Consider the following 57,671-nt stretch of genomic DNA (forward strand, 5'->3'; position numbering starts at 1 on the left):
TATTAGGAATATTAGGATTTTTTTCCAGTAAGCTAGCTTTTAACTTACTTTTTTCTTCTTCTAATCATTTAGGACAAATTTCTTGTTCATTCAAAAATAAACTAGAAGAAGCGGCATAATGCAGTATTAATTTTCTAATTTCTGCAATATTTTTTAAATCTGTTTTCGGCCCTGTTTTTAAAGATAGAATAGCTCCTAATTTTTCATTATGGTGAACATAAGCTAAAGAAATAATATCTTTTTCTTCTTGAGGAGAAATAATCAAATCAGTAATTTTTATTTTTTCTTTAGTTATAGAAGAAAGAGCTGAAACTTTTTCTTCTATAGACAATTGATCTTTTGGGGATATTAATTTCAAAAATCCTTCTAAATCCAAAGAAGTTTGTCCAGAAGATAAATAATCAAGAAGAATTGCTGATAATTCTTCAGCTAATTTTTTGAAATCAGCAGAATTAGTTACAAAATCAGTTTCTGCTCTAATGCAAAAAAGAGCAGATATTGTATTATTTTTCGGAAGTTCTACTTTAAATATTTTTCCTTCCGGAAAATCTGTATCCCCCAATCCTGAAGCAACGCTTTGCTTAATACTCTTCTTAAAAAGTAATTTTTTTGCTTGTTCATAATCATATTTAGCTTCTTCTAAAGCTTTAGCGCACTCCCCGAAGGGAGCTAAAGTTTCTTTTCTTAATTTAACTAATAAATTCTTCTTATTAAGTACCATTTACTCTAATTAAAGTTTATTAGTTTAGTCTTAATAACTTTTCTCTTCACTTTTATCATTTGATTTTTTAGTTATAGGGGAAAAAATACAAGTATATTGTGTTTTATTAACTCCCTTTAATGGCTCTATTGTTTTTCCCTCATCTTTTAATAATTCCTTTATTCTATTTAATAAATTATCAGCTACTGGAGATTTTACTTCAGTAGTGTCAAAAGGGGTTTTAATAATTAATTGAACTCTATCGCCACCAAGCAATCACTCTTTCATTTTTTTCATTTTTCACTCTAAATCGTGTTGATCAATTTTTAATTTGAGAGCAATAGATTTCATCTTATTTCCTTTATTTTTCTCTCTTTTGGAAGATTTATATTCAAGTTTTTGTTGTTCTTGAACAAAAGCTTGATAATTAACTAATTTAATTACAATTGGCTTAATTGAACTATTCACAATCATTAAATCTAAATCTCTTTCCTTAGAAATAGAAAAAGCTTCCTCTTTTGACACTATTTTAGAAGTTCCATCTAACTCTATTAATCTAACATTTTCTTCAGTTATATTTTCTGGAGTTAATAACTTTGGAAGTTTTTTTAATTTCAGTTTAAAAAAGTTAGAAAATAAAGTTAACTAAAATTTTTTTGAAAGGAAAAAAATTCTTTAGTAAAAAACTAAAGAATTTAAACTTTTTTGAAACTATTTAGCTACGCTCTTGTGGTGGAATTGGTAGACACGGTAGTCTCAAAAGCTACTGATAGAGAATATCATCTCAGTTCGAGTCTGGGCAGGAGCACCAATTTATTTTTTATTCAAAACTTTCTTCATCTTCTTCTTCATTACTCTTTATTCTTCCTTGATATCCGCTCCCTTCTTGCCCTAACTCCTCATTTTCTTCATATTCTTTATTAGATGATGAAGAATCATCTTCTTCTTCACTATCCAAATCACTATCTTCATCCTCTTCATCCTTTAATTCCTCTGTAGTTTCTTCCAAAGAAGATGAATCTTCATCATCTAAATCTTTTTCTGAAAAAACAATATTTTTTGATCTTTTTCCCATAACTTTTAAATATTCTGCTAAACCCATAAATTCTCTAAGTTTTCACATATTATTTCCTATATAAACAAATCTTGGATCTCCCAAAACTTCTAAATAAAAAGAAGATATTCAATCCTCAATATTTTCTTTTTTAAAATCTTTTGCTTTTGTTCAAGTTTTGGCCCACAAAGAAGAAAAAGTAAAGCTTGATTCTCCAAAACTTTCTATAGCTACATCATTAGCTATACTAATTAATGTTCTCAAGCTTAATTTACTCATCCAAATAGATTCTATTAATTAATTTTTAGAGTTTAATCATTTAGAATAAAGTTCTTTATTTAAAAGAACAAAATTTATTTCCCTTTCTTCCTGAAAAGGGAAGCTCAATTCTAATTCTTTAAAGCTTTTAGAGTCCAAATCAAAATAATTCAACCTCTGTATTTTTGGAATTGTTTTTTCTCCTATTAAAGAAGAAATACTTTTTACTTGTATTAATTCTTTTTCATTAATAGAAGAATTAGAGGAAAAAATATTAAATTCTTTGAACTCTTCGGGAAGCATTCTCACTAATATATGCTGACTCTCTTCTGTATTTCCCCTGAATAATAATAAAAGAGAAAATAAAGAAGAAAGAGAAGGAGAATTTTTATTCTTTAATTCTCAAAATAATTCATCTAACTTGGAAAGAATAATATAGTCTCTTAGATTAAGAAATTCAGAAATTTTTATTTCTTCTAATTTTTTCTTAAATAGAGGAAATAATATTTCATATTTTTTATCATTTTCAAATTCCGAAGTAAAAACTTTTTTTCATTCTTGAAAAATTGAAAATAATATAACCTGATAGGAGCAAGCGGAAGGATTGGAATAAACCTCTCTCTGCATATATTCTCTAGCTAGTAATAAAGAATATCTCTGATAATTAGTTTTTTGAAGAAAAGCTAATTTTCTTTTTCCATTAAATTTCAAAAGTCTTGTTCATTTAATTATTAAATGAGGATCTATAGAGAGAGTAAAACTACCACAAAAATATTTATCTCTCAATAAATAATCTAATCTATCGACATCAATATCCGAAGAAATTAATTCTTCTATTCATTTTCTCTCGCTTTTTTTAGAGAGAATATTTACTATTTCTTGAGAAAAAAAGGAATCTTCTTTTCCATATACTCTAGATCTTTCTGCCAATAAAGAATACAATTTTGATTCTTTATTAATAATTATTCTTCTAGTCATTTCTTCATGAGAGAAAGCAGGAAATAATCATTCAAAAAAATGAGAAAAAGGTCCATGCCCTAAATCATGAAGAAGAGCGCAAGCTAAAGCTAAATCAATTTCCAATTGATCATCTTTAAGAGTCAAATCCCCTAAAGAAAGAAAATGAGAAATAAATTTAGAAGTTAAAGCAAAAACCCCCAAAGAATGTAAGAGTCTAGAGTGGGTGGCTCCTGGAAAATTTTCATGTAAAAAGCCTAATTGACTAATAGAAGAAAGTCTCTGAAATTCTTCAGTATTTAATAATCCATAAAGTCAAAATGAATATCCTTCAAACTTTATTTCTCCGTGAATAGGATCTTTTATAAACGGCCATCCTCCGATGGCCGGAAGATCTAAATGGGGTTTAGAAAACGATAGGATTTTAAATTGCCTTTTTTAATTCTTTTAAAGAAGACTCTAATCTTTTGCAAATTCTTTCTATTCCCAATAAAAAGAAAGTAGAATGAACTGGCAACCCTTCTTCCTCTCCAATTAAAATAAATCTCAATTTATGACAAATCTCTTGTTTAGACATTTCAAAAATAAAAAATAATTTTTTTAATAATAATCTTGCTTCCATTTCTGATCATTTCTCAAATTTATATTCTTTCAAGAAATTTAAAACTTTTTGAATGAACTCCAAATTAGATGCATCTAATTTAAGTTTTTTAATAAATTTTTCATTTAAATAATCATTTCCAAAGAACTCTTTTGCAATTTCTTCTAATGCAAGAGCATATTTAACTCTTGTTCTAAATCTTAAAGCAAATTCTTTTTTCATTTCTTCAGACAATTGAAAATCTCCTATTTTGCCTTTAAAAAAAGGTAATACAAAATTTAAATATTGATGAGCATCCATTTTGCTTAAATATGAAAAACTCATTCAATCTAACTTTTTGAGATCACATACAGAAGGAGAGCCGCTTAATCCTTCAACTGTAAAGTTCTTAACACTTTCTTTTAAATTAAAAAATTCTTGCTCGCCTAAATTTCACCCTAAAAGTAAAAGATAATTTAAAAGAGCTTCTGGGTAGTATCCTAAGCTCAAAAGATATTCCACTGAATATTTTTCAGCCTCAGCATCTCTTTTAGATATTTTTTTGCCAGATTCAGAAACTAATAAAGAAAGATGTCCAAAATTAGGCATATTTTCTTCCCACCCAAAAGCTTCATACAAAGCTATTTGATAAGGTGTGTTAGAAATATGCTCTTCTCCTCTAAAAATATCTGAAATATTCATTTCATAATCATCAACAACTACGGCGAAATTATAAGTTGGAAGTCCATTACTTCTCATTAATATTATTTCTCCCATAGAAGATGCTGGAATAGACATTTCTCCTCTTACATAATCTTTTCAAGCATAAATTTTTGAGCTATCCAATTTCAATCTATAGCTAAAGGGAATATTTTTCTTCATTTTCTCTTCAATTTCTTTTTCCATTAAATTTTTACATTTACCGGAATATAAATATGGATTATCTTTTTTTTCTTCTTTTAGCTCTTCTTCTGTACAAAAACATTTATAAACTTTTCCTTTTGTAACTAATTCTTGAATTCTTCGTTTATAAATTTCTGTTTTTTGAGATTGAAGATAAGGCCCATAAATGCCTGGAGATGCAAAAGATTCATCAGGTATTAATGAAAGAGCTTCTAGATTATCTAAAATTCTTTGAATTTGTGCTTCTTGATTTCTAGATTGATCAGTATCTTCTATTCTTAAAATAAAATCTCCGTGATTTTGTTTTGAATATAAAAAATTAATCAAAGCAGTTCTTAATCCCCCTATATGAAATTCTCCTGTGGGAGAAGGGGCAAATCTTGTTCTAACTTTTCTTACAGTTTGATCCTCCATATTATTTAACTATGTGTTTTAAATACTCATAAATTATTTAATTATTTAATACTTTTAAAATTTCTTTGGCTATGACAAAAATAACAGGAACTGTTATCGAATTTCCAAATTGTTTATATGCTTGATTATCACTTACAGGTATTAAATAATTATCAGGAAATCCTTGAAGTCTCGCACATTCTCTAGGGGTTAATTTTCTAGGATTTTTATCTTTTTGTTTTATTAATATTTCGCTTCCATCTTTATAATACCTAGCTGAAATAGTATTAGTATAAATACTATTTTCATCAAATAAAGAATAACCAAAACCCCTTCCCTTTAAAATATGTTCTTCTTTTCTTCGTTGATTGCCTTTTCATAATAAATCAGAAATAGTATATTTATGACTTACCTCTTTCTCTAATATTTCCCCAACTTTAGTTTTTTGAAAAGTTGGAGAAGGCATTTTAAAGTCTTTATATGAAAAGACTAAATCTTTTGCAAGCCAACAATATATATTCTTTCTCTATTTTGTGGTATTCCAAAATCACTTGATTTTAAAAGGCAATGAGTAATATGATAATTTAATTCTTGAAGACTTTTTGGAATAATTTGAAATGTTTCTCCTTTATTATGAGTTTTTAAATTTTTTACATTTTCTAATAAAAAAGATTTTGGTTTCTTATCTCTAAGAATTCGGACAATTTCAAAAAATAAAATTCCCCTCTCATCCTTAAAACCTTGTTTTTTGCCGGCTTGACTAAAAGCTTGGCAAGGAAAACCTGCAACTAATATATCATGATCAGGAATATTTTCAGTAGATATATTTCTGATATCTCCTTCCGGAATGTCTCCGAAATTATAAAAATAAGTTAATTTAGAAAATTTGTCTATTTCACTGCTAAAAACTGTTTTTACTTCTCCTGTTAAATGAAATCCTAATCTAGTTCCTCCGATTCCAGCAAATAAATCAATCATTTTATATTTAGCACTTTCATTATTAGGGAATGAAATTAATTCCATTACTTATTTAATTTCCTTTTCTAAATAAGCTTTATTACTATTTCCCACAAGAAAGATAAAAAATCTTTAGAGGATTTTAAAGAAATAGTTAAAAATTATCAAAAAGAACATTCTAAAGAAACCTTAAAAATAATTTCAGAATTATTTATTAATTTGAATTATCATGAAAAAAATTATGACTATTTTTTAGAAAATGCAAGCCAAATTATTGAAAAAATTAAAAATTTACAATAAACTAGATTTTTATTTAATGTTCTAAAAAATAATGAAAAATTATGAAGAATTAAAAATTACTGACTACAAATGAGAAGGATATACACTTTGAAAATATATTAAATTGCACTTTCCTTATTACACTAAATTATTAATTATTAAAGAGTTAAGGCTTAAACATATTCTTTTAAATGATCAAATTTCATATTTCCAGTATAAATTACAATTTGGCGATATTATCAAAATTTATTTATTACCTGATTTATCTAGCTTTAAAAAGAAAAAAAATAAACCACTAGAAAAAGAATATTTAAAACTTAATACTTCAATAAAATCGCAAATATTCTTTGAAAATGAAAACTTAATAATTGTTAATAAAAAAGCTAACCAAATAATTCAACCAGATTCTTCTAAAAAAAATTATTCTTTGGAAGAATTACTTCAAGCCTATATAAAAACAATTGATTCAGAAAGTACTTATAGGCCTAAATTTATTCATAGATTAGATAGACCTGTTGAAGGTTTATTAATTGCAGCTAAAAATGCTAAAGCTCATTCAATTCTTTCTAAAGCAATTAGAGAAAGAAAAATTCAAAAATTTTATAAAGCAATTGTTTTAGGGAGCTTTCCTCTTAAAGAAATGCAATTAGAAAATTGAATTCTCGATAAATCAACCAAAGTTAAAGTTTTAGAGCGAGAAAATTATGGAACTAAATTCGCTATTTCTTTAGTTAAAGGAATTAAAAAAACTCCTAACTATTCTATAGTAGAAATAAAGTTAGTTACTGGCAGAAAAAATCAAATTAGAGCGCAATTGGCACATTTAGGGCATCCAATTGCCGGAGACAGAAAATATTTCAATAAAAACTTAAAAAAACAATTTAAAGAAAAGGATTTTAATTGAAAAAAACAATTTTTAAGCTCTGAATCAATTGCTTTATTTTCTTATAAATTAATTTTTGAAGATGAATTGGTTAAAGTATTAAACTTGGGGAAAAATACATTTGAACTCACAAAAGAGCCCAAAAATTGATCTTTTTGAATTAAAAGCTTAAGTTTTTAAGCAACTTTTATCTTTTTTGAAGAATTCAAAAAATTTATATTTACAAAACTAGCTTTTTTTAAATTATTTTTTCTCCTATTGATAAAAAAATTTAAATAGAAATTTAAAAAAGTATTAATTAAAGGGACTTTCCCGAAAGCTTTAAATATCTCTTTATTTCTATTAAGCATCAAAAAATGGAATAACAAAAAGAAAGCAAATATACCTCCAAGCATTGGAAAACATAAAGAATAACAAATAAATTTCAATTCTTTAAGTCCTTCTTTCGTAGCTACTGCAATATTCAATAAAGAAAGAATTAAAGTAGCTATAAAAAGAATTACTAAAGCTACTCCGGAATAAATAAATATAGTTTCTCCTCAATGTTCTGATCTTCTTAAGCTATCAAAAAAACCCCCTCCTTGAGTTAAAAAATATTTATCTCAAACAGTTGGGCTTACAAAAAAGAAAATTTTTTCTATTATTGTTGTTGATTTCATATGTTGTGTTAGATGAATGCTTGAAAAACCTATTAATCAAATAAAAAAAGAAACAATTGAAAAATATCATGAAATTTCTAAAAATTTAATAGTTCATAAACTTAATCTTTTAATTTCGATTTCTTCCTTATTCCCCCAACGGGGGATATAAGGAGTTATGAAAAAATTTTTAAATCAAGTCTCTAATTGAGTCAATATTTGAAGAAATTATTTTAGCAGATTCAATCAATTTCTTCTCTTCTTTATCACTTAATGGAAAAACTATTATTTCTTTTATACCTTCTTTACCTACAATTGTAGGAAGTGCTAAAGTCACATTTGATAATCCATATTCACCATTCAATCCAACACTTAAAGGGAGAACTTCATTTGTATCATATATAAAAGCACTCAGAATTTTCGCTAAAGCTGCCCCAATTCCATAATGAGTAGCTCTTTTTCTAGAGATTATTTCATATGCTTTTCTTCTAACTTCTTTTTCTAATTTTTCTTCGTAATCAGAACAACAGAAAGGTGAACCTTCAAAATGATCTTCTTCGCATCTATTAATCGTTCTCCCTCCAACTCTAATTTGAGAAAAAGTTACTAAGGAACTATCTCCATGTTCTCCCAATACATAGGCTCCTTCTATAGAATTTGGAGATACTTTAAGAGAAGTTGAAATTTTAATTAATAATCTGGAACTATCAAGCACTGTTCCGGAACCAATAACTTTATTAGTTGGTAGGCCACTCATCTGTCTAAATGCATGTGTTAATACATCTACAGGATTAGAACAAATTAAAACAATTCCAGAAAAACCTGAATCTTTAATTTTCTCAGCAATAACCCTTATTATTTCTACATTATCCCTAACCATTTGCAATCTTGTTTCTTCTGGTTTTTGAGGTCTTCCGGCAGTAATCACAACATAGTCATAATCTTGCAAATCACAATAATCTATTGCCCTAACCTTTGATTGTGCTTTAAAAAATAATGTACTATCTTCTAAATCTAAAGCTTGACCTTTAGCTAATTCATTGTTGTAATCTATTATTCCATATTCACTTGCTAAATCTTGGTGAATAGCTGAATATAAGAAGGAGGAGCCCACAGCTCCACAGCCTATTACAGCTACTTTTACAGCCATTTTTTATTTAAATTAATTTTATAAAAATTAAGCAATAAATACCTTGAATCTCTTACTTTTTGATTCACTTTCTAAAAGTAAAAAAAGTATTTCTAAAGAAAAATTTATCTCTATTTATCTTTGCGGGCCTACTCTTTATAACTATTTACATATAGGTAATCTAAGACCTATAGTTATTTTTGATTTCTTAATTAGATATTTAAGGATAAAAAAATATCCTTACAAATATGTTCAAAATTTAACAGATATAGATGAAAAAATTCTTTTAAAAGCTCATAAAGAAAAAAAAACAGTTCAAGAGGTTACTGATCAATATACTGAATCTTTCCTTAATATATTGAAAAATTTAAATATAGTTTTTCCAGATAATTTGCCCAAAGTAAGTGCTCATATGAAAAATATTCACTTTCATATTGCTGCGCTTTTAAAAAAGAAAAAAGCAATATGAGATAAAAAAACCCAAACTATTAAATTTTTAAGCTCTACAAAATCAAAAAATTTAAGTTATTTTTCAGGAAATGATGTTTCTAAAGAAGAAAGTTGTTTTGCTTTATGAAAAGAAAATAATAATACTCCTATTTCTTATCCCTCTCCTTGATTTCCTGGAATACCCGGATGACATATAGAATGTTTTTCAATGATAGATGAAAATTTTGAAGTGCCGATTACCATTCATGGAGGAGGAGTTGATTTGAAATTCCCCCATCACGAAAATGAGAATTTATTGTGCAGATTTTGACATAAAAAGGATTTAGCAAAAATTTGAGTTCATGTGGGACAAGTTTTGAATGAAGAAGGAAAACTTTCTAAATCAAGCAATTATAGCTTAACTGTTGAAGATTGCGCTTCACAATTTTCTTGAAATTTCCTAAGATATCTTTTTATGAAAGTTGGATATCAAAAACCCTTTACAATAGATCAAGAACTTTTATCTTCTTATTGAGCTGAATGAAAGGGTTATTTGTCAGCTTTAAATTATGCTGAAATTATTTTGTTGAATAGTAGTCATGCTTTGATATCAGATGAGCAAGAAGAAGTGCAACCAGATGAAATATTGCTCCACCATTTGGAGAATGATCTCAATTTGCCTGAACTTCTTTCTTGATTAGAGGATTTAAAAAAATCTTTATTAAATGCTATTAAAGCTTCTAAATACCAAGAAATTTATTTTTATTGAAAAAAAATAAAAAATAATTTGGAACTGCTTGGCTTTACCATAGAAAATATGTCTAGAGAAGATATAAAGGAAGCTAATCAATGATTAGAACTAATTGAACAAAAAGATTATAAAAAAGCAGATAAATTAAGAGCTAAATTAATAGAAAAAGGAATTCTTCCTTAAAGAATGATTAATTTAAAAAAACAATTAATGCTTAATGGAAAAAAAAGTGTTTTAGAAATTCTTAAAGATAATTCTTTAAGAAAATTAATTCAACATATTTATTTAACTAATAATCAAACTAATTTAATTTCAATGTGTAAATCTCTTAATATCCCATACTCAATACAGAATCCAGCTTGATTAAAAGCTCTTAAAAAAGAATTTGATTCTAAATACTCTAATGTTTTTGCAGTTTTGAACTCCAAACCACAATTATCTTTTGAAGAATTTAAGAAAATCCTTTTAATAAAAGAAAAAACACCTAACTTATTACTTATGGTAGAAAGAATTCAAGATCCTTACAATTTTGGCGCTATTATTAGAACTTGTTTGGCTGCTGGAATAAATTACTTAATTTATTCCTCTTCAAATAACACAAAATTGAATAATATTGTTTTGAAAACTTCTCAAGGATATGCCCTAAAAATGCAATTAATTCAAGTAAAAGATCTTTCAAAAGCTCTTCAAGAGCTTAAAAAATTAAATTTTTTAAGTTACGCTGCCTCTCTTAGAGAGCCTTCTAAAAATTATTTTTCTATGAAATTTCACGATAGAACAATTATTGTTTTAGGGAATGAAGGCTTTGGAATTTCTCCTAAACTAGAAGAACATATAGATTATAGAATTAAAATTCCTATGCACAACAATATTGAATCTTTAAACGTTTCTGTTGCTAATGGAATTCTTATTTATGAAGTATTAAGACAACAGACTTTAAAAAAATAAAAAAATTTTTAAATAAATTGTAAATTTTTCAAATTAATTGGGCTTTCAGCCCAATTAATTGGCAATTATTAGCTAATTGTTAGATAATTATTTTTATAAATTTTCATAAAAATTGTGCTTAAATTCATTTCCTACTCTAAAATCAATAAACAAAAATTTAATGAATTTAAAAAAAATAAAAAATATATCTTGACTTAATTTCTTAAAAAATTTTTAAAAACATAATTTTTATTTAAACCTCTTTTACATCTAATTTTTCCTTCATTTCATTTATTAATCTCAAAGCTATTTTTGCACTTACTTTGGCCTCTACATTTTCTCTAACTGTTTGAAAAATTTTGGCTGATGACGCTGCATCAGCCTCACATCTTTGGCGAAATCTATAACTTCCCCAACAATCTCCTCGAAAGCCATTTCTTTTAATTTCGGTAGAAAATTTATCTCACTTTACAGCTTCATTTCTTGCTGTAGATAAATAATCAGTTTCTAATAAAACAGAAAATGGATCATGATTTTGATTATTAGGTTTTATTTTGAGATATTGACCAAAACCAACCTTTTCTGAATTATTTCAACCAATATCATTAAGAGCTTGAAGCACTTTTTGTTTATCGCTCGGAATTTTACTATCAATTTTTTTGTAACCTGAATCATTAACTACTTCTTCTAATATTTTCAAAAACTGAGCACCATCCCCTTTTAATGTAGAAAACACTTTATAATAAGTAAACAAAGCCTTTCTTTGATTTACAGTTGGAGGAACTACTTTTTGTTGTTCGATAACATTTCCTAAATCACTATGGTTTTCTCAATCTTTAACTTGCTCAATAGCTTCTTTAAAACTTGTTGTCAGATTATTTAATTCTTTTTGAGAATTTAACAATTTTGTTTCAGATTCAACTTTAATTACTGATAAATCACTTTCTTTTCCCATTTCTTTATTAATTTTTGTGACTTTATCTTGTATACTGGACAGTTTATATTTGTTATCTTCGTTTTTTTCCAAAAAAGTTTTTGAATAAGAACTCAACTTACTTATTCCTTCAGAATAAGTTGAAAGATTATTTACTGATGATTTTTCATTTAATGCTTTAATTGTGGAACTTTTTAAATTTAAAGTACTTTCTTTAGTCTTAAGATCCTTCAGAGGGGTTATTTTGCCCCCCCCACTGCAGAAATGTTGAAAGATAGGGAATCTAAATTATTTCCACTGGGCAACAAAAAATAAACTAAATTGCTGCCAGCTAATACGGGGAATAAAAAATAAATTCCATATTTATATCTCAAAATAATCCTTAGTTAAATTATTAAATTATTGCACTTAATTTTTTAAATTAGTTTTTTTAACAATAAATCTTTTTAATTTAATTAAAGAATTTCTAACTTTTCATCAAAAATTCTATTTAGCAAATCTTTTTTAGTGTTATCTAATATTTCTATTTTTGACTGTAAATTTTCAATTTTTAATTGAATATTTTCACAAATATTATTGAATTTTTCTAAAGTTTTGTCATCAGGAATTATTATTTTCAATTCCAGTAATTTAGGAAGTCTTAATCTTTTAGTTATTGTGACTACTGCTGTTTTTTCTAAAATTGTCAAATTTGACTTAATTGTTTCTGATAAAAGATAAAAAAATCTATTTTCTTTTGGAGAAATTATGAAACATTCAGGAGTTGCTTCAAATTTACCTCTGTATAAATTCATTACAAATTTACCTGTATCAGTTATTAGTATTGCATTCTTATCATAGGAATATTGATAACTTTTAAAAAGATTTTTTCCAGAAGATGAAAAAAATGGATATTTTCCATTTTTATTTGAAGATTTAATTGATTTTTTACCTTTTTTAAATATTCCAATTTTTTCGAGTTTTTGATATTGTCAATCACTAGAAAATCTTTTCTCTCTCTCTCTGGTTCATAAACTATGAAATTATTGCTTGGAAACCTTAGATTCACAAATCACTCTTTGAAAATAGAAGTTCTAATATTCTGAAGCACTTCTATTCATCTTTCACTATTTCCAATTAATTCATCATAGGAAGAAAGGATATTTCCAATTTTTTGTTGAATATCATGGGGGGGGCAAGGGAATTTGATAGATAGCAATTTAGAAAGGGTTAAATGAGGTTGAGCAGTAGATGATTTAGCTAGTTTCATTAATTTTTCTTTCATTTTCGGATAATCAAAACAATATTTAATGAACTTAGGATCAGAAATTCCTTCATAAGAATTAAATCCGTATAAGTTTGGAGAAAGGCAAGCTGAAAAATTTAAAATAGCTGAATCGCCTGCAGAATTCCCACATCCAACCACACAAATAGTATTTTCAGAGAATAATTTACTTTGTTTTAATCCTTTTGAGTTGTAATATTTATTGCATTTCAAAATTTTTAAATAATTGCTGTCACTCACTTCCTTGCAACAAACTAAAGGAATATTTCCTTGACAAAATAAAGAAGGATCGCAATTAGGTTTATGATTTGCAATTCCTCTTTCTATTTTTACTAATTTATCTAAAGTTGTTAATTCTCACTTATTTTTGTGACAAAACATAACTAAATTAATTTAAAATTTTTTCCACTTTCTTCCCCAGAAGGGGAAACAAGAAAAAATTTACTTAATAAATAAAAAAATAATTTTCTTGCTCTTCCCTATAATCCTCTATCTTGTAACTATAAAACTACTTAATTAATTTCCCCTTTTAAGGGAAATTTAAGAATTATATAAAAGCTTTACTATCTAATTTAAAAGACTTTCCCATTGTTGAAGAAAAAGATATTTTTTTAATGTAATTCTTTTTAATAGAAGCTGGTTTTTTACTTTTAATTAATTTCAAAAGATAATCAAAATTTTCTACTAATTGATCAATTTCAAAATCAACTCTACCTATACTTAAATGAACATTCCCTCCTGAATCATTTCGTAAAACTTTTTGACCAGCTCTAAATTTTTGTACAGTGGAAATAGTATCTTGAACTAAAGTTCCTTCTTTTACTGAAGGTAATAAACCTTTAGGTCCAAGAATTTTCCCCAATACTAAAAGTTTAGGCATGCAACTTTGTGCTGAAATAATTAAATCAAAATCTAATCAACCAGATCTAATCTTGTCGATTATATCTTCATTTCCTAAATAGTCAATGTTATATTTTTCTTTATCTGATTCACCTAATTTATCATCAAAAACCAACAATTTTAAGGGTCTTTTAATTACTGGATGAGGTAATAAATAATTTAATTTAATATTTTGATCATTTTTTTTGGAATGTATAGATAAGTGGAAAACTACATCTATACTTTCAACAAAAGAATCTTTCTTATTATTTTTTATCTCATTTAATATTTCTTTTAATTCCATTATTCTTGAGAAACTTTAATTCCCATTTGTTTAGCTGTTCCCAAAATCATTGCTACCATACTTTCAAGAGAAGTTGTATTGGAATCAACTAATTTATATTTTGCAATTTCTTCAATTTGCGAAAGAGTTAAAGTTTTCACTATTTCTTTATTAGGGGCAGATGCTCCTTTTTCGATTTGAGCAGCTTTTTTTAATAAAACAGCTGTAGGTGTTGTTTTTACTTTAAATTTGAAAGCTTTAGTAGGTAAAATTTCTATCTCAACTGGAACTCTTTCTCCCATTCTATCACTAGTTTTTTCATTAAATTCCTTTGAAAATTGCACCATATTAATGCCTAAACTAGCTAAAGCTGGACCAGGCTTTGCTTGTCCGCCAGTTAATTCTAACTTAGCTATTCTATTTCTTGTTTTAAAAAACATTAATCTTTTTTTAATTCTTCAACTCTAACTTTTGTTTTATTTCCTTTAAAAGAAAAATATTTAACTATTCCAGTTACTTGTGCATATAAAGTATGATCTTTTCCCATTCCAACATTTTCTCCAGGATGGATTTTTTTACCCCTTTGTCTATAAATAATTGAACCAGCTTGAGCCAATTGACCATCACTTAATTTAGCTCCTAAATATTTAGGAGCTGAATCTCTTCCATTTTTAGTTGAACCTACTCCTTTTTTGGAAGCCATTAATTATTTTTGTTCAATCATTATTAATTTATATTTTTCTGGAAATTTACGTTTTAAATATTTCAAAAGCCTTCTTCTTTGAGATAATAATTTAAATAAAGCAGTTTTACAATAATAATCTTTTTTATTTATTTTTAAATGTTGTTGCAATTTTTGTATTCTCTCTCAAAGTAATCTAAGCTGGAAAACACTATCTCCGCAATTAACAACAACTTGTTTTTCTTTATTTTCCATTATTTATTATTACTAATTATTAGTTTATTTAATAAATATACTTTCCTCTTTATGTTTTCCAAAAGAAATAATTGAAACTTTTATATTTAAATAATTTTCTATGAAAGACACAAAGTCTTTAAATTCAAGAGAAAAATCTTCATATTTCTTAATTTTTGAGTAATCTTCTTTTCATGCTTTAAATTCTTTATAGTTTAATTTAATTTCATTTTTTTCAGCTAAGTAATTTGCTTCGGGAAATAATAATTCCCTGCCATTTAAATCTTGATATCCTACACAAACTTTTATTTTTTCAAAACCATTAAATACATCCACTAAAGTTAGAATAATTTCATCAATTCCTATTACTTGAATGGAATATTTCAAAGCATTTAAATCTAATCAACCTATTCTTCTTGCTCTAGCTGTATTAGAACCATACTCATGCCCCCTCTCTCTTATTATTTCTACCAATTCTTGTTCATCATCACTCAATTCAGTTAATAGAAGTCCCTCTCCAACTCTGGTAGTATAAACTTTCACTACCCCTATTATTTTTTGAATAGTTTTGGGAGAAAAATAAGCACCGTGAGTAAAAGCGCTAGCTATATTAGAAGAAGTTACAAAAGGATAAGTGCCCAAATCAATATCTAATAATAAGCCTTGACTACCTTCCAACAAAAAAGAAACTTTTTCTTTTCTTTTTTCAGTAATAAAAGAGTAATAATCTATCAAATAAGGCTTTAATAATTGAATTAATTTATTGTATTTTTGAGATACTTCCTGAGGAAGAAAAGGGGAAAAGCCATTTTTTTCAAAAATAGGATTTTTTAATTGCAAATTTAAGCTAAGCTTTCTATTCAATTTTTCAATATCAAATAAATCAATTAATTTCATTCCAATTCTTGCATTTTTATCTGCGTAAGCTGGACCAATTCCTTTTAAAGTACTTCCTATTTTAGAATTTCCTCTAAGCTTTTCACATAATTTGTCTCATTCTATATGAAAATCAAAAATTACATTAGCTTGATTAGAAATAAATAATTTGCCCTTTAAGCTCTCGCCCTTAATTTTTTCAATACTTTCTATTTCTTCTAATAATAATGCTGGATTAACAACCACTCCAGGAGCAATTATTGCAGAACTATTAAATATTCCAGAAGGAATACTTCTTAAAACACATTTTTTTCCATTATGATAAACAGTATGACCAGCATTATCTCCTCCTTGATATCTAACTACATAGTCAAAAGAAGAAGATAATAAATCAACAATTTTTCCTTTGCCTTCATCCCCGAATTGAAGGCCAATAACAACTACTATATTTCCTTCTCTGTTCATTAATTTAAAACAAAATCATTCTTTTTAAACTTCCTTTTTCTCCTTTTTAAGGAGAAAAAGTTAAAAAGTTCTAACTGTCTATTCTAGAATTTTTGTTACTGTTCCAGCCCCGATAGTTTTACCCCCTTCCCTAATAGAAAATTTAAAACCTTGTTCGATAGCTACAGAGCTAATTAAGCTAACAATAATTGGAGAATGGTCTCCCGGAAGAATCATTTCTACTCCTTGAGGCAATGCAATTTCCCCAGTAACATCAGTTGTTCTAAAGTAAAATTGTGGTTTATAACCTTGTCCAAAAGCTGTATGTCTTCCCCCTTCTTCTTTTTTCAAAGCATAAACTTCTGCTTCAAATTTTGAATGAGGAGTAATTGACTTAGGTTTTGAAAGAACTTGTCCTCTAGTTACTTCATTTTTTTCAACACCTCTTAAAAGAATACCTGCATTATCACCTGGAATAACTTCTTCAAGAGGTTTTCTAAACATTTCAATTCCAGTAACAATTGCTTTTCTAGTTTCACCAAAACCAACAATTTCAACTTCTTCCCCAACTTTTAATCTTCCTCTTTCGCATCTTCCAGTAACAACAGTACCTCTTCCAGTAATTGTTAATACATCTTCGATAGAAAGCAAGAAAGGTTTATCAATTTCTCTTACTGGAAGAGGGATATAATTATCCAAATAATCTAATAATTCTTGAATAGATTTTTCAGCTGCTGGATCCCCTTCTAAAGCCTTCAAAGCTGAACCTCTAACAACAGGAGTGTTGTCTCCATCAAAATCATAAGAAGTAAGTAATTCTTTAATTTCCATTTCAACAAGATCTAACATTTCAGCATCCATTACTGTATCACACTTGTTCAAAAATACCACTATTCTTTGAACACCTACTTGTTTAGCTAATAGAATGTGTTCTCTAGTTTGGGGCATTGGTCCATCAGTAGCTGAAACAACTAGAATAGCTCCATCAACTTGAGCAGCTCCAATAATCATGTTTTTGATATAGTCGGAGTGTCCTGGACAGTCAACATGAGCATAATGTCTTTCTTTTGTTTCATATTCAACATGAGTAGTGTTAATAGTAATTCCTCTTTCTCTTTCTTCTGGAGCTCTATCAATGGAAGCATAATCTCTTGCTTCTCCTAAACCTAATTTAGAGCAATAAGTACATATTGCAGCAGTTAAAGTAGTTTTTCCGTGGTCAATATGGCCAATAGTACCAACATTTATATGTTCTTTGTCTCTACTAAACTTAACTTTCGACATAATTTATCTAACTATTTTTTTATTTTAATCCTTATAGGATTTTAACAATAATCGCTTTTCAAAATAATTTTTTCTCATAATTGACTAGAATTTTTAAACTTTTCATTTTGTCAAGACAATTTACTTCATTGTCTGTATCTATAGCTAAATAACTTTTTCTTTTGTTGATCAATATTTACCTCTTTCCAATTGCATTCTGAAACAGTTTCCTCTATCGCAAATAAAGCTGCTCCTATTCCACTTAATTGAATTCATTGGGAAATTACTAAAGATCTTCCCAATCCATTAGATTGAATAAGACTAAATAAATTATTCTTAGTTAAACCTCCTCCAATTAAAATATCTTCTTCCATTACACCCGCTTCTTCTAATACTGCTCTTATTGAGAAGGCTAAGCCTTCAAAATAAGCAATAATTCAATCTTTAGGAGTAGATTGATTATTTATCAAATAAAAAGAGGAATTTCAATTTTCTCTAGAAGATAGTAATCATTTGCCTGAAAAGAAAGGCAAACAAAGAGGGCAAGACATTAAATTAAGTTGCTCTAATTTCATTGTGTCTAAATCATTAAAGTTATCGAAATTTAAATTAGCTTTTAATCAATCTAAAGATTGACCACAATTAGAAAAGCTTCATTCTAGAGCAAATCTTGGAAATTCATTAACTTTCTTCCAAGCTAATGTAATTAAAGGACTATTTTCACCATCAAAAGATTCCAATAAAGCTTCAAAATCTAATTCTTTTGGAACTAATTTCAATAAAAATGCTCCTGTTCCATAAACTAACGAAGAATTTATTTGATTAATTCTTTTTGCAAAGTGAAGAGCTGCCTGTTGATCTCCAACAACACCTTTTATATTTATCTTGTGTTTTCCTATTTCAATTCCAAAAATTTCTTCGTCATTTGCTATTAATGCGGGAAGTTTATCTTTAGGTATTTTAAAAAAATCACATAATTCTGAATCTCACTCTAAAGTTTTTAAATTTAATAAAGCTGTTCTTGAGGCAGAAGAATAATCGGAAAAAAATTTTTTGCCTTTAGTTAATTTATAAATTAATCAAGATTCTAGAGTACCCATTAAATAATCATTATTTAATTGATTTGCAAATTCTTTAATTAAATAATTGAGTTTAGTTGCAGAACTATAAGTAGTTATTCATAAACCTGTTCTTTCTCTAATAAAATTTCTATTTTCATCACTTAGTCCTTTTATAAAATCTTCTGTTCTATTATCTTGTCAAGAAATTATTGGAGTCAAGGGTTTACCATTATTTTTATCTCATAACAAAACACTCTCTCTTTGTGTTGAAATAGATAAAAAAGAGGGATAATCCTCTTTTTTTAAAGAATCCAATATATTAATTAAATTTTTTTCAACAACTTCTCAAAGTTCATTTCCATTATGTTCAACTCATCCTTCTTTTGGAAAATATGTTTCAAAAGGAAATTCTTTACAAAATATTTCTTTTCTTACACTAGAAAAAAGTATTAATTTAAGACTAGTAGAACCTAAATCTATCGAAAGAACTAAATTTTCTTTAGTCAAAATTAACTAAAATTTTAACTACTTCCCTTATAAGGGAAGTAGAAAAAAACTAAATTATTTGTTGTTTGGGTTAGATTTTGGGGTTTTGCTACTGTGAATAGTTTTCTTATCATTTCCATTAGCTGAAGAAGGGGCATTATCATTGAAAAATAACTTTTTAAAAATATTTTTGATATTAATTGCATAAGGCTTTAATTTCTTAATAAGTATTGCAACAAACTCATTTTTTTTAGGAGTAGGAGTAACATCTTCCTTTGAATCTATATCTTTTATATCGTCATTATCATTCATAGATCTACTATTCTTCCCATCTGGACGCATTTCTTGAGCTTTAGAAATATGAATTCTTTTTTTATCAAAATCTTTTGGAACAACTTTAGGGGGCTTTCCATGTTCTATAGCATCTTTTATTTTTTCAATATCTAAACCTTTTTCATCGTCGCTAATTTTAGCTCCCTTTGCATGAGGTGTAGAAGTCTTTCGTATTACTCCCTTATCACTAGGTGTTGCTGAGCTGCTAACTTTAACGCCCGCATTTTTACCATTATCATCATTCAACTTTTGGGCGTTTATACTTTTAATTTCTTTCTTTTCCTTATCCCCTCCCCCACCACTTACACCAACTTTTTTAGAATCATCATTTAAAGGCAAAGCTTCAGAAGAAACTATTTTATTATCCTTTTTATCGCCGGCAGAAAAAGCCATACTATTTAACTCTTATATATTTAATAGCTTAAATATAAGCCTCTTTAATTATTAAAAAACACTAATAATTTTAATAAAATAAGACCCAATAGTCGACAAAAATAAATTATTTTTCAACCTTCTTTTTCTTTGGTTTCGGTTTATCTAAATTACTTTTATTAAGTCCAACACTACCAGAAAATTCTTTATAATCTAAATCTCTTCCTTCATCTTCTGAAGAAAGAACTTTTTCTACAATATCTCCAGAAGTTTCTTTTTCAACTTCGCTAATTAATTTTTGTGAAGTTGAAAAAGTAGACTCTTCTTCATCATTTAGTCCTAATCTTTGAGGAGGGAAAGATTTATTTTCATGTTCTTCTTTCAATTTATTTCTTTCTTCATCCTTACTCATCTTTCCTTTATTGTCAATAAATTCTTTAACTAATTCCCTTGCTCTATCTACTACATGCTGTACCTTCTCAAGACTATCTAAAGTAGTTCCTGAAGCATTAACATGTCCTCCACCACCAAACTCTTCAGCTAATTTTCTAACATCAAATTCCCCTAATGATCTAAAACTAGCTAAAATAGTGTTTTCTGCAACTTCAGCGAATAACATTCAGAGAATATTATCCTCAATATGGCCTAACGTGGAAACTAAACCACTACTTGTTGAATAAGGAGCGAATTGCTCAACAGTCCCCTTATCAATTAAATACCAAGCAAATTTTTCATCTTGTTTGTAATTTGAAAGAATAAATCCTCTAAGTTTTAATTCAACTAAAGTTACTCTTTTCAAATTATTATTCAAAAATTCTCTATCTGCTCCAGCTCTTAAAGCTTTAGCGGCTAGCACTAATGTTCTAGGGGAGACATCAGAATTACTAAAAGAACCACTATCAGTTATTATTCCTAGATAAAAGAAAGTTGCAGCTTTACTATTGATTGTTCATTGATAATAATCGCAAATTTGCAACAATTGACAACAACATGCTGCATAACTCGCATCAACTCAAGATAAATCTGTGTAATAATCAGTCAAAACATCGTGATGGTCCACTCTAATAACAGCCCCTCATTTTCTAGTTCCCAAGCCTTTAAAGAATTCATTAAACATTTGTGTTCTTTCTCCTATTGAAACATCAACTACTAAAGCCATTGCACTAGAAAAATTAAAATTCTCTGGCAATTGATCAAAATCCATTCTCAATCAAGGGAATACTCCCTGTGAACTTCCAACTACATAAATTGATTTTCCAGGAAATTGAGTTTTAAAAACCTCCTTCATTCCAAAGCCAGCCCCAAGACAATCCCCATCAGGTCTCTCATGAATAAAAATAACAATATTGTTAAATCTCTTAACATAATGTTGAAAATTTTTTAAGAAAAAATCTCTAGCCTTAGTTTGTTGAGAAATCACCCTTTCCATAGGTGATTTCTTTTTAAAAAACAACTTAATTAAATAATTTAATCATTAAACAATATATCTTCTTTGATTTTACCAGCTATTTTATTGAAACTAAAAATTAGAGAGGTCCAAAAAAAAGATCCAATTCTTTAATTAATCCATCTTCATCATTTGAATATTTAGAAATATAAGTTGCTTCCTGACCTAATAAAAATAAAGCATTAGAAAGCGCGCAACTCCTTACACCTCCTTTTGTCATTGGAATATCATTATGATTATCCCCGAAAGTCAAAATATTTGAATAAGGAACTCCAAAAAAATTAGCTACAAATTCAACAAAACTAAACTTGTCTTCTTGTTTGCTTTGAATTTCCAAATTAATTAAACCTGGATAATAAAAAATACTTACTTTAGGTTCTGGCTCAAACTTCTTAATATTTTTTATTATCTCTCTTACTTTTTCTCTATCACTATCTTTATAAAAAAACTTAATTCCAACTAAAATAGAATTACTTTTTTTAAATGCTTCTAAAAATTTACGAGGATTATCAGAATCTAAAGGAATTCTTATATTGCTTGTAAGAATAGCTCCCGATTGTAATAAAGAAAGCACATTTGGAGTTAAAAGAAGATATTTCAAAAATCTTTCACTAAGGCAGGAAGAAATTAAATGATTGGTATGAGGATTATAAATATAACCCCCATTAAGACAAGAAATATAGGATTTTAATCCTAATTGCTCATAAATTGGTTTAGCATCATTTCAAGCTCTTCCAGTTGAAAAAGTAAAGAGAACATCATCCCTCTTTTCTTGAAATTTTTTTAAATACTCAATGCTCTCTTGAGAAACATCTCCTTGGCTGGTACACAAAGTACCATCCAAATCTGAAATTACTATATATTTGTAATTGGACATTCTTTATATAGAGGTACTAACTCTCTTCAATCCTTTAATTTAAATTTATCTAAATAAAATGAAATTTCATTCTTTTCTTTCTGTTGCAGGTCGCAAAAAAATAACTTATCTTTCCCCTCTGGATTTATATATATAGCTAAATTAGGAAAGACAAATCCTAATGATTTTACAAAAATAGTAATAAGTCTATTACTATTTCAACCAATTTCTTTTTCATCTCAATAAATAGATTCAATATTATTGAAAGTTAAATTTAAATTTTTTAGTTCGGATTGTAAGCTTTCTATTAATTCGGGAACTATTTTTAATTTAGAAAAGCTTTTGGAAGAAAAAAAAGTTAATTCCCTTCTATTAAATAATGAGAAAACTAAATTGTCTTCTACAAAAGTTAAATAAATAGATATTCTATTATCTTCCTCTATTACTTTATTTATTTTTTAGAATCAATTACTTTCAGGATTAAAAGAAGATAATAATTTAGTATCAATATTTAATTCAACTAGTTTGTTAGTAAATTCAATCGGCGGCAAAACTGTTACATTAACGGGTTTATTTTCCCAAGGATCTATAAAACTTAAACTAAATGAATGTAAATATTGACCAAAAGGGTCATTATCTAAAGGAGTTCCATATATTGAATCATTCAATACTGGACAAGAAAGAGTAAATAAATGTGCTCTTAATTGATGAGTTCTACCAGTTTTTAAACTAAGTAGAACTAATTGAGAAGAAATTGTTTCTGCATAAGTTAGAGCTGTTTTATATTTTTTTGAATTAGTAGCACTAAACTTTAATTTTTCTCGCTTATCTCTACCAAGAGAAAAAGAAATCTTAATTTTTGGGTGAGGAAGAGGAGAACGAAGAATAGCTAAATACTTTTTATCTATTTTTTTTTCCTCAAATAATGCTTTCAAAGTTAATAAAGATAATTTATTTTTAGCTACTAATAAAAGACCGCTAGTGTTTTTATCTAATCTATTAACTAAATAAATTTCTTCTCCATACTCCTCTTTTAAAATATCTATTAAAGTATTTTTATCTGTAGTGTATTTATCCTTATGTACTAGCAAACCAGAAGCCTTATCTACTATTAAATAATGCTTAGTTTCAAAAACTTTTTTGAAACTCATTTTTTTAATCCATTATCTCCCTAATTTAAAGCTTTAAATAAAAATATAAAGTCATAATTTAAAAATATTTGGAAAAAAAACAAATAGAAATAAATGAAACAAATTCACAAAATAAAGATTATTTATCTAAATTTTCTAAAAAAATGATTCATTTATTAAGTAAATATAAATCACCAAAATTATTTACTGGTTGTTACGAAGAATATCACTTAGCAGAAGGAAAATTCTTTAGTGACAAAACTGTAGGACAATTATTGGGTAAATCAGGAGAAAGAAAAGACGAATTCTTTCTTTTAACTGGCGTAAAACCTCATTTAGAGTATTCTGGGGAAGAACCTATTGTAGTTCTTTCTAAATACAATGTAAGAGATATTAAGTTAGCAAGCTTGCTAACTCAAAAATTTAAAGTTTCTAAAAGTTGATCTTCCAATTCAATTCATAAAAATTTCAAAGAAATAGAAAAACAAATTATTTCAGAAGAAGAAGAAATTGGAAGAGAAACTCTTAAAAATATTGATGCTGAAATAAATAGTATTTATCTATTTCAGATTGTAGGCAGAATGGCTAATGAACAATATTCCACTTCGCAAACTTTATTAGAACATTCTCTACAAATTAGTGAAGTTTCTGCAGAATCTGCCTTACAACTAAATTTAGATAGTAAAAAAATTAAAAAATTAGCTTTTTTTCATGATATAGGTAAATTATTTTTTCCGTATTATGAACACACTTCCGAAAAGGTTTTTAATTTCATTTCTGAATTAATAGATGATTCAGAAATGAAAGAAATAATTACTACTCATCACAATTCTCTTTTATCTTTCACTTCTCCTTACATTTCTCTCATCTCATTAATTAATAGAGTAGTAACTCAACTTCATTTTCTTCCTACCAATAATGATTCACTCAAACTAAAAGAGAAATTCCAAATTTTTTGAGAAAAACAAAAAAAAGAAGAAATTATTTCTTCTTTTTATATTCTTTCTTCTAGTCTTCATTTTTGATTTATATTTAATGAAGAATTTGATGAAATGAAAAAAACTTTATTGCAAGAAGAATGAACTCAAGAACTTAATTCTTTATTAAATATAAATAACAATGAAGAAAATAAAAATACTGAATTATCTGGCCTAAATATCTCTTTTTATTGATTACCTAATCAAAAATATCAAGCTTCTATTTATAAATTAAAAATGTTTCAAAATGAAGAAATGTCTAAATTAATACTTAAGACTTAAATAATTTTTTAAACAAAAAAGAGAATACTAGAAGAAAAAAACTTAATTAATAAAGAAATTTCAATAGATCAATGTCTTTTTGAGAAATTAATTCTCAAAACAATTTACAACTTAAAAATACCTTCTGATTATTCTTCTCACTTTATTCCTATAAAGAAAAAATTTCAATTGAATTATTCCACTTCTTCAGAAACTAAAAAAGAAAAAATTAAAGAATTACTAGATACTTCTACTCAGTTAAGTAATCTCTCTAGCGAGATTACTGGTTTTAGAATTTTAGCACCTAAAGATTATGAAAAGAGAACAATTTTTCCAATTTGTATAGAAATCTCACAAACTGCTGAAGAACAATCCAAATTGAAATTTGATTATGAAAAGATGGAATTTGCTTCTTCATTTTTTCAACAATTAATCAATGATTCATCTATCTCTCTCCAAGAAATTAATAAAGAAAAATTACAAACTTTTTTTGAAGAAATTATTATTGAATGCAAAGAAAAAACAAGAGAACTAGGTAAAAAAATTCTTGTTGATTTTTTGAATTACAAAGATGAAGAAATTAATGAGGAATTAAGTTATTTAGTTGGAAAAACTAAATTTTTCTTTTCTTACCACCAAAATTTATTAGAACATCTTTTAGAAGTTAGCATTTTTAGCGCTAATTTCGCCTCCCAAATAAATTTGAATTTAATAGAAGCCAAAAGAGCTGCTTTTTTTCATGATATAGGAAAAGTAGTGGGACAATATTCCGATCATGTAATAGAAGGAATTAAGTTAGCTAATCAATTTAAACTAGATAATTACATAATTGAAACTATTCAGTTTCACCATAATTATGAAACTAATATAAATAATCCTTATTTATCCATTGTTAGATCAATGGATAAATTGTCTGCTGGAAGACTAGGTGCTAGACCTTTTCAATTAGAAAAGACTAAAGAAAGAAAAGAAAAAATAAATTCTCTTTTATCTGACATTAAAGAAATTTCTAAAGTAGAATTCCTTGCTGGAGGCCATATAATTAAAATTTTTTTAAAACCAGAAGAATTTAAATGAATTGAGTTAGAAAATATTAAAAAGAGAATAGTAAAAGTAGTAAAAGAATCGGATTTAAAATATCAATACAATTACCAGTTTCTATTGAAACTGGAATTCAGTGATTCTTTTTTACTTGATGATTATTAAAAAGCCAATAACATTAAATTAGGTTAATATCGGAGGTATAGTTCAGTAGTTAGAACACTCCCCTGATAAGGGAGAGGTCGATGGTGCGATCCCATCTACCTCCACCATTTGGGGATTTAGCTCAGTTTGGCAGAGCATCTGATTTGCACTCAGAAGGTCGTGGGTTCGAACCCCATAGTCTCCACCATTTTGTAACATTCTGAATTTTTCCCCAAAAAGGTAAAAATAATTATTTAATAAAAACTAACTAAATAAAGCTTGTAGGTTGTCGATCAAATCAAACAGGTCTTTTTAAAAACAATTTTTTATAACAGTTATAAACAAATTCAAAATTTTCTCTTTTTAATTCCAATTCTGGAGAATCAATGCCAGTTAGTAAAGATAATCAAATATTTTTTCTAATTCCAGAATTTGCACTTTCATTTTCATCAAAAAGATTAAATGACTCTTTAAGACTTTTGAATTTTTTAAATTTCTTCATCATTTTGCAATCAAGATAAACACAACCATTTTTCAGTTTTTCTTCTTCTATTTCTTTTAATTCATCGCAATTTTTAATTTTTTCAAAAATTGCATTTCCAGAAATAGTAAGTCCATTTTTTAACTTCTTTTGTGTTTTTTCTTTCAACTTTTAAATTTTTATAAAGTTCTTTTAAATCTTGAATTTCTAAATCAAAAAGATTATTTCAATTTTCAACAAAAATATCAATTCTTCGTTGAAAATTTTCTTTCTTCTCTAAATTCATTTTCTCTCAAAGTTTTCTTTTATATCTTCATATGCTAATTTTTTATCTTCAATAATGATGCATTAATAAACAAAATTTTGTCTCTTTGTTCTTCAATTTTTTGTTCTAATTTTTCAATCTTAGAATGAATATCTTTTCAAAAATTATTGAATTTTTCCAATATTTTTTGGTCTGGAATGAGTATTTCCAAATTTTTAAGTACAAATGGAGATAAATGTTTTAGAGAAGTTTTTGCAGTAGTTTCTTTATATTTTTTAGGGAGTAAATAATTAAGAAACTCTAATAACAAATATACTCATCATTTGGAATAAGAATTATTGTTGCATTGCTTGCTTCAAACTTACCTTGGTAAATTTTTGTATGTCAAGCGCTTCCATTTTGCGAGGATATTAGTATAGATAATTTTTCAAAAGAATATGTAAAAAAGTATTGTATTTTAAGTGAACATGTAAAAAAATGGATATTTTTCTCCACCCCCCCAATAAATTTACATGACTAGCAGATTTAGATCCCTTAGAGATTTTTGCAGTCTCTCCCACTTTGACTCTCGTTCAACCTTAAGGTATCCCCTCCCGGATGGTGTAATTTTCATAATTAGGAAATCTTAATTTAATGAACCACTCTTTAAATAATGATTTTTTTAACTTTTTAAATATTTCAATCTGTTTTTCATGATTATCAAGTATTAGATCATATTTGGAAAGAATTTCTCCTATCTTTTGTTGAACTTCTAAGAGAGGCTTAGGTAATTTAATAGATAATATATAATGCGAGCACAACATAGGTTGAGCTATAGCGTATTTTTTATAAGAAGATATTTGTTTTGAAATTATTTTCGAATCAAAACAATATTTAATAAATTTAGGATCAGAAAATTCAAGAAATGAGTTGAATGAATTTACATCATTAGTTAAACAACAAACATCTTTTTAAAATCGAAGTTTTTAAAGAGTAACTTCCTCTTATAACTGTGCATACTGTATCTTCCGGAAAAAGTTTACTGTAACTTAATCCACGTGAATTTAATTTTCTAATGCTTTTAAAAATAGGAATATACAAGAATATATAATCTGCAAGAGTTAACAGCTTGACCCATCTATTATAGGTATACTACCGTTAAAGAAAAAAAGAAAATTGTCTACCTTTTTTCAGGAATTGCCTTATCGCAATTAATTTTCCCCAACTTATCCAAAGTTACTCATTCTCATTTTTCACTCATCAATTATTAATTAAATATTTAACTAACTTTTAAGATAATTTAAAAAAAAACCCCCCAATAAAGTGGGGGTTTTAATTAGCTCTTATTTAATTAATTAGGTTTCACAAGTTATTTCTACTTGATCCCTATACCTAAAAAAATTCCCATGACAAAGAGTCTTATACATTCTTCAATTCATTTTTTCATCCTTTTCTTCAAAATTTCCCCTTAAAAATCCTAATTTATTTAGATATCTTGCAACTGCCCTTTTCTCTCCTCTAATTCAATAAACTACCTTATCGGGATCTTTTTTGATCCCATCATCAGAAATACTTTTTGTCCATCCTGCGCAACCTTTTTCTATTATTCTTAGTTGTGCATAAAAATCCCATGATGCTCGCGCACAATATTTTTCACCTTTAGAAAATACAAAAGTTTCTCACAGTGTCTTATAAATTCTGGGAAATTTAACAATATTTCTACTTTTAATTGGTCTTTCATCTTCTAATATTTTTACTACTTTTCTTAAAAACTCTTCCATTGAAATACAATTATTTGGAGAAATTTTTTTAGTTGAAGATGATGACTTATTGGTTTTGTCATCCACAAATTTGCATTCTATTGATGATTTTTCCTTATCATCAGCCACACTCATGTCACCATTACTCAGTGTTCAAGGGAATATAACACCTAAAAACGCTCCTAAATAAGCCATTTATATCTATTAATTAAATATCTTTTAAGGAAAAATTATTTTACTAATTTTTAATTTGCAAAATCTGAAAATAATTTTTTAATTTAGCTCAATCTAAGGCTTTTTAGGATTAAAAAACCCCCTTTTTTGGGGGTTTTAATTAATCTCTATTTAATAATTTTCAGAATTAAATTTACTTTTTAAGAGGAAGTTATTTTTAATTATTAAAAACAACTAATTTCCACAACTTTATCTGAAGAGCCCTCATTATTTGTTTCTAGTTTAGTTAATTGAATAGGTTGCGCTTTAAATCCGACAGAAAAACCATTATTCACATTCTCTTCTTCATTTAATGAAATCTTTCATTTAGTTTTCTTTCCATTATTCGTAAGCTTTAATCCATTTTTATTTGCTAAATTTTCACATTTTCCATTCAGATAGAAAATTCTTACAACACCTTTTCTATCTGAATCTGAATTACTTCCTGAATATCTATATTGAATTCCACCCACTGAATTATTGATATTTAAAGTTCTTCTCATAAAACTTCGACTTTGGCTTGCAGCTTGTTTTTCTACATTAGAAGATTCATCTGAAATTAGAGTATTTAATAAAGAATCCTTAGCTTGAGAATTTATAGAGCCTGTTCATTCAAATTGAACTCCATATTTAGTATTTATTTCTTTATTTCAAAGATTACTAGTCTTTAAATCCTCTTTATTGAAACAATCCACTTCTAATTGAAAATCTAAATTATTTTCATCTTGATTGTCATTATCTAACTTATATATCTTCTTATAAAACTTGTCTCTTCCTTTATCTTTAGATTTTTGTCAACCATCTTTATTGAAATTATTTAATTCTTGCTCACATTTTCCATTATTGAAATATAAATTAAACAGCAATGAACTCTCCTTTTCATTTGTCTTTCTATTAAATCATTCATCACTTCCATTTTCCCAAGTGAAAATGAAACTACTACTTTCTATATTTCTGTATTTATCAGAATGTTGATAAGATGTATTCTCAAAAATATCTAAATTTCTATTACTTAAAGCTTTCATAATCTCATTTCTAACCTTTTCTTTATCTAAAGTTCCCGTAGCTTTTGCTTGCAAAACATGAGTATTTCCAGATCCTCAATTTGCATCTTCAAGTAATACTTTTTCAATAAATCTTTGATTTTCCTGATGACTTCCAAAAATTTGTTCTCTATAAATAGCCATTGTAGTTGCTCCCCCTCCTAAAGCGAAAGTACTCCCAATAATTCCTAAAGATAATAATTTACTCATTTTTTAAGAAGTTCTATTAAAACAACTAATTTTTATATTCTTATGATTTCGATTATTAGAAAAATCGACATTTTCTGATTGTAAATGAGCTGGTTTTCTATTTTGATTTACTCAAAACCTTCCATTATCTTCTCCCAAACTTTCATCAATAATTTTCATATTTTTGCTTATTTCAGTTAATAAATCTTTAACTTTTAATATTTCTGATTCTTGTTGACAACTACCAGAAGTAAAAAATAATTTATTAATACTTTTAAATGGTTTTTCTTCGAATTTTTCTAGATTTAAAATTTCTCCCGAATATCTTGTTTGAATTCCCCCAAATTTTTCTTTTAATTTTCAAGAATCTTTAGAAATATCGTACAAAGAAAGAGTATTAATTAAATCATCCTTAGCTTTTGAATTAATTTCTCCTTCTCATTCAATCTGAACTATATGTGAAGATTTAGTAGGGTTAATTATTTCTTCTGAAAAATTATTAAATTCAGAAATTATTTTTTTATCAAAACAGGATATTTCTACATTTTGTAATATTTCTTTTTCTTCTAATTCAGACTTATTTTCTTTCATCATCTTTAATTGACTCTTAATTTCTTTTCTTAATTTTTTAAATCCTTTTTCATTAACTTCAACTCATGTTCTTTCTTTACTGAAATTTGATAGTTCTTCTTTACAACTTCCTTGTCTGAAATAGAACTTTAATATAGTTCAATCTTTGTTATTTCAATTTTTTAAGACTCATTTATCTCTACCTAATTCTGTAGTCGGTATTAAACTATCAGTTTCAACTTTTAAATATTCTATATGTCCAGAATCAGAAAATTGTTTTGGTTTTCCTTTATATTTACTTAACTCTTTTTCTATTTCTTGATTAAAAAAACCTTCAATTTTTACTTGTAATATATGAGAAACTTGATTATTTCATTCTGAATCTTCATTATTTTTTTGATTAGAAAAACTATCTTTAGAGGGAATAAGATTTCCTTTTTCATTAAAAAAACCTGTAGAATGCATAATTCCAAAACTACTTCCTACAACTAAAGTAGTACCAGATATGCCTGAAATTAATAATTTAAATAGATTCATGTTTGTTGCTAACTAAATAAAAATAATTCAAATTAATCACTAAATCTTTAAAAACTAATACATTTAAAGCCTCCAGCTATAAGAGTTACTGGTAAAATCCCAAAAGGAGATCTATAACCAGTTTTATAGAATATTTTTCCATCTTTTAACCAAAGTTTTTCTAAACCATTATCTACCTCATTTTCTTTTGATTTTGTTCTAAATCTATAATATTCATCTAATTTAGACTCAACTTCTTTGCAGTTAAGTCCTGTAATAACAAAATTCTTACTTCAGAAGTTTCTATTTGCGGTTTCATTTGATGGAATATTTAGGGAAGATGGAAGCTCAGAATCACTTAAATCTTTTTGTATTAATTTAAAAGACTTATCACTTTTTTCTTTTTTGAAGAAACTAGAATCGTTTCTATCAAAAAAATCAGAAGCTATTCAATTTCCTCCAACTAATAATTCATTAATATAGCTTCTATCAAACCAAACTTTGATTCCTAAAGAATTTTTAGGTCATTTTTTATAAAAATAATTATTTATTCAAAATGCTCCTCCAACAGATGATCCAATCAAAAAAACTGGCAAAATTTTTCTTACTAAAATTTTTTCCATTTAAAAAATATAAAACATCAAATTTTTAATTTTTAAAAAATTATAACACTATAACACTATTGTCTTGTTTATTTCAAAAAATAAAGTAAATAAATACTTATTTAAATTTCTCTCTCCCCAGAAGAGGGGGAAAAAATTAAAAAATTAAAGATTAGCACATTTAAATCCTCCTGCTACGAGTGTTACAGGAATAATTCCAAAAGGAGATCTATAACCAGTTTTATAGAATATTTTTCCATCTTTTAACCAAAGTTTTTCTAAACCATTATCTTGTTCTCCTTCGCCTTTCTTAGTTCTGTATTTATAATATTCGCTTAAATCTTTCTGTATTTGCTCGCAAGAAGTTCCTGTCAAAACAAAATTACTACTTCAAAAATCTCTATTTTTGCTTTCATATTCATTAAATGAAATTTTTAAAGAATTATTAGATAAATCAGAATCTTTTACATTCTTTTCCTCCAATTTAAAAGATTTATTATTTTCTGGCTTATTAAAAAAAGTAGAATCTCTACGATCAAAATAATCGGAAGCAATTCCATTTCCATTAACTAATCATTCTTTTATATAGCTTTGATCAAATCAAACTTTCACACCTATAGATCCCACAGGTCACTTTTTGGGGCTATTACCCCCAAAAGAATTAGAGCTAACTAAAACTAAATAAATAGTTGATACAGAAATCCCAACTAAAGAAATTGGTAAAAATCTTTTCAATAAAACTTTGCTCATTTAGGATAATATACCTCAAAACTTTAATCTCTAATCTAAAAAAATTAAAAGCAAAGAGATTTTAACACAAAGAAAAAATTGTGGATTTATTAAAGATTAGTTAATTTATCGACTGAAATGGGATTAAAATTCCTATAATCTTCCACTATTCTTCCTCCGTCTATCTTAATTACTCTATCTGTAATAGTTGCTATTACAGGATTATGAGTAATCATAATAATAGTGGTTTTTGCATATTTATTAATTAATTTGAAAAATTTCAAAATAATTTTTGCTGAAGCATGATCTAATGCTCCTGTTGCTTCATCAGCGAATAATATTTTAGGTCTCTTAATTAATGATCTAGCAATAGAAACTCTTTGTTGTTGTCCTCCGGACAACTGATTGGGATATTTATGTTCATGAGGTAATAAATTAAATGCATGAATCAAATGTGTTATATTTTCGGTATCAGAAGCTATAAATATTTGATTGAATATTTTTTTTATAGCTTTAACTCTGGTTAAACCTGTTTTAATGAAATTTTTGTATCTCTTTATTAGAGATACAAAGGACTCTCAAAGAGTTTTCATTTCAGTTGTTAAAGCTGTTGATAATTCTATATTACCCCTAGCAGTTAGATAAGGTATTAAAGCATAATTTTGGAAAATATATCCTATCTTATCTCTTCTAAAGGCAGTTAATTTTTTATCAGAAAAAATAGAAGTATTAGCTTTATCTATTATTAATTGACCGCTAGTAGGAATATCTATTCCTGATAAAAGATTAATTAAAGTAGTTTTTCCAGAGCCAGAAGGCCCTAGAATAGCTATAAATTCCCCTTGCTCAATATTTAAATTAATATCTTTTAGAGCATGAAAATTGCCAAAATGTTTATTTACATTTTTTAAAGAAATGAAAGAAGTACTTTCTTTTTCAATTCTTTCCTTCTCTAATTTGCTCATTTTCATTGGCTTAGTTCTCTTCATTTGAAGAGAATCTTTAGCTTTTTTGGAGATTTTATAAGAAGATTGCAAAGGAATAAAAATAAATCTAAAGAAAGGCAATAAGAAAGGATTTCCCGCGAAAAATTCTTTCAAATATTTTCTATAGACTACTATAGAAGTTCAGAAAGAACAAAAGTTAAATACAAAAGTTAAATAGCCTAATGGGGTTAGAGGTAATTTAGAAGTCATTCCTTGCGTATGTTCTCCGCTACCCCCAAATATTAAAGATCATGCTCCACTTTCATCAGCTTCATTTGTATATATTCCTCTTCCAAACAGCATAACTAAAGCAAAAGTTGCTCAAGGAATATTTATTAATTGAAGAAATGATAATTTGAAAGCAAAACTAGAAAAATTATTAATTTTTTTTAATAAAACATTTGCTCTAGCTTTCTTCAAAATGTATTCCATTTGAAGCAAGAAATCTTTAATAATAAAAATTAAGAAAGCACCTATTAAAAATAGTACTAGTGCTAATCCAATAAAAGAATAAGTGTCTGAATTTCAATGCGGAACATTTAATCTATAACTATTCTTTATAGAGTCAAGATTATGTTGTCTAGTGATATAGTTGAAAGCAGTTTCAAAAATAACTACTAAATTATTGGAAGAAATTATTGGAGTTCTACTGGTAGGAAAAGCTATAGCACTAACAACTCAAAATGATCAAATAAAGAAAAGTCAGAAAAATACATTAATTAAAAAGTTGTAATTAGTTACCCAAAATTTCAAGGGAAATTGAATTCTATATTGAGCTCTTTTAGTTTGAAATTGTTTTAGTGAGTCCATTAAAAAGGTTTGATTAGGTACTATAACCTGCTTTTTCTTTAGAATTTCTCTTTTCAGCTTGATTTTTTCTTTTTTTTCAGAAGAGTTCTGAAAAGTGCCTCAAAACACTTTCCTTTAAATAAAAACTAATTAAGAGCTAATTTGCCAATCAATAGTATTTGGGTGTACAGGAATTTGAGTAACTGTAGAGATAATCATTCCTTTATCTATATGTACCACTTTATGAGCTATTTTCGCAATTAATCTATTATGAGTAATTAAAAAAATAGTTGTTTTATATTTTTTGTTGATATCAACAAAAATATTTAAGATGTCTCTACAGGTATCTGCATCTACAGCTCCCGTAGGTTCATCAGCAAAAATCAAACTAGGATTTTTCGCTAAAGCTCTAGCAATAGAAACTCTTTGTTGTTGACCTCCAGAAAGAGCTCTAGGTTTTTTAGACATTTGTTGCGAAATGCCCAATAGCTCTGCTATTTGATCTATATCTAATCTTTTTTTAACATCTTTTTGAATTTGTTGACCTATCAAAATATTTTCTCTAACTGTTAATTCAGGAATTAAAGCATAATTTTGAAAAATAATAGAAAGATATTTAGATCTAAAAAAAGATAATCATTCTTGATTCATAGTAGTTAAGGAATGAGAATAAACAATTGACTCTCCATTAGAAGCTCTTTCCATTCCAGCAAGTATATTTAGAAGAGTTGTCTTTCCGGATCCAGACTCCCCTAAAATAACTACTAACTCACCAGATTTAACTTTTAAATTAACATTTTTTAAAATACGAACATATTCTCCAGTTTTTTTATTGAAATATCACTTTTCTAAATTTCTACATTCAATAACATATCCTGGTGAATTAGGATATATAACAGTTCCTTTGTGTATTTTGTTTAACTTCACTACTTCTTTGATTACCTCCTTAGTATGATCTTTTTTTAATTTTTTAATCTCTTTCTTTTCTGATTTTGCCCAAGATTTATAATCAAGCTTTTTATTTTGAAAACAATCTTCTTCTTTTTGATGGTTATAAAGCTTATAGAGAAAATTTAAAAGAGAAAAACAACTTAAATTAACCATTATTTTTTTCTTCTTCTAATTTTTCTTCTTTCTCTAATTCAGAAGAATATAAAGATTGAAAATAATCTATTGCTTCTTGTAAATTAGGAACTGTTGTTTTAGGTTGAAAAATAATAGGAACAAAAGGTAATTGAAAAGATTTAGAAGTTTTTTCCTTTTTATTAAATAATTTCCTATATCTTTTGTATTCTTGTTTAATATTTCCCGTTAATTCTTCATATTTTTGATTTGGATTTTGTTCCAAAAATATTAAAAGAGCTTTATGAATTTCTTCAGGAATTACTAAATAATTTTTAACCTTAACAACAGAAGTTAATAATTGAGTTAATGATTCTTCTAAAGATGGTTTAATTGAATAATAAAAATTAATTAATTTAGGATAAAGCTTTTTTTGTGGATCTAAAAAATATGGAATTCTATAAGCTTTAAAGGTAGTCGCAAAGGGCTTCCTTTTTAGTAGACTTTCTAAATTTTTCTTAACTAAAAATAAATTAGTCAGTTCTATGATTTTCTTTTAATAAAGTGCTTAAGTGTAATTGCAACTTTTGATTTTTAATATAGTAGAAATTTTCAACTATATTAAAAATATGGTCTAAAAATCTATCTATTTTTACTAAAACCAATTGAAGTAATCTTGAAAGAGAAATAATATTTCTGAATTGTTCAGAAAAATTTAATTCATTTTTTTGAGAAAATTGCTCATTATTTCAATTTTCTAGACTCTTTAATTTCAATAATTGCTCATTTAATTGAATAGAAATTTTTGTTATTTTTTCATATAATGCAGTTTTTTTAAATAATATATCTTGAAAAGATAATTGCTCGATTTCTCCAGAAAATTTATCAAAAAAATAATAAATATTTTGACAATATTCTGTTACTATTTCTCAAATTTGTGAATGCAAAATAATTTCTTTTAATTCTCTATTTTCTTCTTTAGTGGCTATTTTTGCTATAGAATATAAATAATCTCCACATCTTTCTAAATCCTTAACGGACAAAAAAAGAGCCAAGAAAAATCTTAGTTTAACATTTGAAGGAGTATTTTTAGTACAATGCCATTCTATTTCTAGAATATTTTTACTATATAAATTATTAGATTCAGCCTCTATCTTCACTATTTCTTCTCAATTTACTTTCTCTTCTCAAAAGAGAAGAGAAGATTTAACAAAATCTTTAATTAATTGAAAATACTTTAAAAAATCTGAATAGCATTTCCTTATTGAAAGCTCTAAAAGCTCTGAATTGATCGGCATATATTAAAAAACAAATAATTCTATTAATTTTAAACATTTAATAAAAAGATTTCAAATTTATACATATGGAAATTACTTCCATATGTCTAATTTCAAAAGCTTCTAATCTATGAACTCTAATAACTCCTATCTTCTCATTGTTTTTATTAATATGAGCAAATTCAGTAGCTCCTGAATGTTCTATCCTTATAAATTTTTCTAATTTTTTAATTTCTACCTCATTATTAAATAACTCTTTCACAATTTCATAAAGTTGTTTTTCAGAATAAAAGAAAATTTTTCTTTCAGTAATATATCTTTTATCTCCCTCCAATAACAAAACTGTAGAGAGTAAAGCTAATTCTCAAGTCTCCTTTCAAGGGCAATAAGCTAACTCAAAAATTGGATATATCTTACTCCCTTGATTTAAGTTTCTAAGTAAAACTTGTTTTAAAAGAGAATTAGTAATATCATCTCTTAAGGTGACTTGAGGGTTATGCTCCAAAACTACATCAGCTAATTTATTAATTTCTGAAATATCAAATTTAGTGGTATTGCATTCCAAAAATCCTTTTTTCAATAAATTATTTTTCAATTTAAGGAAAAATAAAAAGGGAGACTTCAACTCAACTTGCCCTTCAGATAATTTTTCATAATTTTTCTCCTCTATTGTTCTAATTGCAGAAGAAAAATAAAGCAATCTAAAAAGAATTTCATTGAAAGAAGGTAAATTTTCTTGTTTATATCAATAAGGTCAATGAATTTCCCATTGTTCTGCTGAAAAATTCAATTTTTCAAAAGAAAAATTAAATGGAATTAATCTATCAACCACTTCATTTTCTCAATCTTCTTTTAATTCTTTAAAAATAGGTAATAACTCAGATAGAATTACTTGGGATCTAGCCTTTTCACCCAAAAATAATTCTTTTTCATCTGAGATTTTTAAAAATTCAATAACTTCATTTTGAAAAGGGCATTTGCCCCATTCTATTTCTTTATCCTTAAAAAAAGATCAAATTCCTAATTTAAAAATAGTTTCATCTTTTTTTGGATCTCCAAAGACTAATTGCAAAAATTGCCATACATTTTCCGAATGATTTGAAGATACTTTTCTATTATTAAGTCTCAATAAATAAGAAATCATTTCTTCATCAAAAAGAAAAGATTTTATTTCTTGGCTTGAAGGTTTTTTTTTAATATCTAACACTAAAGCTAATTCCTGAGATAAAACCCAAAAAGATGGGTAATCAAAGATAGAGCAAACTGGTTTTACTCTATATATATATTTAATGGAAAGTTCTTTATCATTGCTTGTTTCTAATATTATGTCTTTTATTTCTAACTGAATTTTTATTAAAGCATTTCAAATATCCCTTTGGTCGACATTTTTTATTTCGGGCAATAAAAACTCTAAAAGTTTATTTGAGATAATCAACTTTTAAAATTTATTTGCACTTTTTACTATCTTTGTGAAATCATTTTCATAAAAAGATCTAATATCTTGAATTGAATTTTGAAGCATACAAATTCTCTCTACACCCAAGCCAAGAGCTAAAGAGCAATGATTAGGATGTGTTTTCTTCATTATTTCATTTTCTAAGAATCCACACCCTAAAATTTCAATTCATCCACTTCCCTTACATAATCTACATTCTCTTAAAAGTCCACAATTACATCTCAAATCTACCTCAAAAGAAGGGGAAGTAAATGGAAAATAAGAGGGCCTTAATACATATTCTTTACTTCAAGAAGAATCTTTAAATAAATCATTTAAAAGAGCTTCAACAAGCTCTCTTAAATTTTCTAAATTTAAATCTCTTCCGACTCAAACAAGATCTAATTGAGTGAATTGGGATAAATGAGTTGGATCATTATCTTCTTTTCTATACACCGATCCAATTGAAGCTCCTTTAAATTCTTTCCCCTTAAATTTTTTTAGAATCTCTAAAGTGCTAGTAGTATTATGAGTTCTAAGCATTTTTTCTCCCTCGCTATTTTTGGAAATATTTTTTAAAAAAAAACTATCACTAGTAGCTCTTGCTGGATGATTCTCAGGTATTAAAAGAGAATCAAAATTTTCATGAACTTTAACTATTTCGCTGTCTTCATAATAGTTAAAGTTATATTTTTCTAAAAAATTAGATAATTTATTTACAAAATCAGCTAAAAAATTCACAGAAGTATATGCAATTTTTTCTTCTTCAATTAAGAAAGAAGGTCTTGGCTCTCCATAAATATTTTTTCAAGTAGATAATTCATCTTTTTTAGTTTGATAAATTTCCTGAGATTTTTCTTGTAATTCTTTAAAAAGAAGTCCTACTTTCTTCTTTTCCTCCGGAGAAGAAAAGTTTTTAATTTGTTCTCTTAAAGGCAAAAGATATTTTTCCCTTCATTTTTTAAAAACACAATCTAAAGCTTCCCGTGAGGAAGCTTTTTGTACCTCTTCTTTTAGTAGTTTAAGTTCTTCGTAAATATTCATTAATTATTTCTACTCTATTTAATTTTTCTCAAGGGAGATTAGGAATAAAATTACCAAAATTAGATATCTCAGTTAATTTAGAGAAAGTAATTGGAGAAGAAGTGAATAATTCAAAAATTTCACTCACTTTAGTCGGAAAACATTCCTCAATAATTTTGATTACTTCCTCTTGTGTTTTTTTCAAATTTTCAAAAAAAGTAATTTCATAAGATAATGCTATTTCCTGAGCTATAGCATAAGTTATTTTTAATTCTAATTGAGTAGCTAAGCCCGCAGCTACTAAATTTTTAGCCACTCATCTAGCAAAATAACAACCTAATCTATCTATTTTTGTAAGATCCTTTCCACAAAGACCTCCCCCTCCACTATGGACTGCGGGGCCAAAAGCATCTGCAATTTGTTTTCTATTAGTTACTCCCGTATCAGCTATTAAACCGCCTATTTGGAAAGATCCTGAAGAATTAATATATCAAGAAGTTTTGGAATCTCATAATATATTTAATTGCTTCAAACAGGGAAAAATTATTTTTTCTTTCAATTCTTTAATAATTTCTTCTCTACTTATATCAGTTATATGTTGAATAGAAAAAACTAAAAAATTAAGTCTAACATTCTTAAAGTCATTATTTTTTACTTCTAAATTCACTAATACTTTATAGTCTTCTTTAGCTCAATGAAAGACTTTATTGTGAATTGCCTCTTTAGTTTTAAGAAGCAATTCTTTAGTTAAGCAATATTCTAAAGCTAAATAATGAGAAGTATGGGAAGAAGCAAAACCAAAAACTATTCCTTGATCTTGAGTTAATTTACAAGAATCACTATTTAATTGAAATAGTTCACTAGATTGATCTTTGTAATCAATAATGAATTCAAAACCTTCAGAATTGTATCCTAATTCTCGAAGTACCTTAGAAGCAATTTGCTTGAAATTTACTTGCTGGTGAGCACTTCCCTCGCCAGCAATAACTATTTTTTTAGAGCTAACTAAAACCTCGCCAGCAAATCTAGTTTTTTTAATGCCTATTTTTTGAATTAAAGCATCTAAAATACTGTCAGATATAAGATCTGAAATCTTATCTGGATGGCCTCTGCCAACTCCCTCGCAAGAATAATTTCTGACAGAAATTTTCTTAAATTATTAAATTAAAAGACTAGCTCTATAAGCTATCATAGCTCCATTATCTTCAGCTAAATCAGGAGAAATAAAAGAACAATTTAAATTATTTTCTAAAAAGAATTTAAGTAAATTTTCTCTAATTATTACATTTTTGCTAACTCCCCCAACAATATAAAGTTGTTTAATTGAGCTTTTCTGAGCTCAATGTTTCAATTTAATTAACAATATTTCTATTATCTCTTTTTGAAAAGCAGTACTTAGAGCTTCTCTTTTTTTATCGAGAGAAAGATTTTCATTCTCTTGCAATTTCTTTCAATATCTATCGGAAGCAGTAATTAAACCAGAAAAATTAAGTGTTAATTTAGTTATATTCTTACTTCTTCTAGTTAAAGGAGGAAATTCTTTATATTTGTTGTAATATTTTTCTAATAATGGCCCCCCAGGATATTTGAGTCCCATTATTCTAGCTACTTTATCATAAGCTTCTCCTAATGCACAATCTTTACATTCATCCAATTTAATAATTCTTTTATTATCTATTAACTGATAGACAATAGTATTTTTACCGGTAATTAATAATGTTAGAGAAGGAAAAATTAATTTTTCCTGTAAACCTATTGAAAAAACATGGGCTTCTAAATGATTAATAGGCAATAAGACTTTATCTAAAGCTACTGCTAGTGTAGTAGCTAACATCCTTCCTGATAAAATAGAAGAATCTAATCCGGGTTCAGCAGAATAAGAGATATAAGAAATATCTTCCATTTTAAGTTTGCAGCTATTTAAAGTCTCTTCTAAAGAACGAAATAAATTTTTTTCATGAGTTCTAGCTGCAATTTCAGGAACAATTCCTCCATATTGGTGATATTCATCTCTAGAAGAATAAGTAATTTGATTAATTATTTTTTTTTCTTCTAATGAATAAATAGCTACAGAACTATCATCACAAGTGCATTCAATCCCCAATATAAATCCTTTTTTCTCTATACTTTTATGAAAAAATAAATCTAAAAATATCTATTATTTTTTCATTTTTGAAAAGCTAATGATAAATCTAAATTCTGACTATCTGTCATTCCTGACTCAAAAACTATATTACATTTTTCTTCTTTTTGCAAAGCACCTCCACATTCCTTCTCATTATCTCCTCCAAAAAGTAATTTAAGCATCATATCATCATATTCTTTTTCCTCTTGTTTATCTTTATTTTCCCCTTTTATTACTTCTTGCATCTCTTTTAAAACAGGGGTATATTGAAGAAATTCAAAATTCCTTCAAGCTCAAGAATTTTTTATATTATTACTTTCTGTCTTTTGAGTTTCAATTTCTTTATTTTTATTATTTATTGCCCCAGAAAATAATAATTTATCTAAAAATCTATAAATTTTCTCCTCTTTTTCTCCATTTATCTTATAAGAAATAGCTATTTGATCCAAAAGTCATAATGAAGGGGAAATATTAAGAAGTCTAAAATCTTTTGCTCTTTCTTCATTATTATTTTTTAACTCTTTATAAGAATAAAGAGCATCTCCATTGTACATAAAAACTCCTTGTAATTGATCTTTAATAAACATTTCAGACATTAAAGCTGAATCAGAATTCATAAAAATAGAGCTATCTCTATTTTTACTTCTTAATCCTAATTTAGAAAGTTCTTTATATTGAGAAAAAAAATCTTTTGAATTTTGATTATCTTTTCAACTTTTTTTATCTTTATATTCTTTAGAGCTTAATTTAGATAAGGATAATATTGTTACTTCATCTTCAATAATCCCTAATTTAAAGGATTTATTATCTTTTTCTTTTTGATTAATGATGCTTTGAAATTGCTCCCCTCAATTTCCAGAAGAATTATCTAACTCTTTTGGGCAATCCTTACATTTGTAAGCAAAAGTGAAATAACTTAAAAAGTAAGGTAATCCGTACTCTGATAATTGGGGCTTTTCTTTGAAAAAATTATTAACTATTGGGGAATAAAGAGAATTGAAGCCTTGAATTTTTTCATTTTGATTTTCTTTAAAACTTTTTAATTTATCTTTTAAATCTTGATTTAAAGAACTAAATTTAGCTCAATCAATTGGTTTAACTATTTTTTTTTCAATAGCTTCTTCTAAAGTAGAAGAGCTAATAATTGCTAAATCATAAGCTCCTGTTTTAAAACCACTCAAAATATCTCTATCGTTCTCAAAATAAACTGTTTGAACGCCAAATTTTGAGTTAGCTTCTGAGGCTAATTCATTACTAATGTAAGACTGATAAGTAGCTAGTACTATTTCATTATTAGAAAAAAAAGGTAAATTAATTATTGAGATGGGCAATACAAATGAGCTTAAAACAGGTACTGTTAAAAGTTTTAAACTCATTTACATCAAATTAAGTAAATAAATATTATTTCTTTTCTTGCTTTTACAGGTTTTGAATAAAGAGTGTAAGAAATAAAAAAGTATTGAGCCCATTAACAATAAAGAGCCAAAAGTGAGAGCTCAAACTTTTATTCCTTTTTTCATTGTGTACATTTGAGTAGTTAAAGTAGTACTTCTACCTTTAACTAAATTAGTAATAATAAAGTCATCCATTGATAGCAAACTTAATACTATAAAAGCTAGAATAATTGCTCTTTTTAATTGTGGAAGTATTACTTTTAAAAGTGTTTCTAATTCTCCGCAATTTAAATCAAGACTAGCTAAAAGCAATTTTTTATTTATTTTTTCTAATTTAGGATAAATAAGAATAATTCCATAAGGAACTAAAAGAGCTATATGAGAGAGAACAATAGTTAAAAAACCAAAATTAAAACCTAAAGGTAATAAAACAGCACTAAAAAGCAGCATAAAAGATAATCCTTGAATTATTTCTGGAGAAGAAATAGATAAATTAGAAAGTTTAAATACTAACGATTTAAGCTTTTCACCTTTTTTTCATATAGCATAAGAGCTGATAATAGAAATTCATAATGCTGGGCATACAGATGCCACAGCTATAATAACTGAATTCCTTAAACTAATTCAAAAAGAATCATTTTTACTAATATCCAGCGAAAATAAATCAAAATAATTTCTTAAAGTTCAAGCTTTACTACTATCGTTCAAATCAATGGAAATAGTACCTTTTTCTGAATCTGATTCTCTGAAAGATAATAAAACTACTACCAATCAGGGTAAATAAAGAATTAAAAAAAATGAGAGAATACTCATTCTCTTTGAAAAGTGAAATCATTTAACACTATCAAAGAGCTTGAAATTTAAAAAATATTTCATTTAAAAATTATTGAAATTTAAAGATTGAGGAAGAAATAAATTCAATCTTCTTTCTTTTCTACTTTTTTTATTTCTCTTGAAAGAAATAAATTCTTTCAATCAAATATAACTTTTTTTAATAGCTTTAAAAAATAAAGAACTAAATAATAGAGAAAAAATAACAATAGTAAACAGCAGACTAGCTATAAAAGCTACAAAAGGTCTTGTTTCATTAGAGCTAATAGCTTGCTTAGAAATCTCTGCTATTAGCTCTCCTATCATTCTAGAACTTCCATCAGAATTTAAAAATTCTGAAATAAAAGTAGTAAACAAAGAAGGCAAAAAGAAAAGGATAGAAGAAGAGAGAAAAGCTGTTTTTGATCAAGGAAGAATTAAAAAAAATAATTCTCCTCAAAAAGTGTAGCCTAAATCTTTAACAGCTCAACTCTTAACTTTTGGAAGAGTTGATAGAGTATTAATAAAGTTATAGGTTACTAAAGGTAAAGCCAAATAAGTTAATCCGATAATTGTATATCCTATTCCTGAAGTGCTATTTAAAGCTCCATTAAAAAAATCAAAAGCACTTTTTAATCCAACTAATTTAATGAAATAGTTGGTTAATAAAGGGAAAGTTAATAATAAAAATATTTTTCTTTTAGTTTTATTGGAAGAATAAAACCAAATAAGAATGGCCAAAGGGAAAGAAATAAGTAAAGTAAATAACAAAGCGGAAGAAGAAACAAAAAAACTTAAAGCTAATGAAATAAAAATATTATTATTTTCGATTAGTCTTCTCTTTAATTCAGGCGAAGATATCGCCTGAAAACTATAACCAGTTAGTAATATAGCAGGAAGAACTATTGCTATTGCAACAAAAATAATAAAGGGGAGAGAAAAAGGTTCAATTCTTCTTAATTTTGAAGAAATTCAAGTGAAAACTAATTTCATTTGGGAAGAGGAGCTTTATCTTCAGCTTTCATTAAATGAACATCTATTGGATCTCAAAGGAGATCTATATGAGCCCCTTTTTTAATTTCATTAAAAGCCTCTACATAAATTACTGAATCAAAAAATAAGCATTTAAGCTCCCACAATTGTCCTTTATATATAGTGTCAATTACTTTTACAGAAATAAAACCTTTGCCTAATTCGACTACATCATAATCTTCTGGCCGAATCATTATTTTTACTTTTTCATTACGAGTAAATCCCTTTACATTAGAGATTTGAAAAAATAATTGATTTACTCTTACTTTTTCTGGGGAAATATAAATTCCCTCAAAAATATTAGATTTTCCCATAAAATTAGCTACTCATTCATTAACTGGGGAATCATATATTTCTGAAGGTGTACCTATTTGTTCTATTTTTCCTTTTTTTAATACAACTACTTTATCAGAAAGAAGCAGTGCTTCCTTTTGATCATGAGTAATTAATAAAAAAGTTAATTTAAGGGTTTGATGCAATCTTTTAAGTTCTATTTGCATTTTCTCTCTCATATCCTTATCAATTGCGGATAAAGGCTCATCCAATAATATTATTTGCGGCTCTGTAATAAGAGCTCTTGCAAGAGCTACTTTCTGTTTAGTTCCTCCTGAAAGAGTATCTATTTCAGAATGTTCATAACTATCTAGACCTACTAATGAAATAATTTGTTTTACTTTTTCTTGCATCTCCTCTTCGGAGAAAGGTCTAGATAAATATTTAAATTTAAGCTCTTTTTCCCTTAAAATGGGATAATATTCCCATCAGGATTTTCAATAATCTAAATCTAATAATTTAGACTTAAGCATTCCTAAATAAAAAAGAAGGCATTTATAATAAATTCCTTTTCTATTGACTCTCTCAATAGAAAGATAAGCAATTCATTTTTTAAGGGATTTAGTATATTTTTCTTTCTCGCCAGCAATTTGTTCTAATTTTTTAGAACTTTTTAATTTAGATTTATTTAAAAACTTATTAACTTTTTTTTCTTTATATTCAGAAGGTTTTAATAATTCAACTCTTTTTTTTCTTAAGCCAAAAACAATATTAGAGTAAACATCCATATGTGGGAAAAGAGCATAATCTTGAAATACTGTAGAAGTTGGTCGTTTATGTGAAGGAATATCTTTTATATCAATACCTGATAAAAGAATTTTTCCTTTATCAGGCTTTATAAAACCCGCAATTAAATTAAGTATTGTTGTTTTTCCAGACCCAGAAGGCCCAATAATAGTTACAAAAGAACCTTCTTCAATTTTTAAATTGAAGTTATCAAGTATTAATTCACCTTTGCTTTCGTATCTTTTAGTTATTGACTGTAATTCAAGAAGAGGTATTGACTCCCCCCGAATAGCCACGAACTGCTACAAAAACATTAAAATAACAGGCAAATTAAAATACCTCCCTAAAGGGAAGTTTTTTAATGATTTATGGACAATGAACTTTTAAAAGAAAACATAATTAACTTTTTTTAACTACAGTAGCACTCTTCTTATCTTTCTCTATTCTAGTAACAGCATCAAGTTTATCTTGATAATTTTTTACATCTTCTCTTAATCTAATATTTTCTTTTTCAACATAATCTAATCTATCATGAGTTTTTCTATCATATTCATTAAATCTAGAAATTTGAGCATTTATTTTCCTCAAATCTTCTTGTTTTATAGTTATCTCTTGATAATATTTCTTTAATTTTTCGTTTATTCTATTTAAATACTTAATTAATTGTTTAGTTAAAGATCTATATAAAAGAGTCTGATTATCCAGCAAATAAGCTATTCTATCTTGAATATGATAGGCTGTTTTGAAATCTGTAGGAGTATGTGTTTCTTGCAATCTAGATAAGAAATCGAAAAATACTTTATGCGCTTCGCAAAGCTCATTAATTAATTCAGGCTCTGCGAGAGGAAAATCTTTCAAATTGTAGGTAAGAGATAGTCTTTGATCTTCCTTTTCATCTTTTTCTCTTTCTTTTAACATCTTGTCATGTTCTTCATCTTCTAAATCTTTTTCTACATTTCTAGAAGAAAGAGGGCCTTTAGGAAATAAATTATCAACATCTAAATTTTCTTGTATGGTTTGCATTTTTAAAAGATCAAGAGGAGCTGATTCTTCTTTTTCTTTTAATTTTTTAAAAGGATTTTTCTTCCCTTTCTCTTTTTTAAGAGAATCCTCTAATAATTTATCTGCTTCTTTTGGCTTTTTTACTCTTCTTTTGGCTTCTTTTTCATCTCCCTTCTTTTTTATGCCTTTAATGGATTTATTAACAGCTGGAAGCACAATATTTTCTTTCCCTATTTTTTCTGCAGGTTTAACTAAAGATTCTTTTTCTTTAATTTCTTCTAATTTATCTTCAATTTGTTTTTCACTAAGCACCTTTCTCTCTTTTTCTGTAAGCTTAGAAGATTTATCTCCCCAATCTATAACTTCTCCATATTCAAAGTAATAATTGAAAGGTTTTTTTTCAAGATTTTTTACTTCCCAGATTACCTCATTTTCCAGTTGAATATCCGCTTCATACAAAAGATTGATAATCTTTTTCTTTTTAAATCAGAAAAGCATTTTTAAAATCAATTAACTAAGCTGAATTTTAAAGCTTATTTTTAATATTTATAGCTTTAAACATTAAATTTTTTTAAAGTTCACTTAACTTTACATTATTTTTGAGAGAACTTTGATATTCCTTAGCCCAATAAATACTTGGTTGAGAAAAGGAATTATATTTATAATCCTCAGTTATCATTTTCTTCTCAAAAGAAGGGGATAATCCTTCACAATTTAAAGCATCATTATCAATTAAAAATGCAGCTCTAAGTTTATTTCTTCAATAAAATCTTCTAATTAATTTTGCACTCAATTTTATTAATACAGCATTACTTAGGCTAGTAAAGGGATTAAAGGCGCTGTAACATTTCAAAGAGAAATCGTTAATATTAAATCTCTTAATTTTTCCAAAACTTTTCCACTCTCTAGCATTCAACTTTTGAAAGAAAATGGTAGATAAGAAAAAATGAGATGGGGATAAACATAACAAATTATCTCCAACAGTTTTTTTACCACTCACATAATTATCTTTCAGTGAAACTTTTTTAATCATATTTTCAGTAATTTTGTATTTCTTAAATTCATGAAAAATACCATCAAATTCCGGAAGAAGCGAATACAAAAGTGCTGAAGATTTAATAGGCAATACTAAAAATGGTTGTTCATTCAATAATTTATTAAGACTATTTAAATGAGGAGCTAACTCCTTATTTATTGATAATTTCAATTCTTCTTTACTTAAGAAATTTTCAAAATATTGTGCTTTTAAGGAATTTATTAAAGAATTATCTTCAAGGGAATAATGATAAATATCATATTCAGAAAATTTTTCATTGAATTCTTTATGCAAAGGAGTTTCGAAAAATTTAGAAGAGAATTTTAAATTAGACCAATATTTGGGTTTTTCTTTTTCATTTTCATCTAAAACAGAAATACCTTTTGTCGAAGAAATAGAAATATTTTCTAATGTTTTGGTATAGAAATCAAAAGGTTTTAAATATTGATAAATCCAAAAATATTTATTCAATAATGGTAAAAATGGCTTTGTCTTAAATGATTTACCTTTTATAGCTGATTTTTCATTAGGGATAGGGACAACTTTATAAGGGAATTTAAATAAATCTTTGGTTGTTTCCCTTTGACAGCAATCTAGAGAAATGTGTTTAAATCTAGATTTCCACTGAAATTCAACAGAAGAAGAAGCTTTTTTAAATTTTTTCTTGCGAATTTGTCAAAGTTGTTTTTGAAATTTTTCAAATTTTTTCTGATTATCTAAAGAAAGTTTAGGAGAAATAAAACAATCTTGAGACAGTTCAAATTGATGAGATAATTTCTTAAATTTTTTATTTCATCTTCTTTCATCTCTAGCCTCTCGTCTTTTACTTTTTCTCTTTTTTTCTATTGTTTTATCTGGAAACATTTAAAGTTCTAAAGCTCTGAAAATTCTTGTTTTATAGTTTTTAAACAATCTTCTAAATTAACACTGGAATTATTGATAGCTAATCCATTGGCATCTAATAATTTGGCAGATTCCTTATCATATTTTTTTTGATAATAATCTAGAATATCCTCAAGTATTTGAAGATCTCCGCCAATTCTTAATTTAGGAATTCCTTCATATTTAAAAATAGGTCTTGTTTTGTAATCTTCAGAAAAAGAAAGAGTATCGCTACTATCTACCTCTGTTAAAGGATATACAATTTCTGGCTGATCCCAAGTAACTATATTAGTGTAAATGTATTTTTCTCTAAATCTATCAAAATATAGATTTATGAGTGGCAAGAAATGATAGAATCACTTCTCTTCAGGGTCTGTTCATTGAATATATTTCTTAGATACTTTAAGACCTTTTGCTCCCTCCATTTTTTTAGCTACTTCTTCTGGTGAAATATATTTCAACACCGATCACTTTTCAGCTTTTTTAGCAATAAATTCAATAAATTTAGGAGGAGGTGATAAGTGAGTTTTTCCAGTTTGAAATAAATCTTCAGAATAAAAATAGGTTTTAAAGAAAAGATAAGGAATTGAATTATCTAAAGAAACAATTTTTTTTGTAGGAGGGGAAATCAAAGATAACAGAGGAGAAGTAGTTTTTCAACCTTTGAATTGAACATATTTAATATTGTCTGGCTTTATTGAATCATATTGCAAGGAAAGTCTTTGGGAGATTTCATGAATTTTTAACTCTATCTCCTCGCATTCGCGAGATAGATTTAATTGAACTAATTCAGAAAAAACTAATTCTTTTTTAAGCTTCAAGTTTTCATCATTAACTTCTTTTTGTAGAAGATCAAAATTAATTAATTGAAAATAAGAACTTAAATTATCAGCAGTTGAAAAAGAACTTTTACTAAGTTCATTTAAAAAAGATAAATATTTATTATTTTTTTCAATTTCCATTTCTTCATTCTCGAAATGTAAATAATCTAAAAATAATAAAGCTTTAGATTTAATTTCTTTATGAAAATATTCATTATTTAAAGAATGAAGTTCAGAAAAATTATCTTTTTTCTTAATGTATTTTTTAAGAACATTTGCTTTATTGGAGAGAAAATCTTGAGCTTTAAGTAAATTACCAAAATTATTAGATAATTTTCGAATAATTCATTTTTTATCTTCTAATAAAGAGCTTGAATTTAATTTCCATTCATGTAATTTATTAGAAAAAGAAAGATTTCTAGAAAAAGAGGAAAAATCCTCTTTTTTTGTTTTCTTACTAGTTAATGTTTTGGTTTTTTTGGGCATATTTCACTAATATTTCTAATCCCAATATAAACATTCTACTTAAATTTTCTTCTCTTTCTTTTCTAGTAAGTTCAACAACCTTATTAGATACTTCTATATCTGAAACATTTAAGATAGTTAGAAATTTCTTTTTATGATATAAAGCATTAATAGCTAAAGCATAGCTTTCCATTTCAACAGTATCACATCCTGTTTTTAATCCCATTTCAGATAATGAATACTTAGAATAAAAATTATCTGTTGAAAAATTTTTAACAGGTTTTAAAGGATATTTTAAATCTAAAGCTGTCTCTCTAGCCAGCTTTAGTAACTCAAAATCAACTCTAATATCTCCATTAGGCTGCATATCCAATAATTCAGCATAATTGGAATTAGAACTAATACTTTCCACTAAAACTAATTCATTTAGTTCTATATGTTGTGAAAGACCTCCGCAAGTACCTAATCTAATGACTAGTTCTGCATCATATATTTCGGGAGCGAATAATTCATAACTATATATTCCCATAGAACCCATACCCATTCCATGGGCCATTAAAGATATTTCTACATTTTTGTAAGTTCCTGTATAACAATAAATATTTCTAACTTCACTTAAAAGCTTTAAATTTTTTAAATATGTCTCAGCTATTCTCTTGCATCTTAAAGGATCTCCAGTAACTAATACTAATTTAGAAATGGAATTTTTAGGGGCGCTATTATGTGCTGTAGACATATTTTTTAAGAAGTTATTAAAGAACAACCAGTCATCTCTATTGGTTGTTTTATCCCCAATATTTCTAATATAGTAGGTGCTATATCACCCAATTTACCCCCTTCTCTTAAGCTAAAAGAATTGTCACATAATATGAAAGGAACTGGAAATAATGTGTGTGCTGTATGAGGATCTCCCTTTTCATCCCTCATAATATCAGCATTTCCATGATCTGCCACTACTAATAAAGTATGTCCAGTTTTTTTAGTTAATTCATAAATTCTACCTAAGGATTTATCAACAGCTTCGCAAGCCTTAACAGTAGCATCAAAATCTCCAGAATGTCCTACCATATCCGGATTAGCAAAATTAATAATTACTAAATCTTGTTTTTGATTTAATACAGCTTCTTCTATTGAATCGCAGAGTTCATGAATAGACATTTCTGGTGCTTTATCATAAGTTCCCACTTTAGGCGAAGGAACTATAATTTTTTGAATTCCCTTAAATTCTTTTTCCACTCCTCCATCCAAAAAATAAGTTACATGGGGGTATTTTTCGCTTTCTGCAGCTCTTAATTGAGTTTTAGCTGCAGCCTCAACAACTTCTCCCAATGTATTTTTTAATTCTAAAGATGGAAAAAATACATTAGTTAAATTAATTCCCTCATAATCAAAAATTGAATATAAAGAAATAGACTTAGGAACTAAATTAGATGTATAATCATACAAATTTTTTGATCCAACTAATACATGTGAAAGTTGTTTAGCTCTATCCGGCCTAAAATTGAGAAAAACTACTTTATCTCCTCTTTTTAAACCAGATAAAGATGAAATATATTCTGAAGAGGCGGCTGGAAGAATAAATTCATCAGTAATGCCTTCACTATACTGAGATGAAATATACTCTTTGGGGCAACTAAATTGATCTATTCCATCTTCAAGAGTAATAACTTTTAATACTTTTTCTAGTCTATCCCAATTTTTATCTCTATCCATAGCATAATATCTACCAGAAATAGTTGCTAAAACAGCATTATTTTCCCTTAATTTCTGTACTATCTCTTCTAAATCAATTGAAAATTGATTAGGAGGGACATCTCTTCCATCACTAAAGAGATGAGTGAATACTTTTATACCCTGATTATTAGTTACTTTTAAAAATTCATATAAATGTTCTAAATGAGAATGAACTCCTCCTTTAGAAGCGAGAATTAATACATGTAAATTAGAACCACTATCTTTTTTTAATTCTTCTATTAATTCTTTAATAGCTTTTATTTGAGAGAATTCCCCTCTCTTTATAGCTTGATTAATTCTATAAAGACCTGTTTCTACAATTCTTCCAGCACCTATATTCAAATGACCAACTTCTGAATTACCCATTTGTAAATTAGGTAAACCTACTGCTTCACCAGAAGCAGTTAGTGTAGTAAAAGGGAAGTCTTTCTTTAGTTGATCAAAATTAGGAGTTTTTGCGTGAAAAATAGCATTTCATGCTTTTTCTTCTCTATATCCTCAACCATCTAAGATAGTTAAAACTACTTTCTTAATTGAGATTTTTTAAATAATTCTTATTGAAAAACTATTATTACCTATCCATAACCATTTCTCACAAATTATGAACATTTAAAGAAGCTGAACCCACTAATATTCCATCTATAACAGGTTCAGCTAAATATTTCTTGTAATTCTCTTGATTTACAGAACCTCCATATAATAAATTAATTTTTTTTCCAGCTTCTCCTCACATATCCGTCGCTAATTCTCTAATTGCAATTAAATTCTTTACTGCAACATCTACAGGCATAGCTTGCCCACTACCTATAGCACTTATAGGTTCAAAAGCTATAGATATCTTTTCAGCAGTTTTTGCATTCAAAAAAAATAATTCATTCTTTATTTCCTTTAATGGATCTTTCCCGCAACAATAAATTACATTAAAACCATTAAGTATTGCTGTTCTGACTTTTTTGGAAATAATATCTTCCGTTTGACCAGATTGCCTACATTCAGAATGTCCTATTAAAGTTGAATAAATCTTAATGGAATTCAATTGAGGAGCTGAAATAGAAGAAGTATAAGCTCCTTTTTCAGCATAATGTACATCTTGCGCAAATATTTGAAGATGACTTCCTAACTCTTCGGCTGTTTTTTCTAAATAAATATAAGGAATAGAAAGTCCCAATTTATGCTTAGGGCTTTCATTTTGTAATTTCTTTCTCAATTCCATTAAATAAAAGACCATTTCATGCTTTAAAAGATTCATTTTTAAATTTCCTACGATAACTTTTTTAATCATTACTTAATAGAAGTTTATTTTTTAAAAATCCTCAAACTCTTATTAAATACTGAAGTTATTAGTCTTTTAAAGACTATATAAAAGACCAATCCTACAATACAAAAGATAATACAACAAATTGTTTTATCTCTTTTATTAATTCTGAATATTCTTTCTCTAATTTCTTGATTCATGTTATATTCATTCAAACCAAAAAGTCAATAAATTTTTCTGATTTTCAATCTAAGTATTGGATTTGAAAGAAGAATAATTAAAAAACCAAATCCAAATGAAAATATTCCCCCCATAGACATTCAAGAATGTCAGCATTTATTTTCAGTAACTTTGAAAAGTCATCACAGACAGCAGCAATCTTTCCCATTGCAAGTCTTTCCGCAGCAGCAACAATTAGCTCCTGTTCCCTTGCCGCAACAACAATTCTTTCCATCAGCTCCATTTATCAAACAACAAACACCTCAAGCAATATTTCCATAAGCTAAACTAATAAGACCTAATCCCATAAACAATACTGCAAGTCAAAACAAATTAACTCTTCAAGCATATAAACCCATAAGTCTCTTAATATATCCCCTAGTAAGTGCTGTAGGCAAATATCCCTCAATGCTATATTGTTTTTCCCTCTTATATTGTCTGCTCTTGGAAAATAAATTTTTCATATAACCTCCTCAAAAGAGATCTAGAAGTCCCAAACCAATTTGGGTAGGAATTTGCTTTTCAAGACCGCTAAAAGTACTTGAAGTTATTAAAGGACTACTCAGCTTAAGACCAAATGAAGAATTTCCCCCTCAAAGAGCTACATTTTCAGCTATAGAGAAAACCAAATAAGCTAAAGTCAAAAATATATTAAACCATAAAGTAAGTCAACAATTTCTACACATTTTGCGGTAATATTTTTTCATGTCAGGTAGTTGTAGGTGAGCCCCATATGGATCGGGGCCAAGTACTTTTACATTAGATTTTTCTTCCCCATGCTCTTTAATTTCACCTTTAATATCATCATGTTTAGAACCCAATAAACTTGAAGCTATAGAATTAGCGGGAAGATTGGCTTGAACCATTCTAGCCTATATCTTTAAAAAATTTTGAAAACTATCTCAGCCTAAAAATTTAAAACTATAAATTTTTTAAAGATATTTCACTAATTCTTTTTAGCTCTGATGAAAAAGTTTCATTAATTCCTTTATTAAAAAATCCTTCCCGAGTAATATTCATACTTCTTTTTAATTTACCCAACTTCTCCTCATTATCAGTAATTTCTTTTATTAATTCTTCCAATCTATTGAATTGGGAGAAATACAAAGCTCCTACTTCTTCTTTTTTGGCTTCAGCTAGATTATCTAATATTCTTCCCAAAGAAATTATTTGATAATCTATATGAGCCATTTTGGAAGCATAACTTTTATCTAACAATTTTTGAGAATCTAATAAAAGGGAAATTTTCCCTTTTAACTTAACAGTATACTGAATTCCTTCGGTATGATCACTATACAATTGAAGAAATTGTCTATATTCTTTAGATTGAGGCAATTTTTCAGAATTATAGTTAGCTATAAAAGGAGAAGAAATTCTAACTGAATAAAGAAGAGTATCCATTTGTTTTTCTAATTTAGAATTATTCAGCTTTAATTCAAATAATTTATCTAAATGATCCATTAATTCTCTCTTTATAGATGAAGACAAAACATCATATAAAGAGAGAATATTACTCTTCTGTAGTTTTAACTCCCCTAATAATTTTTCAATACTAAGAACTCCATCTATAGAAGAAAGATGAAGTAAAGTATTACTTACTTTTTCCTCTAAAGACATCTCTTCTGAATAAACTCAGTCAGCACTAAAACTAGCACTCTTTATTTCTCTTTTTTCTTCAGAAGAAGACATCTTTTAAATACTAATAAAACCTATAAATTAAGTTTATTTTATTTATTAATTAGTATTAGTTGAAATTAAAGATCTAAAAAATGAATGAGGTAATTGCAATTTAGAGCTCTCTTTCATTTTCTTTTTTCCTTGAGCTTGTCTTTCCCATAATTTCTTTTTTCTAGATATATCTCCCCCATAACATTTAGCGGCCACTGCTTTTCTCAAAGCTTTAACATTCTCTCTAGCAATAACTTTTCCTCCAATTTTAGCTTGCAAAGCGAGCTCATATAACTGTGGCGGAACATTTTCTTTTAATTTCAATAATATCTCTCTAGATTTAGAAATAGCTTCACTACTTTCTGCTAAAAAACTTAGTTCAGAATACTCTAAATTATTGATTCATATAGTTACTTTAGATAAAGATAATGGATGATAATCCCCTAATAAGTAACTATATGTTATATACCCTTTAGTAATAGAATAAAGGGCGTGAACAAAAGAAGAATTAAGTTCACTTAAAGGTAAAGAATACTCTACTATTAATTGAGTATTCTCTATTCCTTCTCTAACTAAAGAAATTAAATAAGTAGATCTTCTAGAAGAAATAAAACTCATAAATTCTTTCTCATATTCTGAAGATAGAGAAAGAGTTAAAAAAATATAAGGCTCTAAAAATTCACTTACAGTTGTTATGTCTGGCATTTGAGAGCTAGCTGAAAAATAAAGTTCTTCTTTATTTTTCAAAATAGCTTTGTATTCAATAGTAGAAGGTCCACTAATTAGCTTTAATTTAAATTCTCGCTCTAATCTAGAAATAAGAATTTCAAGATGTAGTGGACCTAAAGCTCCTATGTTAGCTCCAAAACCTAATGAAGAAGATTGAGTAAAGCTATATTGAAATGATGAATCCGATAACTTTAGTGCCTGTAAAGCACTAGAAAAAGAAGTTCTCTGGCCTTCATCATAAGGAGCTATAAAGCTAAAAATCATTGGTTTTAAATGACCTATTCTATCTAAAGGAAGTAACTTCAATTCTTCCTCTGGAGGTATAGGATAAGAACAAATATGCTCTCCACTTTCTAATTGAAGCTCCTTAGGTAAAAAGAGATATATTCGCCCTACCTCTCCAGCAACTATCTTATCTAATCTCAAAGGCTTAGGAGTTAAAAATTCAATTTCTCTAACTCTTACCTTTAATTTAGATCTAATTAAATAAACTTCATCTCCTTTTTTGATTTCTCCGGAAAACATTCTTATCGTCAAGATTGTTCCCTTTTGATTATGATATTCAGCCTCAAAAATGAGAGCACAAGTTTTACCTCCCTTAATAAAAGGAATATTTAACTTAGAACAATATTTATGTTCTTGAGGAGGTGTAACTTCCTCTATTAAACTATCTAATAATTTAGGAACTCCCTCGCCCGTTCTTGCCGAAATGAAATGAAAATTATCAAAACAAAAGGGTTCTCCCTTCAATTGTGAAATTACTTCTTCTTTTCTACCTTCAGAAACTAAAGGAGAGTCTATTTTATTTAAAACAGGAATTATTTTTAATCCCTCTTTTTTAGCTGTTTTAAATAAAGAGATTGTTTGAGCTTGCACTCCTTTTGTTATATCTATAAGAAGTAAAGCTGCATCGGCTACTTTTAGACTTCTAAAAACTTCTGCGGAAAAATCTATATGTCCTGGAGTATCAATTAAATTAAAAAAGTAGTCTTTCCAACTTAATCTAATTGCAGCTAATTTAATTGTTATTCCCTTTTCTTTTTCTAAATCCATACTATCTAGAAAGCAATTAGAAATAGAAGAAGTGGGGAGATTAGAACATAGCTCTATAAATCTATCTGATAAAGTAGATTTGCCGTGATCTATATGAGCTATTATGCAGAAATTCCTTACTTTCATCATTATCAATTAATAATGGCGATAAAGAGATTTCCTATATCTCTTTGAAAGAGAAAACGGCATATTAGTCAATATTTTTAATCTTCTAAATAATCATTTTGAATAGGCTCTAGGGGCTAACTTAAGATAAGGTCATTCAAAATAAAGTATTTTCATTCCGAATTGATTTAGTATTTCTCAATCAATTAAAAAAGAATGCAATATTTTGAAATGTCAACTTCTAACGCAACAAGAGCAAAATATAATATTCGCTCAACCTCCTAAAGATTTAATAAATAATTTATATTTTTTTATTTCTTCTTCACTAGCTTTTGAAGGGAATGTTTTTCAAAAGAAAAAAGAAATATTTTTGTATATCTTTTTGCTTCAATAAACCACATGTCTTCAAAAATAATCATTTCAAACATTTTTTATTCAATTAAGAGTTCCTAATATTGCTTGATTTCAAATAATTCACTTAATAAATCTAAAGAATTTAATAATTGCACGATATTTATTAATTAAGAAAACAGCAATTACTTGGATTGGATTAAACATTAATTAAGCAGAATAAGAGCTTAAAATCTCTTCTTTTAATTTTTCATGTAAATTGGTATGTTTTTCATAGCAAGATAAACAAAGCACTATATATTGATCATTTCCCACTAAAATATTCTCTCTTTCAAAAGTTTGAGAAGAATCTTTTAGTGCACTTAAATTAGCTGTACTATAACAAAGTTCACAAACGGAATTAAGTTTTTTAATATTATTTGCTAAAGCTAATAAATCCCCCATAGGGCCAAAAGTATTCATATTGGCATCACAATCTAAGCCTGAAATAATTACATTAACTCCTTTAAGTAGTAATAATTTAACTATTCTTATTAATTCAGAAGAAAAAAAATGTGCTTCATCTATTAAAGCAGTTAAAGGATTTTCTAATTCTTTGGGAATAAAATTCAAAATTTCTTTTGGATTTGTTTCATCAATAATTATGGCCAAATTAGATTGTGAAAAATATCTAGAAGAAATAGTATTAGCATTTCTTGAATCCAATTTAGGCTTAAATATTTTGTAACTTATTTTTTGATAATTAAGTCTATCAATAATAGAAAATAATTCTTTAGACTTACCTGATTTCATCGGGCCACAAATTACTGTTAAATTAGCTTGTGGTAGCATTTCTTAAGATGACTAAAACTTAATAACTTTACTAAGCCGAAGAAATAATTTGAACAATCTCATTTCCTTTCAAGTTATAGGCTTTAGAGTTAGTTTTTATAATATTAAGATTTGAATTTCCTTTAATAGATTGTTCAATAAAATCTTCTATTTTAATTAAGTGAGCAGCGATAAAAAAATTTGATAGCTCATTATGTATTTGTGAAACACATTCTTTTAAAGAGCTATTATTTTTAAAAGATCATGCTCTGATTTCTCCTCTTACGGGTACTATATTGTGGGAGAAATTAGAAAGATTATATTTTCTATTATTTATATCTTCTAATTTAAAGGTATAAAAAGTTTTTAAAGCTAAAGTTTTATAAATAATATTTAA

The 57,671-nt window shown here is 26.9% G+C and carries 61 protein-coding genes and 3 tRNA genes (2 of these 64 only partly in view); 9 read left to right on the plus strand and 55 right to left on the minus strand.

Features of this window, described 5'->3' with window-relative positions; translation table 4 throughout:
* Nucleotides 1-721: the 5' portion of a translation elongation factor Ts gene (gene tsf, locus PRV_RS02325; RefSeq protein WP_022770352.1), read on the minus strand. 158 nt of this gene lie to the left of the window's left edge; 721 of the gene's 879 nt are visible here — the first part of the coding sequence; the start codon lies at nucleotides 719-721; its stop codon lies beyond the left edge, outside the window.
* Between the two features lie 30 nt (nucleotides 722-751).
* A complete protein-coding gene (gene infC, locus PRV_RS02955; protein WP_407937398.1) occupies nucleotides 752-1,339 on the minus strand; it encodes a translation initiation factor IF-3 in 588 nt (195 codons plus the stop codon).
* A gap of 84 nt (nucleotides 1,340-1,423) precedes the next feature.
* Here infC and PRV_RS02335 point away from each other — a divergent pair.
* Nucleotides 1,424-1,511, plus strand: a tRNA-Leu gene (locus PRV_RS02335).
* Between the two features lie 9 nt (nucleotides 1,512-1,520).
* Here PRV_RS02335 and rpoE read toward each other — a convergent pair.
* The 5 genes from rpoE to dcm all read right to left on the minus strand — a co-directional run bounded on the left by rpoE (nucleotide 1,521) and on the right by dcm (nucleotide 5,868).
* Nucleotides 1,521-2,033: a DNA-directed RNA polymerase subunit delta gene (gene rpoE, locus PRV_RS02340; protein WP_022770360.1), complete on the minus strand. Its 513-nt coding sequence runs from the start codon at nucleotides 2,031-2,033 to the stop codon at nucleotides 1,521-1,523.
* 18 nt (nucleotides 2,034-2,051) lie between these two features.
* The gene (locus tag PRV_RS02345) at nucleotides 2,052-3,173 is read right to left on the minus strand and encodes an HD domain-containing protein (protein WP_022770362.1); all 1,122 of its coding nucleotides are present in this window, start codon (nucleotides 3,171-3,173) and stop codon (nucleotides 2,052-2,054) included.
* A 220-nt stretch (nucleotides 3,174-3,393) separates the two neighbouring features.
* Nucleotides 3,394-4,866: a glutamate--tRNA ligase gene (gene gltX, locus PRV_RS02350; RefSeq protein WP_022770364.1), complete on the minus strand. Its 1,473-nt coding sequence runs from the start codon at nucleotides 4,864-4,866 to the stop codon at nucleotides 3,394-3,396.
* 37 nt (nucleotides 4,867-4,903) lie between these two features.
* On the minus strand, nucleotides 4,904-5,311 hold the full coding sequence (locus PRV_RS03165; RefSeq protein WP_330216739.1) for a DNA cytosine methyltransferase: 408 nt from the start codon (nucleotides 5,309-5,311) through the stop codon (nucleotides 4,904-4,906).
* A gap of 23 nt (nucleotides 5,312-5,334) precedes the next feature.
* Nucleotides 5,335-5,868 carry a DNA (cytosine-5-)-methyltransferase gene (gene dcm / locus PRV_RS03170; RefSeq protein ID WP_330216740.1) on the minus strand — a complete coding sequence of 178 codons (534 nt, stop codon included), beginning with the start codon at nucleotides 5,866-5,868 and terminating at the stop codon, nucleotides 5,335-5,337.
* Between the two features lie 265 nt (nucleotides 5,869-6,133).
* Here dcm and PRV_RS02360 point away from each other — a divergent pair, with 265 nt between their 5' ends.
* The gene (locus PRV_RS02360) at nucleotides 6,134-7,144 is read left to right on the plus strand and encodes an RluA family pseudouridine synthase (protein ID WP_022770367.1); all 1,011 of its coding nucleotides are present in this window, start codon (nucleotides 6,134-6,136) and stop codon (nucleotides 7,142-7,144) included.
* On the opposite strand, the gene PRV_RS02365 is transcribed toward PRV_RS02360, so the two are convergent.
* Both PRV_RS02365 and PRV_RS02370 read right to left on the minus strand, forming a co-directional pair.
* Entirely contained in the window at nucleotides 7,141-7,818 is a 678-nt protein-coding gene (locus PRV_RS02365) for a hypothetical protein (RefSeq protein WP_022770371.1), read from the minus strand. The two genes, PRV_RS02360 and PRV_RS02365, sit on opposite strands and share 4 nt — an antisense overlap.
* Complete coding sequence (locus PRV_RS02370; protein WP_022770376.1) at nucleotides 7,793-8,752, minus strand: L-lactate dehydrogenase; 960 nt, start codon at nucleotides 8,750-8,752, stop codon at nucleotides 7,793-7,795. Before PRV_RS02370 ends, PRV_RS02365 begins: the two co-directional genes overlap by 26 nt.
* 43 nt (nucleotides 8,753-8,795) lie before the next feature.
* Here PRV_RS02370 and PRV_RS02375 point away from each other — a divergent pair, with 43 nt between their 5' ends.
* Together PRV_RS02375 and rlmB are read left to right on the plus strand one after the other, a co-directional pair.
* Complete coding sequence (locus PRV_RS02375) at nucleotides 8,796-10,094, plus strand: class I tRNA ligase family protein (RefSeq protein WP_022770380.1); 1,299 nt, start codon at nucleotides 8,796-8,798, stop codon at nucleotides 10,092-10,094.
* 3 nt (nucleotides 10,095-10,097) lie between these two features.
* Complete coding sequence (gene rlmB / locus PRV_RS02380; RefSeq protein WP_022770384.1) at nucleotides 10,098-10,859, plus strand: 23S rRNA (guanosine(2251)-2'-O)-methyltransferase RlmB; 762 nt, start codon at nucleotides 10,098-10,100, stop codon at nucleotides 10,857-10,859.
* 232 nt (nucleotides 10,860-11,091) lie between these two features.
* Here the strand turns inward: rlmB and PRV_RS02385 are convergent, their stop codons facing one another.
* The 13 genes from PRV_RS02385 to PRV_RS02445 all read right to left on the minus strand — a co-directional run bounded on the left by PRV_RS02385 (nucleotide 11,092) and on the right by PRV_RS02445 (nucleotide 22,273).
* Complete coding sequence (locus PRV_RS02385; RefSeq protein WP_022770387.1) at nucleotides 11,092-11,889, minus strand: hypothetical protein; 798 nt, start codon at nucleotides 11,887-11,889, stop codon at nucleotides 11,092-11,094.
* A 338-nt stretch (nucleotides 11,890-12,227) separates the two neighbouring features.
* Nucleotides 12,228-12,692 carry a restriction endonuclease subunit S gene (locus tag PRV_RS02880; protein ID WP_084612777.1) on the minus strand — a complete coding sequence of 155 codons (465 nt, stop codon included), beginning with the start codon at nucleotides 12,690-12,692 and terminating at the stop codon, nucleotides 12,228-12,230.
* Nucleotides 12,590-13,417 (minus strand): restriction endonuclease subunit S, encoded by an 828-nt coding sequence (locus PRV_RS02395; RefSeq protein ID WP_022770393.1) that lies wholly within the window; start codon nucleotides 13,415-13,417, stop codon nucleotides 12,590-12,592. The genes PRV_RS02880 and PRV_RS02395 overlap by 103 nt, the downstream gene beginning before the upstream one ends.
* Before the next feature lie 166 nt (nucleotides 13,418-13,583).
* On the minus strand, nucleotides 13,584-14,219 hold the full coding sequence (locus tag PRV_RS02400; RefSeq protein WP_022770396.1) for a 50S ribosomal protein L1: 636 nt from the start codon (nucleotides 14,217-14,219) through the stop codon (nucleotides 13,584-13,586).
* Nucleotides 14,219-14,638 (minus strand): 50S ribosomal protein L11, encoded by a 420-nt coding sequence (rplK, locus tag PRV_RS02405; RefSeq protein ID WP_022770399.1) that lies wholly within the window; start codon nucleotides 14,636-14,638, stop codon nucleotides 14,219-14,221. Before rplK ends, PRV_RS02400 begins: the two co-directional genes overlap by 1 nt.
* Nucleotides 14,638-14,901 carry a 50S ribosomal protein L27 gene (gene rpmA, locus PRV_RS02410; protein WP_022770402.1) on the minus strand — a complete coding sequence of 88 codons (264 nt, stop codon included), beginning with the start codon at nucleotides 14,899-14,901 and terminating at the stop codon, nucleotides 14,638-14,640. Before rpmA ends, rplK begins: the two co-directional genes overlap by 1 nt.
* Before the next feature lie 3 nt (nucleotides 14,902-14,904).
* Nucleotides 14,905-15,135 carry a 30S ribosomal protein S15 gene (locus PRV_RS02415; RefSeq protein ID WP_022770405.1) on the minus strand — a complete coding sequence of 77 codons (231 nt, stop codon included), beginning with the start codon at nucleotides 15,133-15,135 and terminating at the stop codon, nucleotides 14,905-14,907.
* 24 nt (nucleotides 15,136-15,159) lie between these two features.
* Nucleotides 15,160-16,455, minus strand: a complete 1,296-nt coding sequence (locus tag PRV_RS02420) for an adenylosuccinate synthase (RefSeq protein WP_022770409.1) — start codon at nucleotides 16,453-16,455, stop codon at nucleotides 15,160-15,162.
* A gap of 78 nt (nucleotides 16,456-16,533) precedes the next feature.
* Entirely contained in the window at nucleotides 16,534-17,718 is a 1,185-nt protein-coding gene (gene tuf, locus PRV_RS02425; protein WP_022770413.1) for an elongation factor Tu, read from the minus strand.
* A gap of 41 nt (nucleotides 17,719-17,759) precedes the next feature.
* A complete protein-coding gene (locus tag PRV_RS02430) occupies nucleotides 17,760-19,265 on the minus strand; it encodes an FGGY family carbohydrate kinase (protein ID WP_022770416.1) in 1,506 nt (501 codons plus the stop codon).
* A gap of 54 nt (nucleotides 19,266-19,319) precedes the next feature.
* The gene (locus tag PRV_RS02435) at nucleotides 19,320-19,970 is read right to left on the minus strand and encodes a hypothetical protein (RefSeq protein WP_022770420.1); all 651 of its coding nucleotides are present in this window, start codon (nucleotides 19,968-19,970) and stop codon (nucleotides 19,320-19,322) included.
* Between the two features lie 106 nt (nucleotides 19,971-20,076).
* A complete protein-coding gene (locus tag PRV_RS02440) occupies nucleotides 20,077-21,402 on the minus strand; it encodes a DHH family phosphoesterase (RefSeq protein WP_043896087.1) in 1,326 nt (441 codons plus the stop codon).
* A gap of 73 nt (nucleotides 21,403-21,475) precedes the next feature.
* Nucleotides 21,476-22,273 carry an HAD-IIB family hydrolase gene (locus tag PRV_RS02445; RefSeq protein WP_022770427.1) on the minus strand — a complete coding sequence of 266 codons (798 nt, stop codon included), beginning with the start codon at nucleotides 22,271-22,273 and terminating at the stop codon, nucleotides 21,476-21,478.
* A gap of 240 nt (nucleotides 22,274-22,513) precedes the next feature.
* Here PRV_RS02445 and PRV_RS03060 point away from each other — a divergent pair, with 240 nt between their 5' ends.
* Nucleotides 22,514-22,669 carry a hypothetical protein gene (locus PRV_RS03060; protein ID WP_022770431.1) on the plus strand — a complete coding sequence of 52 codons (156 nt, stop codon included), beginning with the start codon at nucleotides 22,514-22,516 and terminating at the stop codon, nucleotides 22,667-22,669.
* A 41-nt stretch (nucleotides 22,670-22,710) separates the two neighbouring features.
* Here PRV_RS03060 and PRV_RS02450 read toward each other — a convergent pair whose 3' ends face one another.
* The gene (locus tag PRV_RS02450) at nucleotides 22,711-23,403 is read right to left on the minus strand and encodes an RluA family pseudouridine synthase (RefSeq protein WP_022770432.1); all 693 of its coding nucleotides are present in this window, start codon (nucleotides 23,401-23,403) and stop codon (nucleotides 22,711-22,713) included.
* A 68-nt stretch (nucleotides 23,404-23,471) separates the two neighbouring features.
* Between PRV_RS02450 and PRV_RS02455 the strand changes: the two genes are divergently transcribed.
* The 4 genes from PRV_RS02455 to PRV_RS02470 all read left to right on the plus strand — a co-directional run bounded on the left by PRV_RS02455 (nucleotide 23,472) and on the right by PRV_RS02470 (nucleotide 26,013).
* Nucleotides 23,472-24,641, plus strand: coding sequence for an HD domain-containing protein (locus tag PRV_RS02455; RefSeq protein ID WP_022770435.1), 1,170 nt, complete (start codon nucleotides 23,472-23,474; stop codon nucleotides 24,639-24,641).
* Nucleotides 24,642-24,809: 168 nt separating this feature from the next.
* Entirely contained in the window at nucleotides 24,810-25,826 is a 1,017-nt protein-coding gene (locus PRV_RS02460) for an HDIG domain-containing metalloprotein (protein ID WP_022770443.1), read from the plus strand.
* Nucleotides 25,827-25,857: 31 nt separating this feature from the next.
* Nucleotides 25,858-25,933: transfer RNA gene (locus PRV_RS02465), tRNA-Ile, on the plus strand.
* A 3-nt stretch (nucleotides 25,934-25,936) separates the two neighbouring features.
* Nucleotides 25,937-26,013: transfer RNA gene (locus PRV_RS02470), tRNA-Ala, on the plus strand.
* A 60-nt stretch (nucleotides 26,014-26,073) separates the two neighbouring features.
* Here the strand turns inward: PRV_RS02470 and PRV_RS02475 are convergent.
* From PRV_RS02475 to PRV_RS02630, 32 genes are all read right to left on the minus strand, one after another.
* Nucleotides 26,074-26,454, minus strand: a complete 381-nt coding sequence (locus PRV_RS02475) for a hypothetical protein (protein ID WP_022770446.1) — start codon at nucleotides 26,452-26,454, stop codon at nucleotides 26,074-26,076.
* 152 nt (nucleotides 26,455-26,606) lie between these two features.
* Nucleotides 26,607-26,861, minus strand: a complete 255-nt coding sequence (locus PRV_RS02480) for a restriction endonuclease subunit S domain-containing protein (RefSeq protein ID WP_022770454.1) — start codon at nucleotides 26,859-26,861, stop codon at nucleotides 26,607-26,609.
* A 268-nt stretch (nucleotides 26,862-27,129) separates the two neighbouring features.
* The gene (locus PRV_RS02965) at nucleotides 27,130-27,486 is read right to left on the minus strand and encodes a restriction endonuclease subunit S (RefSeq protein WP_084612778.1); all 357 of its coding nucleotides are present in this window, start codon (nucleotides 27,484-27,486) and stop codon (nucleotides 27,130-27,132) included.
* Between the two features lie 399 nt (nucleotides 27,487-27,885).
* Nucleotides 27,886-28,485 (minus strand): hypothetical protein, encoded by a 600-nt coding sequence (locus tag PRV_RS02490; RefSeq protein ID WP_022770461.1) that lies wholly within the window; start codon nucleotides 28,483-28,485, stop codon nucleotides 27,886-27,888.
* A 203-nt stretch (nucleotides 28,486-28,688) separates the two neighbouring features.
* On the minus strand, nucleotides 28,689-29,756 hold the full coding sequence (locus PRV_RS02495) for a hypothetical protein (protein ID WP_022770465.1): 1,068 nt from the start codon (nucleotides 29,754-29,756) through the stop codon (nucleotides 28,689-28,691).
* A 3-nt stretch (nucleotides 29,757-29,759) separates the two neighbouring features.
* Nucleotides 29,760-30,842, minus strand: coding sequence for a hypothetical protein (locus PRV_RS02500; RefSeq protein ID WP_022770469.1), 1,083 nt, complete (start codon nucleotides 30,840-30,842; stop codon nucleotides 29,760-29,762).
* Nucleotides 30,843-30,889: 47 nt separating this feature from the next.
* Nucleotides 30,890-31,417 (minus strand): hypothetical protein, encoded by a 528-nt coding sequence (locus tag PRV_RS02505; RefSeq protein ID WP_236608064.1) that lies wholly within the window; start codon nucleotides 31,415-31,417, stop codon nucleotides 30,890-30,892.
* Between the two features lie 171 nt (nucleotides 31,418-31,588).
* Nucleotides 31,589-32,173, minus strand: a complete 585-nt coding sequence (locus PRV_RS02510; protein ID WP_022770476.1) for a hypothetical protein — start codon at nucleotides 32,171-32,173, stop codon at nucleotides 31,589-31,591.
* Nucleotides 32,174-32,262: 89 nt separating this feature from the next.
* Complete coding sequence (locus PRV_RS02515) at nucleotides 32,263-34,056, minus strand: ABC transporter ATP-binding protein (RefSeq protein ID WP_022770480.1); 1,794 nt, start codon at nucleotides 34,054-34,056, stop codon at nucleotides 32,263-32,265.
* 21 nt (nucleotides 34,057-34,077) lie between these two features.
* Nucleotides 34,078-35,031 (minus strand): ABC transporter ATP-binding protein, encoded by a 954-nt coding sequence (locus PRV_RS02520; RefSeq protein WP_022770481.1) that lies wholly within the window; start codon nucleotides 35,029-35,031, stop codon nucleotides 34,078-34,080.
* Nucleotides 35,024-35,275, minus strand: coding sequence for a hypothetical protein (locus PRV_RS03145; protein WP_022770485.1), 252 nt, complete (start codon nucleotides 35,273-35,275; stop codon nucleotides 35,024-35,026). Before PRV_RS03145 ends, PRV_RS02520 begins: the two co-directional genes overlap by 8 nt.
* 247 nt (nucleotides 35,276-35,522) lie before the next feature.
* The gene (locus PRV_RS02530; protein WP_022770488.1) at nucleotides 35,523-36,287 is read right to left on the minus strand and encodes a PhoU domain-containing protein; all 765 of its coding nucleotides are present in this window, start codon (nucleotides 36,285-36,287) and stop codon (nucleotides 35,523-35,525) included.
* Nucleotides 36,288-36,324: 37 nt separating this feature from the next.
* A complete protein-coding gene (locus PRV_RS02535) occupies nucleotides 36,325-37,701 on the minus strand; it encodes a hypothetical protein (RefSeq protein WP_022770491.1) in 1,377 nt (458 codons plus the stop codon).
* Between the two features lie 3 nt (nucleotides 37,702-37,704).
* Nucleotides 37,705-38,745 carry a tRNA ligase subunit PheS family protein gene (locus tag PRV_RS02540; protein WP_022770495.1) on the minus strand — a complete coding sequence of 347 codons (1,041 nt, stop codon included), beginning with the start codon at nucleotides 38,743-38,745 and terminating at the stop codon, nucleotides 37,705-37,707.
* On the minus strand, nucleotides 38,723-39,871 hold the full coding sequence (locus tag PRV_RS02545; protein ID WP_043896091.1) for a methionine adenosyltransferase domain-containing protein: 1,149 nt from the start codon (nucleotides 39,869-39,871) through the stop codon (nucleotides 38,723-38,725). Before PRV_RS02545 ends, PRV_RS02540 begins: the two co-directional genes overlap by 23 nt.
* 12 nt (nucleotides 39,872-39,883) lie before the next feature.
* A complete protein-coding gene (gene tsaD, locus PRV_RS02550; RefSeq protein WP_022770506.1) occupies nucleotides 39,884-40,828 on the minus strand; it encodes a tRNA (adenosine(37)-N6)-threonylcarbamoyltransferase complex transferase subunit TsaD in 945 nt (314 codons plus the stop codon).
* 41 nt (nucleotides 40,829-40,869) lie between these two features.
* Nucleotides 40,870-42,225 (minus strand): type 2 periplasmic-binding domain-containing protein, encoded by a 1,356-nt coding sequence (locus tag PRV_RS02555; RefSeq protein WP_043896093.1) that lies wholly within the window; start codon nucleotides 42,223-42,225, stop codon nucleotides 40,870-40,872.
* A complete protein-coding gene (locus PRV_RS02560; protein ID WP_236608065.1) occupies nucleotides 42,226-43,056 on the minus strand; it encodes an ABC transporter permease in 831 nt (276 codons plus the stop codon).
* 63 nt (nucleotides 43,057-43,119) lie between these two features.
* Nucleotides 43,120-44,046, minus strand: a complete 927-nt coding sequence (locus PRV_RS02565) for a hypothetical protein (protein ID WP_022770517.1) — start codon at nucleotides 44,044-44,046, stop codon at nucleotides 43,120-43,122.
* A complete protein-coding gene (locus PRV_RS02570) occupies nucleotides 44,037-45,434 on the minus strand; it encodes an ABC transporter ATP-binding protein (protein WP_043896211.1) in 1,398 nt (465 codons plus the stop codon). Before PRV_RS02570 ends, PRV_RS02565 begins: the two co-directional genes overlap by 10 nt.
* 109 nt (nucleotides 45,435-45,543) lie before the next feature.
* On the minus strand, nucleotides 45,544-46,644 hold the full coding sequence (locus tag PRV_RS02575; protein WP_043896213.1) for a hypothetical protein: 1,101 nt from the start codon (nucleotides 46,642-46,644) through the stop codon (nucleotides 45,544-45,546).
* A 73-nt stretch (nucleotides 46,645-46,717) separates the two neighbouring features.
* A complete protein-coding gene (locus PRV_RS02580; protein WP_022770526.1) occupies nucleotides 46,718-48,046 on the minus strand; it encodes a hypothetical protein in 1,329 nt (442 codons plus the stop codon).
* Nucleotides 48,047-48,054: 8 nt separating this feature from the next.
* The gene (locus tag PRV_RS02585; RefSeq protein ID WP_022770528.1) at nucleotides 48,055-49,371 is read right to left on the minus strand and encodes a hypothetical protein; all 1,317 of its coding nucleotides are present in this window, start codon (nucleotides 49,369-49,371) and stop codon (nucleotides 48,055-48,057) included.
* Nucleotides 49,343-50,086 (minus strand): purine-nucleoside phosphorylase, encoded by a 744-nt coding sequence (locus PRV_RS02590; RefSeq protein ID WP_022770532.1) that lies wholly within the window; start codon nucleotides 50,084-50,086, stop codon nucleotides 49,343-49,345. The genes PRV_RS02585 and PRV_RS02590 overlap by 29 nt, the downstream gene beginning before the upstream one ends.
* 5 nt (nucleotides 50,087-50,091) lie before the next feature.
* Complete coding sequence (gene gpmI, locus PRV_RS02595) at nucleotides 50,092-51,624, minus strand: 2,3-bisphosphoglycerate-independent phosphoglycerate mutase (protein WP_043896094.1); 1,533 nt, start codon at nucleotides 51,622-51,624, stop codon at nucleotides 50,092-50,094.
* A 31-nt stretch (nucleotides 51,625-51,655) separates the two neighbouring features.
* Nucleotides 51,656-52,366 (minus strand): triose-phosphate isomerase family protein, encoded by a 711-nt coding sequence (locus PRV_RS02600; protein WP_022770538.1) that lies wholly within the window; start codon nucleotides 52,364-52,366, stop codon nucleotides 51,656-51,658.
* A 14-nt stretch (nucleotides 52,367-52,380) separates the two neighbouring features.
* Nucleotides 52,381-53,424, minus strand: coding sequence for a hypothetical protein (locus tag PRV_RS02605; RefSeq protein ID WP_022770541.1), 1,044 nt, complete (start codon nucleotides 53,422-53,424; stop codon nucleotides 52,381-52,383).
* Nucleotides 53,425-53,479: 55 nt separating this feature from the next.
* Entirely contained in the window at nucleotides 53,480-54,247 is a 768-nt protein-coding gene (locus PRV_RS02610) for a hypothetical protein (protein WP_022770544.1), read from the minus strand.
* 45 nt (nucleotides 54,248-54,292) lie between these two features.
* The gene (locus PRV_RS02615; RefSeq protein ID WP_052312111.1) at nucleotides 54,293-56,134 is read right to left on the minus strand and encodes a GTP-binding protein; all 1,842 of its coding nucleotides are present in this window, start codon (nucleotides 56,132-56,134) and stop codon (nucleotides 54,293-54,295) included.
* A 9-nt stretch (nucleotides 56,135-56,143) separates the two neighbouring features.
* Nucleotides 56,144-56,671 (minus strand): hypothetical protein, encoded by a 528-nt coding sequence (locus PRV_RS02620; RefSeq protein ID WP_022770551.1) that lies wholly within the window; start codon nucleotides 56,669-56,671, stop codon nucleotides 56,144-56,146.
* Nucleotides 56,672-56,674: 3 nt separating this feature from the next.
* Nucleotides 56,675-57,295, minus strand: a complete 621-nt coding sequence (locus PRV_RS02625; RefSeq protein ID WP_043896095.1) for a thymidine kinase — start codon at nucleotides 57,293-57,295, stop codon at nucleotides 56,675-56,677.
* 31 nt (nucleotides 57,296-57,326) lie between these two features.
* Nucleotides 57,327-57,671 carry the 3' end of a DUF933 domain-containing protein gene (locus tag PRV_RS02630; protein ID WP_022770557.1) on the minus strand. The gene runs 1,113 nt beyond the window's last position, so 345 of the gene's 1,458 nt are visible here — the last part of the coding sequence; its start codon lies off the right edge, out of view; its stop codon occupies nucleotides 57,327-57,329.

Origin of the sequence: Mycoplasma parvum str. Indiana (assembly GCF_000477415.1) — a bacterium.
GTDB lineage: Bacteria > Bacillota_I > Bacilli_A > Mycoplasmatales > Mycoplasmoidaceae > Eperythrozoon_A > Eperythrozoon_A parvum.